The sequence below is a fragment of the Pontibacterium sp. genome, from assembly GCF_964228735.1.
GTDB lineage: Bacteria > Pseudomonadota > Gammaproteobacteria > Pseudomonadales > Balneatricaceae > Pontibacterium.
This window is the reverse complement of record NZ_CAXRBQ010000002.1, coordinates 1-45,924: the sequence shown is the minus strand read 5'-3', so window position 1 is coordinate 45,924 and position 45,924 is coordinate 1. Positions and strand designations below refer to the sequence as shown.

Annotated in this window: 32 protein-coding genes, 1 tRNA gene and 1 pseudogene; 11 read left to right on the top strand and 23 right to left on the bottom strand. The window is 55.1% G+C overall.

Translation table 11 applies throughout. From position 1 onward, the window contains the following. Nucleotides 1-24: 24 nt before the first annotated feature. The 5 genes from ACEQ15_RS00245 to hisB form a co-directional block, all read right to left on the bottom strand. Nucleotides 25-3,117, bottom strand: a complete 3,093-nt coding sequence (locus ACEQ15_RS00245; RefSeq protein WP_370276923.1) for an efflux RND transporter permease subunit — start codon at nucleotides 3,115-3,117, stop codon at nucleotides 25-27. Continuing rightward, a complete protein-coding gene (locus ACEQ15_RS00240; RefSeq protein ID WP_370276922.1) occupies nucleotides 3,095-4,126 on the bottom strand; it encodes an efflux RND transporter periplasmic adaptor subunit in 1,032 nt (343 codons plus the stop codon). The genes ACEQ15_RS00245 and ACEQ15_RS00240 overlap by 23 nt, the downstream gene beginning before the upstream one ends. Nucleotides 4,127-4,234: 108 nt before the next feature. Further along, entirely contained in the window at nucleotides 4,235-5,008 is a 774-nt protein-coding gene (gene hisF / locus ACEQ15_RS00235) for an imidazole glycerol phosphate synthase subunit HisF (RefSeq protein ID WP_282352132.1), read from the bottom strand. Nucleotides 5,009-5,094: 86 nt separating this feature from the next. Continuing rightward, nucleotides 5,095-5,736, bottom strand: coding sequence for an imidazole glycerol phosphate synthase subunit HisH (gene hisH, locus ACEQ15_RS00230; RefSeq protein ID WP_370276921.1), 642 nt, complete (start codon nucleotides 5,734-5,736; stop codon nucleotides 5,095-5,097). A 3-nt stretch (nucleotides 5,737-5,739) separates the two neighbouring features. Then, nucleotides 5,740-6,333, bottom strand: coding sequence for an imidazoleglycerol-phosphate dehydratase HisB (gene hisB / locus ACEQ15_RS00225; protein WP_370276920.1), 594 nt, complete (start codon nucleotides 6,331-6,333; stop codon nucleotides 5,740-5,742). Nucleotides 6,334-6,559: 226 nt separating this feature from the next. On the opposite strand from hisB, the gene ACEQ15_RS00220 reads away from it, so the two are divergent. The 4 genes from ACEQ15_RS00220 (at nucleotide 6,560) to ACEQ15_RS00205 (ending at nucleotide 10,292) form a co-directional block, all read left to right on the top strand. Further along, the gene (locus tag ACEQ15_RS00220; RefSeq protein WP_370276919.1) at nucleotides 6,560-8,719 is read left to right on the top strand and encodes an AsmA family protein; all 2,160 of its coding nucleotides are present in this window, start codon (nucleotides 6,560-6,562) and stop codon (nucleotides 8,717-8,719) included. Beyond that, nucleotides 8,719-9,783, top strand: a complete 1,065-nt coding sequence (gene mutY / locus ACEQ15_RS00215; protein WP_370276918.1) for an A/G-specific adenine glycosylase — start codon at nucleotides 8,719-8,721, stop codon at nucleotides 9,781-9,783. The genes ACEQ15_RS00220 and mutY overlap by 1 nt, the downstream gene beginning before the upstream one ends. A gap of 35 nt (nucleotides 9,784-9,818) precedes the next feature. Then, nucleotides 9,819-10,091 carry an oxidative damage protection protein gene (locus ACEQ15_RS00210; protein WP_282352125.1) on the top strand — a complete coding sequence of 91 codons (273 nt, stop codon included), beginning with the start codon at nucleotides 9,819-9,821 and terminating at the stop codon, nucleotides 10,089-10,091. A gap of 125 nt (nucleotides 10,092-10,216) precedes the next feature. Continuing rightward, a tRNA-Phe gene (locus ACEQ15_RS00205) sits at nucleotides 10,217-10,292 on the top strand. Nucleotides 10,293-10,885: 593 nt separating this feature from the next. Here ACEQ15_RS00205 and glaH read toward each other — a convergent pair. Further along, nucleotides 10,886-11,845 (bottom strand): glutarate dioxygenase GlaH, encoded by a 960-nt coding sequence (glaH, locus tag ACEQ15_RS00200; protein ID WP_370276917.1) that lies wholly within the window; start codon nucleotides 11,843-11,845, stop codon nucleotides 10,886-10,888. Nucleotides 11,846-12,051: 206 nt separating this feature from the next. Here glaH and csiR point away from each other — a divergent pair, with 206 nt between their 5' ends. Further along, the gene (gene csiR / locus ACEQ15_RS00195; protein WP_370276924.1) at nucleotides 12,052-12,699 is read left to right on the top strand and encodes a DNA-binding transcriptional regulator CsiR; all 648 of its coding nucleotides are present in this window, start codon (nucleotides 12,052-12,054) and stop codon (nucleotides 12,697-12,699) included. Nucleotides 12,700-12,774: 75 nt separating this feature from the next. Here csiR and ACEQ15_RS00190 read toward each other — a convergent pair whose 3' ends face one another. From ACEQ15_RS00190 to ACEQ15_RS00165, 6 genes are all read right to left on the bottom strand, one after another. Further along, the gene (locus tag ACEQ15_RS00190) at nucleotides 12,775-13,215 is read right to left on the bottom strand and encodes a universal stress protein (protein WP_370276916.1); all 441 of its coding nucleotides are present in this window, start codon (nucleotides 13,213-13,215) and stop codon (nucleotides 12,775-12,777) included. A gap of 3 nt (nucleotides 13,216-13,218) precedes the next feature. Beyond that, nucleotides 13,219-14,535, bottom strand: coding sequence for a TRAP transporter large permease subunit (locus ACEQ15_RS00185; protein WP_370276915.1), 1,317 nt, complete (start codon nucleotides 14,533-14,535; stop codon nucleotides 13,219-13,221). Beyond that, nucleotides 14,535-15,083, bottom strand: coding sequence for a TRAP transporter small permease subunit (locus ACEQ15_RS00180; protein ID WP_370276914.1), 549 nt, complete (start codon nucleotides 15,081-15,083; stop codon nucleotides 14,535-14,537). The genes ACEQ15_RS00185 and ACEQ15_RS00180 overlap by 1 nt, the downstream gene beginning before the upstream one ends. A gap of 161 nt (nucleotides 15,084-15,244) precedes the next feature. After that, on the bottom strand, nucleotides 15,245-16,267 hold the full coding sequence (locus tag ACEQ15_RS00175; protein ID WP_370276913.1) for a TRAP transporter substrate-binding protein: 1,023 nt from the start codon (nucleotides 16,265-16,267) through the stop codon (nucleotides 15,245-15,247). Between the two features lie 752 nt (nucleotides 16,268-17,019). Further along, nucleotides 17,020-18,336 (bottom strand): aminotransferase class III-fold pyridoxal phosphate-dependent enzyme, encoded by a 1,317-nt coding sequence (locus tag ACEQ15_RS00170; RefSeq protein WP_370276912.1) that lies wholly within the window; start codon nucleotides 18,334-18,336, stop codon nucleotides 17,020-17,022. A gap of 170 nt (nucleotides 18,337-18,506) precedes the next feature. Further along, entirely contained in the window at nucleotides 18,507-19,955 is a 1,449-nt protein-coding gene (locus ACEQ15_RS00165) for an NAD-dependent succinate-semialdehyde dehydrogenase (protein ID WP_370276910.1), read from the bottom strand. A 155-nt stretch (nucleotides 19,956-20,110) separates the two neighbouring features. Between ACEQ15_RS00165 and ACEQ15_RS00160 the strand changes: the two are divergent. Then, nucleotides 20,111-20,314 (top strand): annotated as a pseudogene (locus ACEQ15_RS00160) (LysR family transcriptional regulator); the annotation flags it as partial. 27 nt (nucleotides 20,315-20,341) lie between these two features. After that, complete coding sequence (locus tag ACEQ15_RS00155; protein ID WP_372530109.1) at nucleotides 20,342-21,037, top strand: LysR family transcriptional regulator; 696 nt, start codon at nucleotides 20,342-20,344, stop codon at nucleotides 21,035-21,037. Between the two features lie 68 nt (nucleotides 21,038-21,105). Here the strand turns inward: ACEQ15_RS00155 and ACEQ15_RS00150 are convergent, their stop codons facing one another. Together ACEQ15_RS00150 and rimK are read right to left on the bottom strand one after the other, a co-directional pair. Continuing rightward, nucleotides 21,106-22,128, bottom strand: coding sequence for a succinylglutamate desuccinylase/aspartoacylase family protein (locus ACEQ15_RS00150; protein ID WP_370276908.1), 1,023 nt, complete (start codon nucleotides 22,126-22,128; stop codon nucleotides 21,106-21,108). Between the two features lie 6 nt (nucleotides 22,129-22,134). After that, complete coding sequence (gene rimK, locus ACEQ15_RS00145; RefSeq protein WP_370276907.1) at nucleotides 22,135-23,052, bottom strand: 30S ribosomal protein S6--L-glutamate ligase; 918 nt, start codon at nucleotides 23,050-23,052, stop codon at nucleotides 22,135-22,137. 281 nt (nucleotides 23,053-23,333) lie between these two features. Between rimK and ACEQ15_RS00140 the strand changes: the two genes are divergently transcribed. Then, nucleotides 23,334-23,783, top strand: a complete 450-nt coding sequence (locus ACEQ15_RS00140; RefSeq protein ID WP_370276906.1) for an ATP-dependent zinc protease — start codon at nucleotides 23,334-23,336, stop codon at nucleotides 23,781-23,783. Between the two features lie 172 nt (nucleotides 23,784-23,955). Here the strand turns inward: ACEQ15_RS00140 and ACEQ15_RS00135 are convergent, their stop codons facing one another. From ACEQ15_RS00135 to ACEQ15_RS00120, 4 genes are all read right to left on the bottom strand, one after another. After that, on the bottom strand, nucleotides 23,956-25,590 hold the full coding sequence (locus ACEQ15_RS00135) for a Na/Pi cotransporter family protein (protein ID WP_370276905.1): 1,635 nt from the start codon (nucleotides 25,588-25,590) through the stop codon (nucleotides 23,956-23,958). Nucleotides 25,591-25,785: 195 nt separating this feature from the next. Then, nucleotides 25,786-27,024, bottom strand: a complete 1,239-nt coding sequence (locus tag ACEQ15_RS00130) for a glycine betaine/L-proline ABC transporter ATP-binding protein (protein ID WP_370276904.1) — start codon at nucleotides 27,022-27,024, stop codon at nucleotides 25,786-25,788. Then, complete coding sequence (locus tag ACEQ15_RS00125; protein WP_370276903.1) at nucleotides 27,017-27,916, bottom strand: ABC transporter permease; 900 nt, start codon at nucleotides 27,914-27,916, stop codon at nucleotides 27,017-27,019. Before ACEQ15_RS00125 ends, ACEQ15_RS00130 begins: the two co-directional genes overlap by 8 nt. Before the next feature lie 78 nt (nucleotides 27,917-27,994). Beyond that, nucleotides 27,995-28,996: an ABC transporter substrate-binding protein gene (locus ACEQ15_RS00120; protein ID WP_370276902.1), complete on the bottom strand. Its 1,002-nt coding sequence runs from the start codon at nucleotides 28,994-28,996 to the stop codon at nucleotides 27,995-27,997. Between the two features lie 184 nt (nucleotides 28,997-29,180). On the opposite strand from ACEQ15_RS00120, the gene ACEQ15_RS00115 reads away from it, so the two are divergent. The 3 genes from ACEQ15_RS00115 (at nucleotide 29,181) to metA (ending at nucleotide 31,702) form a co-directional block, all read left to right on the top strand. Continuing rightward, a complete protein-coding gene (locus ACEQ15_RS00115; protein WP_370276901.1) occupies nucleotides 29,181-29,678 on the top strand; it encodes a MarR family winged helix-turn-helix transcriptional regulator in 498 nt (165 codons plus the stop codon). A 66-nt stretch (nucleotides 29,679-29,744) separates the two neighbouring features. Next, nucleotides 29,745-30,656: an MBL fold metallo-hydrolase gene (locus tag ACEQ15_RS00110; protein ID WP_370276900.1), complete on the top strand. Its 912-nt coding sequence runs from the start codon at nucleotides 29,745-29,747 to the stop codon at nucleotides 30,654-30,656. Nucleotides 30,657-30,784: 128 nt separating this feature from the next. Continuing rightward, nucleotides 30,785-31,702, top strand: a complete 918-nt coding sequence (gene metA / locus ACEQ15_RS00105) for a homoserine O-succinyltransferase (protein WP_370276899.1) — start codon at nucleotides 30,785-30,787, stop codon at nucleotides 31,700-31,702. A gap of 37 nt (nucleotides 31,703-31,739) precedes the next feature. Here metA and ACEQ15_RS00100 read toward each other — a convergent pair whose 3' ends face one another. The 5 genes from ACEQ15_RS00100 to ACEQ15_RS00080 are packed head-to-tail and all read right to left on the bottom strand — an operon-like array spanning nucleotide 31,740 to nucleotide 45,652. Then, entirely contained in the window at nucleotides 31,740-33,854 is a 2,115-nt protein-coding gene (locus tag ACEQ15_RS00100; protein WP_370276898.1) for an HlyD family efflux transporter periplasmic adaptor subunit, read from the bottom strand. Nucleotide 33,855: 1 nt separating this feature from the next. Continuing rightward, the gene (locus ACEQ15_RS00095; RefSeq protein ID WP_370276897.1) at nucleotides 33,856-35,184 is read right to left on the bottom strand and encodes an efflux RND transporter periplasmic adaptor subunit; all 1,329 of its coding nucleotides are present in this window, start codon (nucleotides 35,182-35,184) and stop codon (nucleotides 33,856-33,858) included. Then, entirely contained in the window at nucleotides 35,177-35,968 is a 792-nt protein-coding gene (locus tag ACEQ15_RS00090) for an efflux RND transporter periplasmic adaptor subunit (RefSeq protein ID WP_370276896.1), read from the bottom strand. The genes ACEQ15_RS00095 and ACEQ15_RS00090 overlap by 8 nt, the downstream gene beginning before the upstream one ends. Beyond that, nucleotides 35,968-37,827 carry a TolC family protein gene (locus ACEQ15_RS00085; RefSeq protein WP_370276895.1) on the bottom strand — a complete coding sequence of 620 codons (1,860 nt, stop codon included), beginning with the start codon at nucleotides 37,825-37,827 and terminating at the stop codon, nucleotides 35,968-35,970. The genes ACEQ15_RS00090 and ACEQ15_RS00085 overlap by 1 nt, the downstream gene beginning before the upstream one ends. A 25-nt stretch (nucleotides 37,828-37,852) precedes the next feature. Further along, nucleotides 37,853-45,652, bottom strand: a complete 7,800-nt coding sequence (locus tag ACEQ15_RS00080; protein ID WP_370276894.1) for a DUF4347 domain-containing protein — start codon at nucleotides 45,650-45,652, stop codon at nucleotides 37,853-37,855. Between the last annotated feature and the right edge of the window lie 272 nt (nucleotides 45,653-45,924).

The following is a 45,924-nucleotide window of genomic DNA, read 5'->3' as shown; positions in this document are numbered from 1 at the left end:
ACGGAATATTTCTTCTGTCTTGATTCAACTCAGATGTCGGGCCTGTTTGGCACGCGCTGCCCGCCCCATGCTCAGGCGATAAAGCACCGGCACCACGATCAGCGTCAGGATGGTGGAGAACACCAGACCACTGACAATCGCTGTGGCCACCGGTCCCCAGATTAGCGAGTGCCCCCCCAGACCGGTCGCCAGCGAGAACAGACCCGCAATGGTAGTCAGTGAGGTGATCAGAATGGGGATCACCCGTCGGCGCGCCGCATACAGGGTGGAGTGCAGCAGGCTCATACCGGAATCCAGGCGCGCATTGGCCGCCGAAATCAGCACAATCGCGGCGTTTACCGCGATCCCCGCCAGCGCCACGATGCCATAGAGGGTAAACAGGCTGAGTGGGTTGTTGGTCAGCAACAACCCCACCAGCACCCCGGTAAAGGCCATTGGCACCGTCACCAGAATCATCAGCGGCTGCCAATAACTGCTGAACTGAGTCCCCAGAATCAGGTACATCAGCCCCAGACCAAATAGGAACAGCACCTGGATCGAATCGAGGCTTTCCTGGATGTCGTCCAGCTCACCGCTCATATCCAGATCGATATTGGGGAAACGCTGCTGATACACCGTATCCCACTCATCCAGCATCAACTGGTTGGCCGCAACCGTATCCAGGCCTCCCTCGACGATATCTGCCTCGACGGTGATCGCACGACGGAAGTTGTAGTGGCGGATATTACCCAAGCTCTCTTCGCGGCTGTAATTCACCAGTTCCGCCAGCGGAATCAGATCGCCACCCGGCGTTGGCAGTTGCGCCTGCAGCAGCTGATCAATCTCTGCCAGCGGCGTCGGCAACGCCCGCACCCGAACCTCCACCTTCTCGCCGTCGTGCTGCATATCAGCAACCACTTCACCATCCACCAACAGCTGCACGGCCCGCATCACATCCAGGGGATTCACCCCGGCGCGGGTGATCGCATCGTAGTCCGGCGTCATATTCAGGGTCATACGGCCACCACCGGCATCATCGCTGATATCGATGATATCCGGCTGGTTACTCAGGAAGGCTTTAAGCGCGTTCGCAGCCGCGCGTATCTCGGCATAATCATCCCCCCGCACCTTCACACTGATCGGTTTGGAGGTGGGTGGCCCACCCGCCAATCGCAGGAAGGAGATATTCATCGGCCCCGGCACCGCTGTGACATCACTGCGCATCGCTGTGATCAATGCGTCCACTGAACGGTTTTGTTCGGTTTTTGGTTTCAGGCCCACCAGTACCTGGGCGTAATGATCACCAAAGAACGGTTCGGTCTCGGTAAACATCTGCCCGGCATACACCGTGATCGCACGCACATCCTCACCGTTAAGGTACTTGCGCACGCGCTGCTCGATCTCCTCGCCTTTCTCCAAACTCTGCTGTAGCGGCGTACCCGGCGGCATCTCGATATTCACATAGAAGATCCGCAGCGGATCGGACGCAAAGTAGTCCATCTTGATCTTACCCAGCGCCAGCAGGCTAAATGCCGAACCGCAAAACAGCAGCACCAGCAGCAGGGTGATCAGCGGACGGCGAATCGCCCGGATCAGGAAACGGATATAGAAGATCTGCACCTTGCGGGTCAGGTTCTCACGCAGGCGCTGGGAACGGGTCAGCTTATCGAAGCTGATCTTCGCCACGACGACGTGGGCAGGCAACATCCAGAATGCTTCGATCAAACTGATCGCCAGGGCAATGGTCACCACCATCGGGATCACACGCATAAAGTCACCCAGGATACCCGGCAGCAACATCAGCGGCAGAAAAGCTGCCATGGTGGTCAGCACCGCCGTGGTGACCGGTCGTCCAACCTCATGCAGCGCTGCGATCGCCGCGTGGATCGGTTGCTCACCCTGCTGCAGACGGTAGTAGATCGCCTCCACCACAACCACCGCATCGTCCACCAACATCCCCAGTACAATCACCACCCCCAACAGGACGGTAACGTTAAGCGTCTCACCCATGCTCCAAAGCACCCAGAAAGTACCCGCCAGAATAAACGGAATACCGATGGCCGTGAGCAATGCGATGCGCGCCCCCAGGAACAACCAAGCCACAGCCAGCACCAGCGTCAAGCCGATCAGGGCGTTGTTCTGCATCAGGCCAATTGCTTCCTGGGTCATGATGGTCTGGTCGTCGATCAGCACCAGCTCGACACCCGTCGCACCCTTCAGCTGATTACGCTGTTCCATGTAGACCTTGATGCGTTCCACCAATTCCAAGGTGTTGGCATCGTCCTTCTTCATGATTGGCATCACGATCGCCGGACGCCCATCCACACTGGCATCTTGCCGAGCTTTCTCACGCCCCCAGGTCACCTGGGCAACGCGCTGCAGCTCCACTTCACCACCGAGCCCCACCAAAGGCAGTTTTTTCACCACATCGGGGTCGGCATCTCGCCCCGCCAGTCGCACCAACCAGGACTCCTGCCCCACATTAACGCTACCAGCGCTGATATCGCGGAACCACTGGCGTACCGTATCGGCAAGCTGTACCGGACTGATACCCAGCATCTGGATCATTTGCGGATCAAAGTTAACCTGAATCTCGGGATCGTCCAGCCCAACAGGATCAACCCGGTCTACACCTTTCAGCTTTTCCAGGTCTTTTTCGATATTGCGGGCCTGCACACGCAGGTTTTCGTCATCCTGTCCGGCAACGACCGCCAGGGTGGCGCTGGGGAAAGAGCTGGAGGTGGTCAGCTCCAGTACGTAGGGATCAGTCGCCGCTTCCGGCAGGTCACTTTCGGCGTTCTGTATCTCGCGCCGCAGGTCGGTGAGGTGTTTGTCGAAGGTGTCGTCATCAATATCCTCAAATCGCACCAGCAGGCTGGAGACGTTCTCGCGAGAGTTCGAGGAGACAAAACGCATATCCGGAATGTTGCGGATCGCATCTTCCAGCGGCAAAGTCACCCGCTGCTCCACATCCTGCGCCGATGCGCCCGGCAGCACCGTGGTGATCGCAATCCAGTTGAAGTTGATGGTCGGGTCTTGCTGGCGCGGTAGCAAGTTGTAGGCGATAAAACCGATCACCAACACCAGCGTAAATGTCAGGTTAGCGAGCACATGGTTATTCAGCAGGCGCTGCAACATCAGCCGACTCCAATCGCTCTATCGCATCGCCACTTTGTACAGCGTGCTGCCCTTCGATAATCAATTCGGTGTCGGCAGGTAACTCTACCCGCAACGCCTGACCTTCCAACGCCCCGGGTAACGGCAGAAACTCTGCCACCCCCTGACGCCACAACATCAACCCCAAAACACCTTCTCGCTTTACTGCATACTGGGATGGGATCTGTTGTTGACGATTACGCCAGATCAGGCGACCACTGGAACCGGTCAGCGCGGGCGTTTCCGTAAAGCGCATCCGTACCTCGCGGGTACGGGTCATCAAGTTCACCAGCGGCAACTCAACGCGCAGCGTTACCGGGTAACGCGCCTGCTCACTTAAGAAATAGGGGGTCTCGGTATTCCGCAGGGAGGGTAATAGCGCCGGAGGGACCTGTGCGGAGAGTTCCGGTGGTGTATCACTCAGCACTTTCACCAGTGGTGTGCCGACCGATGCCAGACTGCCCAACATCGCCGGGCGTTCGGTTACCGTGCCGGAAAACGGCGCGTTGATATCACAGCGGGACACCCGCAGTTTGGCGTTATCCACAGCTGCAACTGCCGACCGACGTTCCGCCTGCAACGCCCGCAACTCGGCCCGGCGCTGATCACGCAGTTCCTCAGAGGCATTGCGCTGCTTAACCAGCTTCTCCGCCCGTTGCAGTTGTTGGCGCGCCAATACCAGCCTTGCATCCAAGGCTGACAGCGTCGACGAGGCCTGGGATTGAGCCAACTGATAATCACTGCACTCCAGCTTTACCAGCACCTGGCCTTGCTTAACCTTGTCACCCACCCGCACCGGCACCTCCAGCACCCGCCCTTCAATCTGGGCACTCAGCAGACTGTGGTCGTAACTCACCACCGTGGCAGGCGCACTCTCCTCCACCACAAACGCCAGCTCAGCCACGGTCGCCGTGCGCACTGCAGCGGCCTGTACGGAAAATGTTGTCAGGAGGAAAAGAAGGGATGAGGCGATCACGGCACCGGGATTCATAACTGTTCCTTCAGTAAAGATGATTTTGACTCTACTACAAAGATCAGACACAAAAAAACCGCGGCCGGTTTCCCGACAGCGGTTTTAATCAGAATTTAAAAGTGCTGCTTACAGGCGCACTTCAATCCCCTTATCACGCATGTACTGCTTGGCTTCAGGGACGGTGTATTCGTTGAAGTGGAAGATAGACGCAGCCAATACCGCATCCGCCTTGCCTTCGATGCAACCTTCCACCAGGTGGTCCAGGTTACCCACACCACCGGAAGCAATGACCGGTACGTTAACCGCTTCGCTGATCGCGCGGGTTACGCCGATATCATAGCCGTTCTTCACGCCATCCTGGTCCATGGAGGTCAGCAGGATCTCACCGGCGCCCAGAGCAACCATCTTTTTCGCCCACTCAACCGCGTCCAGACCGGTTGGTTTGCGGCCACCGTGGGTGAAGATTTCCCACTTGTCTTCTTCGCCCGGCTGGCTGACTTTCTTGGCATCAATCGCCACCACAATGCACTGGGAACCGAAACGTTCCGCGGCTTCACGTACGAAATCAGGGTTCTTCACTGCTGCACTGTTGATGGACACCTTATCGGCACCGGCGTTCAGCATGGTACGGATATCGTCACAGGTACGGATACCGCCGCCTACAGTCAGCGGAATAAAGACCTGGGAAGCCATTTTTTCCACAGTGTGGACCATTGTGTCGCGGCCTTCGTGGGTTGCGGTGATATCCAAGAAGGTGATCTCGTCCGCGCCCTGTTCATCGTAGCGCTTGGCTACCTCAACCGGGTCACCGGCGTCGCGGATATCTACAAACTGTACACCCTTCACGACGCGACCGTTTTCCACGTCCAGACACGGGATAATACGCTTTGCCAGAGCCATGTTATTACCTATTCTCTGTTGCCGGATCGACCTAAAAAGATATTCAATACGGCGCAATCATTTAGAACACGATAAACCGCGTTGGTTTAGCGTTTGCCGTCCCAGTTGAGGAAGTTTTGCAGCAGCTGCAGACCCACTTTGGAGCTTTTCTCCGGGTGGAACTGCACCGCGAAGACGTTATCGCGTGCGATCGCCACGTCAAACTCCAGGCCGTAGGTGCAGGTCGCAGACACCAGATCACGCTGATCGGCTTTCACGTAGTAGCTGTGCACAAAGTAGAAACGGCTGCCATCTTCGATCCCTTCCCACAGAGGGTGATCGTCGTGATAAACCTCGTTCCAGCCCATGTGTGGTACTTTCAGACGTTCACCGTTCTCGGTCAGATCATCACCGAAGTACTTCACGTGACCGTCGAAGTGCGCCAGGCAATCCACGCCATTGTTCTCTTCAGAATCCTGCATCAGGGCCTGGTAACCCACGCAGATACCCAAGAACGGTTTACCGGAAGCGATCGCTTCGGCAACCTCTTTATCCACACCCAGACGGCGGATCTCAGCCATACAGTCGCGGATCGCGCCAACACCCGGCAGGATCACACGATCGGCATTACGTACTTTTTCAGGGTCGGCAGTGACAATCACTTCGGTGCCAGGCGACACGTGCTCGAGCGCCTTGGACACGGAGTGCAGGTTGCCCATGCCATAATCAATTACTGCAACAGTTGCCATCGCTTACAGAGTTCCTTTGGTAGAAGGCATCATGTTTGCGGCGCGGCTATCGATCTCCAGCGCCATACGCAGGGCACGACCAAACGCCTTGAAGATGGTTTCAGCCTGGTGGTGCGCGTTAAAACCTTTGATGTTGTCGATGTGCAGGGTCACGCCGGCGTGATTTACGAAGCCCTGGAAGAACTCCCAGAACAGCTGGGTATCAAAACGGCCGATGCTGGCGCGGGTGAAGTCAGTTTTGAAATCCAGACCCGCACGACCGGAGAAATCGATCACCACGCGGGACAACGCTTCATCCAGCGGTACGTAAGCGTGGCCATAGCGGACGATACCTTTCATGTCGCCGACGGCCTGCTTAAACGCCTGACCCAGCGTAATGCCGATATCTTCCACGGTGTGGTGATCATCGATATGGGTGTCACCCTTGGCGTTGATCTCCAGATCAATCAGACCATGACGGGCGATCTGGTCCATCATATGCTCCAGAAACGGGACGCCGGTCTCAGCTTTGAATTTGCCGGTTCCGTCCAGGTTGACGGATACGGTGATCTGGGTTTCCAGCGTGTCACGGGATACCGTGGCGCGACGCTCAGCCATTTTGCTGCTCTCCAAGGATGTTCAAAGAAAGTGTAATCGTGAAAAACGGACATTATACAACCAATCCCCGCCAATGCCGATCTTCTGCATCTATGCTGAAACCTAAGTACGAAATATAAGCTCAGCATAAACGTCACAGTACCAGAGTCAGGCGAAGCCTTGGGCATGACAGCCCCGGTACTTCTGTTTAACATGCGCCTTATAAGACTGTGCCAAGGAGGCATTCATGAAAACGCTGATGAAGATTGTAGGCGGCCTCGTCGCGCTGGTGATCCTGTTGATCGTCGCGGGCGGAGCTATTCTGGGAATGTTCTTCGATCCGAACGAGTACAAGGGCGAGATCGAAAAAATCGCACTGGACGAAGGCGGTGTCGAGCTGAAGATCGGGGGCGATATCGGCTGGTCCGTATTCCCATGGCTTGGCCTTGAGCTGGGCGACATCAGCGTGAAGTACCCGAACAAGCCTCAGCTGGCGACCCTCAGCAAGGCACAGGTCTCCGTACGCATCCCGGCCCTGCTGAGCGGTCAGGTGCAGATGAGCAGTGTTGTGGTGGATGGCCTCAACCTGAATCTGGTACAGGACGGTAGCAGCAATAACTGGGCCCCTGCCAGCAGCGGTAAAGATTCGGCGGAAGCGGAGCAGCCTACTGCTGCTGAAAGTGCCGGTGGAACAGCCATCGCGTTGGATATCGACAGCATTGCTGTAACCAATGGCAACCTCTCTTTTGAAGACAAACAAGCGGGCACCAAGGCGTTGGTGAAAAACCTCAACCTGACCACCGGCAAGGTGCAGGATGACGTCGCCTTCCCACTGACCCTGAGCTTTGACGCGGAACAGTACGCCTCAGGTTCAAGCGCACCGGCAATGACCGTTGGCTCCAAGCTGGATGGCAATGTACGTTTCAACCTCGGCAAGCAGCAGTATTGGGTTAAACAGCTGAACAGCTCCATCACCGTGCAGGGCGAAGCCACCGGCGGCAAACCGCTGACACTTACGCTGGCCGCAGACGTAACTGCCGATGCGGCGAAACAAGCGGTGGCACTGGAAAATCTGAAAGTAGCCATTGCTAACCTGGCCCTGAGCGGCAAGCTAGCAGTAAACGACTTTGCCAAACCTGCAATCAGCGGCGCACTGGACGTGGCGCCGTTTGACCTGAACAAGCTGCTCAGCACCCTCGGTCAGCCTGCGGTTGAGACCACTGATCCAAACGTGCTGAAGGCGATCAGCCTCTCCACCGAACTGGGTGGCCCGGCCAACACCATCACCGCCAAGGGCATGACGCTGAAGTTAGATGACACCACCTTTAAAGGCGGTGCGGCCTTTGATCTGGCCAGCGGTAGCATCAAGCTGAATCTGAAAGGTGACAGCCTCAACGCGGATCGCTACATGCCACCGACAAAAGAGCAGCCCGCTCAGCAGCAACAGACCTCTGCCGGCTCCGACGAGCGTTACTCCAAAGAGCCAATTATCCCGGTTGAACCGCTGAAAGGCCTGAACATCGACGCAACCCTTGGGCTCGACAAGCTGCACGTGACCAAGCTGGATATCCAGAATGTGGACCTGGTGGTCAGCGCCCACAACGGTCTGGTCAAAGCGAGTAAGATCAACGCCGATATGTATCAGGGCACCCTGCGCAACAGCGCCACCCTGGATGTGCGCAAGACACCGGTTCGTATTGCGGTGAAAAAGGATATCCGTGGCATTCAGCTGGGTGACGTTCTGAAAGCCGCAGCAGACACCGATGTGATCAGTGGTGCGCTGACCTCCAAGGCGGACATCACTGCCCGTGGCCGTTCCGTGTATGACATTGTGCACAGCCTGAACGGCACCACCAGCATCAATATGAAAGACGGTGAGATCCAGGGCATCGACATGGCCCAGACCGTCTGTCAGGGCCTGAACACCGTGAAATCTCTGGGCATCAACACCCAGGAAGTGGATAAGTCCACCCCGTTTGCCAACCTGAACGCCAGTACCAAAATCGTGAACGGTGTGGTGAACAACCCGGATCTAAATGCGGCCCTGGATGCGATGGCTCTGAGTGGTAAAGGCAAAGTCGACCTGCCGAAGGAAAGCCTGGACTACCGTGTGGGCCTGACCATCGAGGAGAACCTGTTCAAGAAGACCTGCTCTATCCCGGATAGTCTGGAAGGTGTGGAGTTCCCGGTTGACTGTAAAGGTGGTTTCGACGACAACCCTGCCGACATGTGTAAGCCGGATCTGGCTGTGTTCGAGAACATCTTCAAGGCCAAGGCTAAAGCCAAAGTAAAAGCGAAGGTGGATGCCAAGAAGGAAGAGCTGAAAGAGAAGCTGGGCGGCTCTCTACAGGAAAAACTGGGTGGCGAGGAAGGCGCCAAGAAGTTGTTGAAAGGGCTCTTTGATTAATGACACCTGAGCAGTTCTCTAACGCCGTGCTGGACTGGTTTGACCAGCACGGCCGTCACGACCTGCCCTGGCAGGCCAACAAAACCGCGTACCACACCTGGATCTCCGAGATCATGTTGCAACAAACCCAGGTTGCCACCGTGATCCCCTACTTCCAGCGGTTTATCGAACGTTTCCCGGATGTATATTCGCTGGCTGAAGCCGAGCAGGACGAGGTGCTGCACCTCTGGACCGGCCTCGGCTACTATGCCCGTGCTCGCAACCTGCACAAAGCCGCCAAGATGGTGGTGAGTGACTACGATGGTGTGTTCCCGCAATCCGTAGAGGAGCTGGAAACTCTGCCGGGTATCGGCCGCTCCACCGCCGGTGCCGTACTCTCCATCTCTACTGGCAAGCGTGCCGCGATCCTCGATGGCAACGTAAAGCGCGTGCTTGCCCGTTTCTACGCCGTGGAAGGCTGGCCCGGCACCACCGCCGTACAAAAAGAACTGTGGGCCTGCGCCGAGCAAAACACGCCCTATGAACGGGTGGGTGACTACACCCAGGCAATGATGGATCTGGGTGCGACGCTTTGCACCCGCAGCAAACCGAGCTGTCTGTTCTGCCCGCTGCAGCAACATTGTGGCGCCTTTGCTAAAGGCATGACCGACAAGCTGCCGGCGCCACGGCCGAAGAAAACCCTGCCGGAGAAACAGACCCTGATGCTGATCATCCGCAACGAGGATGGCGAGGTGCTGCTTTACCAACGTCCACCAAGCGGTCTCTGGGGCGGTCTGTGGAGTTTTCCACAGGTGCAGGACCTGCGCGACAGCCACGGCGAAACCGGCTTGGAGATCGATACCGACAGCGCCGAAGCCCTGGCGCCATTGCGCCACACCTTCAGCCACTTCCATCTGGACATCACCCCGGTCCTGGCGAGCCTGAAAAGCCCTACAGATTGTGTCATGGAAGGCGCGCCGCTGCTCTGGTATAACTTAGAGCAACCGCAAAGCGTGGGACTGGCAGCACCGGTGAAGAAACTGCTGCAGAAGCTCCCCACCCCGGACCAAACACCGGCCGGCTAAGCTATAAACTGTACCGATTTTTTTGGAGATCTCTGATGAGCCGCACCGTATTCTGCCGTAAATACAAAGAAGAGCTGGAAGGACTGGATCGTGCACCGTACCCGGGCCCGAAAGGTCAGGATATTTACGACAACGTATCCAAGAAAGCATGGCAGGAGTGGACTGCCCATCAGACACTGCTGATCAACGAAAAACACCTGAGCATGATGGACCCCAAAACCCGCGTGTTCCTGCAAGAGGAAATGGAGAAATTCATGTCCGGTGATGACTACGAAAAAGTGGAAGGTTACGTACCACCATCCAAGTAATTCGTGGTTTACCGGCTGTTTGGACAGCGCCTCACAGAAAACAGATAAATTTTTGAAAAATATCCACTTTCTGTGTTGACATACGTTGGCTAAATCCGTTTAATACGCATCCACGTTACGACGTTGCCCAGATAGCTCAGTCGGTAGAGCAGGGGATTGAAAATCCCCGTGTCGGTGGTTCGATTCCGCCTCTGGGCACCACTTTAAAGCCTCGCGAGTTTTCAGAACTGCGGGGCTTTTTTGTTTGTGTTACCGACACGGGTGTCGCTGACCTAGGCGGCCCCGATCGATTCTGCCTCTGGGCACCACTTAAAAGCCTCGCAAGTTTAAATACTGTGAGGCTTTTTGTTTCTAGTACCGACACAAGTGTCGTTGACCTGGGCGGCCCCGATCGAATTCTGCCTCCGGGCACCATTTATTTTAAAGCCTCGCCATCAAGCGGGGCTTTTTAGTTTTTTAGCACCGCCACGGTGTATCGGTGACCAGCGTGGCCCGGATCGAGTTCCGCCTCTGGGCACCACTTATTTTAAAGCCTCGCCATCACGCGGGGCTTTTTAGTTTTTTAGCACCGCCACGATGTGTCGGTGCCCTGCGTGGCCCCAATCAATTTCACATCCGGACGTCATTAAAAGCCACACACGTTTATAGATCTGCTGGACTGGGTTGTTTGTAGCTAAACCTATTGTTGGCAAACCGGCAAAAGCCCTAACCATGCAACCCATAGGAATACACCAGACACAAAAAAGCCACTGAATCCTCAGTGGCTTTTATCATTTCGAACCGGTCACTCAGTCTTACTGAGCCGGGTTACGCAGGGTCTTCTTGTGAGTGAAGTAACCGCGCTGACGCATCAGTTCACGACGCAGGCCGTCGTGTGGCGTGAACTTGTCACGACCGTGCAGCCAGAAGTGGTTGTTGATCAGCAGGAAGTTACCGATCTCAACACGGATACCGTGGATCGCCGGGCTGGTTTCGATGGACTCGGACAGGTCGGTCAGCCAGTTACCTTCTTCGAAGTTTGCAGGCTGAACGAACTGGTCGATGTAAGACATGATCGGCTTGCCGTCTACGTCCAGATCGAATACCGGGTGGAAGATATCTTTGGATACCTTCTTGCTTGGTGGCGCAGACCAACGCATCTGACGGTACGCCATTGGATCGTTGGAGAATTTCTCCAGATCAGCCCAGTCGTCCAGGTGCAGCAGCAGGGAGTTACCACCTTCCATATTCTGTTCGTCGATCTTCAGCATCAGTACGTAGTCAGTGTCCTGCTCTACGAAGGTACCGTCGTTGTGCAGTTCCATTACACGGTGTGGCTGACGCAGGTAGCTGTCGGAGTTGTCCGTGTTTTGTACTACAAAACGTGCGTAGTACTGGCCGCTCATCGCGTCGTAGTTGGAACGACCGTACAGGTGAGCGATTGCTGTAGTGAACTTAACCATATCTTCAGCCTTGGACACGTCGTCCAGACCTTCAGGTTTGATCAGCAGTGCACCGGTATTGCGGTCAGTCAGGGTGTTGATCAGCAGATCCTGCAGCTGGTTACCACACAGATCATCCAGGATTTTAGCAACGCGGAAACGCAGGAAAGACTTGTATTCCAGTGCCTGTACAGGCCACTCGGCAGTTGCTTCCAGGAAAGCATCAACAGTTGCTTTAGGGAAAGCCAGCTCGTACAGGCGTTCTGGGAACTGCTCAGATGGTTTGATGGAGAAACCGGTGTACGTCTTATCCAGGTTCACAATAGCGTTCATTTTTATAGTCCTTCGATGGCTAAATCTTCAAGATGGATTCGATAATATATGCACTTTTATAAAATGTCTACATTTTTTAGTTTTGTATATATTTTGCCGCATTGTCTCCTTCTTCAGACCCGTTATAATTCCGAGCAAACCAGTAGAGTAAGGCAACCAGCGTGGCCACCACTTCTTCGAACGCGAACGAAAACTCCAGCCAGACCATGAGGGCCTACGAGCAGCTCAAGCAGGACATCATCTGCGGGACACACAAACCCGGCGATAAGCTGCTGATGAGCCACCTGAAGACCCAGTACGATATCGGCACAGGTCCGATGCGTGAGGCCCTCTCCCAACTCGTGTCCGAACGCCTAGTCACCGCGATCAGCCAACGCGGCTTTCGCGTGGCGGAGATGTCGCTGGAGGAGATGCGGGATATCTACGACGCCCGTGCCCACCTGGAGGCACTGATCGTTAAGCTCGCCATCGAGCGCGGTGATGAGCAGTGGGAGGCGGAGCTGATCGGCAAGGCACATACGCTGGCGCGGGTGGATGAGGTGAATTCCGCCGAAGATATGCTGAATATCTGGGATACCCGCCACAAAGCGTTTCACTCGGCGATCGCCGAAGGCTGTGGCTCACCAAAACTGCTGGAAGTACGCAACTCACTGCTGGATCAGGCAGAACGTTATCGCCAGCTCTGGCTTAAGCAGACGGTGTTTTCCAAATCGGCGCTGGAAGAGAAACGCAACGAACACCAGGCCCTGGTGGATGCCCTGCTGGAGCGCGACAGCGCTAAAGCTAGCGAGCTGATGTATGAACACCTGATGACGCCGGTGCCGATCATCACCGCCCTGCTGGACGAAGAATAAACTTCTCGTTTCAGTTATCCACAGACACAAAAAAAGCAGCCGAGGCTGCTTTTTTATTGGGTGATGATCCGCTGATCACCAGATCTTGCTGTCACGAATTACAAACACGCTGCTGCGAGCATGACGCAGGACTTTCTCGGCGTTGGAACCCAGCAGGTAACTGGTCACACCCGGACGTCCGGCCGCGATCAGGATCACGTCCGGCTTCAGGCGCTGTTCCTCTTCCAGGATCTCGTCATACACCACACCGTTACGGATGTGGCACATGCCTCGCATCTCTTCCGGCACATTTGCCTCAAACACGTCCGCTACGCGCTTTTTGATCTCCTCGCGCATCTCCTTGGCCAGATCGTGGTTCATCTGGGTAAAGGCGATGCTGTGGACCTTGTTCTGGTCCACATACAAGCTGTGAATGGTGCCGCCCTGTTCGCCAAACAGCTGCTTGGCCACGGCAACCGCACGTGGAAACATCTCCACGTGCTCAAGATCTATCGGTATTAAAATACTGTTGTACATTTCCTAACCCATCAGTTTGTTCGGCAGCCACATCACGGCGTCCGGGAACAACAAACACAGTACGAGAACAAGCAACTTGATCAGAATAAACGGGGTCACCGATTTATAGATATCAAGCATGGTGACATCCGGCGGCGCGATGCCTTTCAGATAAAACAGTGCAAAACCGTATGGCGGGGTCTGTACCGCGATCTCGATGTTCAGAATCATCAGGATACCGAACCAGATCGGGTCAAAGCCCAGATCCACCACAATCGGTGTGAACAGCGGAGCACACATCAAAACGATGATGAACTCATCGATGATGAAACCCAGCAGCAGCATCACCAGCTGCATCATGATCACCACACCCAGCGGTGGCAGCCCCAGATCTTCGGTGAAGCCCGCGATCATGTCCTGTACGCCCATCAACAGGTGGAAGTTACTGAAAAGGGACGCACCGAGGATGATCCACATCGCCACACTCACCAGCATCGCGGTTTCGATACCTGCTGAGCGGAACAGGCCAAAGCGGAAACGCTTAAAGAAAAACGCCAGCACAATCGCGCCGATTACTCCGATCGCACCGGATTCGGTTGGCGTTGCAATACCACTGATGATGCTGCCCAGTACCGCAAAGATCAGCAGCACGGACATCAGGCCGTTACGCAGGGTGCGGAACTTCTCCTCCGGCGACATCTTCGCCTCGGCACCGGTACCCAATGGCGCTTTCTGAGGATTCAACTTGCAGCTAATTACAATGTAGGTCACTAGCAACACGATGGTCACGACCGCAGGCACCAGCGCCGCGATAAACATCTTACCCACGGAGTTCTGGGTGGAGGCTGCAAACATGATCATCGGCACACTGGGTGGAATCAGGATACCCAGACCACCACCAGCCATGATCACACCCAGCGCCAGGCGCTTGTCGTAACCACGCTCCAGCATCGGCTTCAGGGCGATACTGCCGGAGGTCATGATGCCGGCACCGATGATGCCCACCATTGCGCCGATCATGGAGCACACACCCACCACGCTGATCGCCAGGGAGCCACGCACCTTGCCGATGATCAGCTGGCTGGCGTTAAACATCGCATCACCAATACCGGAGCGGGTCAGCAACTGGCCCATGTAGATATAGAGCGGGATCGCCAGCAGGATAAAACTGAACAGGGTCGACTCAAACGTACTTGGAACGATGTTGAAGATACCTTCGCCCCACGTCATGTAGCCAACCGCCATCGCGATGCCACCCAGGGCCAGACCTACCGGGGTGCCAATCGCGAACGTAACCAGGATACAGAGCAGCAGAATGCCCGTAAGCACTTCAATTTCCATTAGTTGCCCTCCACATCTTCATCTTCTTGTGGCAACAGGTCGGTACCGGTAACCAGGTGGTAAATGTCTTTGATCATATCGTTGGAGATCTGCAGGATGAGCATGGATGCGGCAACGATCAGCATCATCCAGAAATGATGCATCGGCGGCGCCCACTCACTCATACGGCGGTAATTGAACTGCATCGCTTCACCGAACTTCGCGTAGGAGGCATAGATCACCACGCCCATAAAGAAGATGGCGATGGTGCCGGAAAACAGATGGAAAATGCGCTTGATGTTCGCGGAAACGGCGAGATACAGAATATCAACGTTGATATGGGCTTTTTTCTGCTGTGCGTACGCGCCACCCAGCGCGGCCAGGTATCCGGAGAAGAACAGCGACAGGTCGTAAGCCCAGATGGTCGGCTTATTCAGGAAGTACCGTGCAAATACTTCAAAGGCGATCACCAGTGCAATCATCGGCATCAGGACAGAGATGCCCTTTCCGACAAACGCAATAAAATTCTGGATACCAGAGCAGTACGCTCTGAGAATAGATGTGAACATGATTATACAGCCTTGAGGTGGAAGGAAAGCGAAGGGAATCTCTTACCGTGCGGGCCTCAGTATAATATTGGGTGTAAAAAACAAGGAAGCTCCTGACCCACGTGCCAGAAGCTTCCTTTAGTGAGTAGTCTACGCAGGAACCTATCGGCCCCTGGTGAAGATTACTTCTGACTCAGAATTTCGATCAGCTCTTTGCTGTGCTTATCCTGAGCGGAGTATTCTTCCCACAGAGACTCACCCGCTTTCGCCCATGCAGTTTTATCAGCTTCACTTGGTTCTGGGCTCCACTTCATGCCTTTCGCTTCCATATCAGCGATCGCTTCAGATTCCCACAGACGGGACTTGGTCATCTGCTCGCGAGCGTGAACAGCAGTTGCCGCACGTACGATCGCTTTCAGATCGTCCGGCAGTTTGTTCCATGCTTTCTGGTTAACGAATACTGGCAGTACCTGTGCACCTGCCAGTGGCAGACGGTACATGTACTTAGCTACTTCTACGTGGTTACCATCGCGGTGGTCGATCAGGTTGGAACCGATAGAACCGTCGATTACGCCAGTCGCCAGACCGGTGTAGATTTCGCTCCAGGTCAGGGAAACCGGAGATGCGCCCAGGTTACGTACGAACTTGCCGTAAGCGCCTGGTGCACGCAGCTTCAGACCTTTGAAGTCTTCTACGGATTTAATCTCTTTCTTGGTCAGCAGGTACACAGGTGGCTGGATGTATGGATCCAGGTATACCAGACCCTGCTCACCGTATGCTTTGCTCAGCACTTCGTTCCAACCCTTCTCGTGGAACAGAACGCTCAGCTGACCCACGTCAGCAGTACCGCCTGGCAGACCTACTTCAACGATACCCGCTGGCAGTTCGCCTGCGTTCATTGGCTGGAAGGTCGCACCCATGGTGATCAGGCCGTTTTTAACCGCACCCAGAATACCTTTGGTATCAACACCTTCACCCGCGTACATCATTTTTACTTTGATGCGGCCGCCGGACATCTCTTCGATGTTTTTCGCCATGTTGCCGTACACTTCACCGAACGCGGTGCCACGGGTGTACAGGTTAGCAAAACGCCAGTTGTGCTCTGCTGCCTGAGCGGTAGAAGCTGCAACTGCGCCCAGACCCAGAGAAACCGCCAAAGAACTGGTGATGACGTGTTTTTTAATTGTGCTAAGAACCTTACGCATAATTCCGTCTCTTTTATTTTCATTGTTGTTTTTTAGCCGTGCATTGGCGCCAGTTGGAATCAGGCGCTGGCACTAGCAGCAAGCAAATTGAAGGTATCAAACGGTATCGTGCTGTTACATCAGACTGTCCCCATCTAAAGGTTAGAGCACATCAAACTTTATATAACTTATTATTTATAAAGCACTTTTCAGGAAATTATACGTGATTTCACTGAGTGAATTTTGTTAATCGTTCTACGCGGGTCACAAAACGGGGGTGAAACAGGCCAATTAGGTGCTGCAATCCATACAACCTAAGTCGTAGGTTAACGGGCGCTAACCTGTCGAATCAGGCTGCTATTCGGAATCAACAAAGCGGGAATTCACAGTGGGACGCGCGCAAAAAGGGAGACAAATACGCGTAGGTTGATCATCGCGGAGCGATGCCCAACAGATCAATCAAGCTTACCCTTTAATTTTTGGGCTTCGCGTTGCGAAGGCCAACCTACAACCAGCACGTCACCGATTGACCGCAAGAGGCAGAAAAAGGAAGGGGTAAAGGGAGCGAAAAAAAAGACCCGCTGACAGATGGGTGCCAGCGGGCCAAATCACGGTAGAGCATAACGGCAATCAACGTCATGCCCAGGGGAAGGTAAGATCCAAGGGCGAAAGCAAGCGGGATAACCGTCCCAGTGGCCTGCTCGCTTAACACCCCGTTCCGGAGCTACCTTAGAAACCTGCTATGAGTCATGTCCGACTAATCGGCGGGTCTCTTAGAACAGCTCAGCTGCGGATTTACGGATAGCCGCAACCAGCTGATCGATCTCTTCAGGCTGAATGGTCAGCGGTGGAGAGAATGCGATGATGTTGCCCATAGCGCGAATCATCACGCCATGTTCGTAACATTTCGCCTGCAAAGCGCCACCTACAGGCGCGCTGGAGCCTTCCGGCTGAGCGAACTGCACGGCACCGATCAGGCCGTAGTTACGCACATCGACAACCTGTTCGATATCGCTCAGAGAGTGCAGAGCTTCCTCCCAGTACTTACCGATCTCGCCGGATGCACGGGTCAGCAGACCTTCCTCTTCGTAGATATCCAGGGTTGCCAGACCTGCCGCACAAGCAACCGGGCTCGCAGAGTAGGTGTAGCCGTGGTACAGCTCGATGCCACCTGCAGGTGTCGCTTCGAAGATGGTGTCGTGGATGTGATCGGCAACGAACACCGCACCCAGTGGTACGATACCGTTGGTGATACCTTTCGCAGAAACGATCATGTCCGGCACCACGTCGAACTCAACTGCGGCAAACGCGGAACCCAGACGTCCCCAGCCAGTGATAACTTCGTCGAAAATCAGCAGAATGTCATGTTCTGTACAGATCTCACGCAGGCGCTGCAGGTAACCTTTAGGTGGGATGATCACACCACCTGCACCACTGATCGGCTCTACAATCACAGCCGCGATGCTGGATGCATCGTGGAACTTGATCAGTTCTTCCAGCGCATCAGCACGCTCGATACCGTGCTCGGTCAGGCCCTTGCTGAATGCGTTGTTTTCCAGGTCCAAAGTGTGTGGAAGGTGATCAACCGGCAGCAGTGGACCAAAACCTTTACGGTTTGGCGTCAGACCACCCACGGAGATACCACCGAAGTTCACACCGTGGTACGCCATTTCACGACCGATCAGCTTGAACTTGCCAGACTTACCACGGGCATTCTGGTACGCCAGTGCAATTTTCAGCGCGCTCTCAACAGCTTCAGAGCCGGAGTTGGCGAAGAAGACTTTGTTCAGCGGATCAGGGGTGTGCTGAATCAGACGCTCAGCAAACTCGAAACCGATGTCGTGACCAAAGTTAAATGGAGAAGTGTAATCCAGCTCTGCCGCCTGGTTACCAATCGCTTCAGAGATCTGCTTACGACCGTGACCGGCGTTTACACACCACAGACCGGCAGTAGCATCCAGAATCTGCTCGCCCTTGTCTGTGTAACAGTACATTCCCTCTGTACGGCTGATGATACGTGGGTTGGCTTTAAAGGCGCGGTTTGGCGTAAACGGCATCCAAAACGCATCCATACTTTTATAGTTTTTCATTGATGTAACCATTAACAATAGAGATGGGCCATATCGAGATGGACTTTGTGTGACCAAGATAAAGGCCGGACGCGGGACTAAAAATAGTTGGATTTCGATCTAAACTTTTAGCCCCGCCAAACATTTCAGGCGTATGTCGTCGGAACCCCGTCACCAGGGCTCCATGGCGATCAGATACCACCCATGCAGATATATTTGAGTTCCATGTAGTCATCCATACCGTGCTTGGAACCTTCACGGCCAACGCCGGATTCCTTAACACCGCCAAACGGTGCCAGCTCGTTGGAGATCATGCCTTCGTTCACACCCACCATGCCGTATTCCAAATCTTCGGATACGCGCCATACGCGACCCACATCGCGGGTGTAGACGTACGCAGCGAGGCCGTACGGGGTGTTGTTGGCACGTTCGACAACTTCAGACTCTTCTTCAAACTTGAAGATGGTGGAGATCGGGCTAAACAGTTCGGCCTGTGCGATTTCCATATCTTCGGTGATGTTGGTCAGCACAGTCGGCTGATAGAAACGATCACCCGCCGGGTGACGGTCACCGCCCACTTTCAGCTCAGCGCCCTCTTCCAGGGCACGTTTCACCAGACCGTCAGTCTTGTTCACTGCCGCTGCGTTGATCAGCGGACCGATGTCGGTATCTGCATCCATACCTGAACCGATGGTCATGCCTTCAACCACTGCCTGGTAGCGCGCAACGAACTCATCGTAGATACCTGCCTGCACATAGATACGGTTGGTACAGATGCAGGTCTGACCCGCGTTGCGGTACTTGGAGGCGATTGCTCCGGCAACTGCAGCGTCCAGATCGGCATCGTCGAATACGATAAACGGTGCGTTACCACCCAGTTCCATGGAGGCTTTCTTCACGGTCTGTGCAGACATTCCCAGGATGATCTTGCCCACCGGGGTAGAACCGGTGAAGGACACCTTACGCACGATGGGGTTGGTGCACAGCTCACGGCCCACTTCGATCGGACGTTTGGTGGTGATCACGTTGATAACACCGGCCGGCACACCCGCCTGTTCAGCCAGCGCAGCCAGCGCCAAGGCACACAGCGGCGTATCTTCCGCCGGTTTGATCACGATGGTGCAACCGGCTGCAATTGCAGGTGCGGCTTTACGCGCGATCATGGAGATCGGGAAGTTCCACGGCGTGATCGCCGCCACTACACCAATTGGCTGTTTCACGGTCAGCAGACGGGTGCTGCCCATGTTGGACGGGATGGTTTCACCGTAGGTCCGCTTGGCTTCTTCGCCGTACCACTCAAAGAAAGAAGCACAGGACAGCACTTCACCTTTGGCTTCACGCAGCGGTTTACCCTGCTCTTTGGTCAGCAGCTCCGCCAGCGCATCGGCATTCTCGGTGATCAGTTCAAACCAGCGACGCAGGATAACCGCACGCTCTTTGGCGGTGGTCTTTTTCCAGCTTTTGAAAGCCACTTCAGCAGCTTCGATGGCACAGGTGGCATCTTCCACACCCAGATCAGGCACTGCAGCCAGATAGGAACCATCGGCCGGGTTGATAACCTCCATGGTTTCCTGAGAGGCCGCCGTTACCCACTCACCGTTGATATAGGCGGATTCTTTTACGAACTCAGCGAAACTCATTGTTGTTACCTCCTAACTTTTTTACACTGGATCAACCAATATCTGTGGCCGTCCATACACGAAATAGGGCTCAATTGGCTCGCAATATATCAACTGTTTTGTGGGTAACAGATGTTGATCTTTTAATGTTCAGTTTTAGAAAGTAACTCATAAGTTTGAAGAATTACTCGTTAGGACAGGTTGGCGATTTCGAGATAAAGCAGCTGCGGATTTTTAAATCCGTTGTGGACAATGGAGGGTTCTCAGCTGCAGAAACGGAACTGAATATCAGTCGTTCAACAATCAGTATCCATATCTCAAATCTGGAATCCCGGCTCAATCTCACCTTGTGCCGCCGCGGCCGTGCGGGCTTTGCCCTGACACGCGAAGGCGCCAAGATCTATGAGATGACCAACAAGATTCTGGATTCGCTGGATGAGTTTCGTGACGCGGTCAACGAGATGAGCCAGAACCCGGCAGGTAACCTGCGGATTCTGGTTTCCGACAGCACCAGTCTCGATCCACGCGCCAAGTTTCCCGAGATGCTGAGTGAGTTCTTCACCCTCGCCCCCGAGATCACCTTGCAGAGCGAAGTCTCCTCCATGGCGGAGATCGAGCGGATGTTGCTGAACGATGAGATCGATGCGGGACTGGCGCCTTACCACCGCCAGTTACCAGGGCTTGAGTACTACCATCTCTACAGCGATGTGTGCCGTTTGTACTGCGGTAAGACCAACCCGCTGTTCGAGCTGGACGCCGACGAGATCACCGACGAGGTGGTCAACCAGTACACCGCAATTCAGCCTGGTCTGAAGCCGAATAACGAGGCTAACGAGCAGCTCTCCAGCATGAGTTTGCAAGGTACGGCGTACTTCTACGAAACCCGGCTGGCGATGATCCTGTCCGGCAAGTTTATCGCGTTCCTGCCGGAAGCATACGCCCAGCCGTATGTGGAAAAGGGGCAGCTAAAACAGGTGGGAGGAGACGACCGCTGCTACAACCTCGGCACCGCGGCCATCGTGAAAAAACGTGCGCAGCAAAACAAGCAGACCGAGCTGTTCCAGCAGATCATTCAGCGCTTCCACGAAAGTGCCGAGCAATAATGCTCGGCACAAATCACGTTAGATAAACACCGTTTGCGCTTTACGCATACAGTATCTGTTTAGGCAGATTACCGTAATCCATTGTCAGTGAAGTGCTCCTGGAAGATCTCCACCTCCTCCGACACGTTTTCCACATCATCACGAAAACAAGCGATGTGGAAAACAGCATCCCCCTCATAAACCAAGGGTAACTCCAGCCGACCGATAATGATTCCTGCCTGGCTTGCCAGCATCTTGTGCGGCTCCCCCCCGTAGGGATCATCGATGTAGGCCAACAGCTCTCCCTTTTCCACATGGTTGCCGAGGCGGCTGACCGCTCTCACCATGCCACTTTCCGGCGCACGTACCCACACACTTTTTCGGGCGATGAATGGCTCAAACGTACGAGCCTTCCGCCGGGCAGGTAACATATTCAGGGCCCTTAAGACATTCAGCACTCCCATCACACCGGCCTTAATCGACACTTCATCGTATCGCAGCGCTTCGCCCGCTTCATAAAGCAACACCGGAATATTGAAGTCTTTGCAGGTGCAGCGTAACGAACCGTCACGTAAGGAGGAGTTGAGCAACACCGGGACCCCAAAACTGCGCGCAAGGCGTAACGTTTCCGGATCGCTCAGATCTGCCCTGATTTGCGGTAAATTGCCACGATGGATTGCTCCGGTATGTAGATCGATGCCATGGGTACACTTGCTGACGATCTCCTCAATTAGCAGATGTGCCAACCGTGCCGCCAACGACCCCTTTTGTGACCCGGGAAAGGAGCGATTCAAATCCCGGCGGTCCGGTAGATACCTGCTGTGTTGAATCAGGCCGTAGGAGTTCACCACCGGGATCGCCAACAAAGTTCCAGCCAGCCGGTTCAGTTCTTTGCGCGCCAACGTCCGCCGGATGATTTCAACACCGTTCAGTTCATCGCCATGGATAGCAGCTGTCAGAAAGATAACCGGCCCGTCCCTGCGGCCGTGGATGACATGCACCGGCATATCCATCTCGGTGTGGGTGTTCAGCCTTGGCATCTCCAACTCAATGACGGCACGACTTCCCGCCGCGACAACCTGTCCAGCGATCTCAAATCCCTGTCGAGCCATTGGCACTTACCCTCTTCCGCGCGTACGGGTCATCGAACTCTGCGTTTTTTCACGCAGCTGCTTCTCAATAAACATGATCTGCATTTCAGCGATATCTTTGCCTGTCGCCGTTTCTATACCTTCCAGCCCTGGCGACGAGTTAACCTCCATCACGACCGGACCATGGTGAGAACGCAGCAGATCAACCCCAGCCACATTAAGTCCCATTGTTTTGGCCGCCCTGACCGCAGTGGAGCGCTCTTCCGGTGTAATCCGAATCAACGTTGCGGTACCGCCACGATGCAGGTTGGAGCGGAACTCCCCCTCTTTCCCTTGGCGTTTCATTGCAGCAACGACTTTGTCGCCAATGACAAAGCAGCGGATATCTGCGCCACCGGCTTCCTTGATGTACTCCTGCACCAGAATGTTGACCTTAACGCCCAAAAACGCCTCGATAACACTTTCAGCCGCCTTTTCCGTCTCCGCTAAAACCACCCCGATCCCCTGAGTTCCTTCCAGCAGTTTAATGACCAGCGGAGCACCACCCACCATTTTGATCAAATCGGGAATATCATCAGGCTTATGTGCAAATCCAGTCACGGGCAAACCAATACCTTTGCGGGATAACAGCTGCATAGAGCGCAACTTGTCACGCGAGCGCGAGATCGCGACAGATTCGTTAAGAGGAAAGGTACCCATCATCTCAAACTGACGTAACACGGCCGTACCGTAAAAGGTAACAGACGCGCCGATGCGCGGAATAACGGCATCGAACTTACCCAGGCTCTCACCCCGGTAGTGCACGGAAGGCGAGTGAGAGGTGATGTTCATGTAACAGCGCAGCACGTCCAACACCCGAACCTCATGACCACGCTCTTCAGCGACCTCAACCAGGCGACGAGTTGAATACAGTTTTGGATTACGCGATAGGATTGCAATTCTCATGTGCGGAACACTCCATTTCATCAAAGCTTCCGTGGACACGACTGAATGGGACTACGACTGCTGCTATTCAGACACCATCTTCTACAAAAGCTTTTTCCGAGGTCTCATTGAGACGATTGATAACACCTGAAGTGTAAGTGAGGTTTCTGCAAACTGCTTAATTTGGAAGCACTTATAAATCAAATTTGATTCGCACTTCCCGACATCACAATCTACATTCAAAACATACTCATTTTGATAGCACGATGCGCTCTTCCACCGACAAAGGGGTAGTGAACCCTATGCAAGAACCTACGGTTGAAAAACACACCATTGGATGGCGGGAGTGGCTGACTCTACCCTCGCTGGGCATCGAAAGGATAAAGGCCAAAATTGATACCGGCGCCAGAACGTCGGCACTGCACGCCTTTCATATAGAGACGTTCCAACAATCGGGCGAGGAATGGGTGCGTTTTAAGATGCACCCGTTACAGAACAATTCTGACTATGTTGTGGTCTGTGAGGCCCCTGTCATCGACGTAAGAAGTGTGACCGACTCGGGCGGCCATAAAGAGAACCGCTTTGTGATCTCTGCTGATATGGAGCTGGGTTCCCAGCGTTTTCCCATTGAGATTACGCTCACCAGTCGCGAAACAATGCGCTTCCGTATGCTACTCGGCAGAACGGCGATGTGTGGGCGCTACACCGTGGATCCGGAAAAATCCTATCTGCAATCTGATCGCACGTCTTAGGGCTCAAGCCATTAACACTCGTAGACCTCAAACCCTTTCTGTATCTGTGCCGTTCAGGCTGCGGCGTACGTTAACGTTTCCGCATACGCCCGTCTTCCAAGCTCATTGACACAACCAAGGGACTTCGCCCTCAAGTTTATAAAACGCAGTCCCAGATAACATATTTATATATTCAGATCGACGTACTGAGATACTGCCCCTCTGCACGCCCCTCCAAATGCAGCATACTTAACAGCGCCTTGGTGTACTGACGGGTAGCACGACGCAAAAGCGACAGGTGCAAAGTGGTCCTTTCCATCTTGCGCATCTCTATACTGCGTTCCTGAGCCGACAGTCCCAGTAAAAACTGAGTATGGTTGTACTGTTTCTCAAACTCATGCAGTAGTTCGATCAGCTCTTTGGCATCCAACTCTTCCAGTTTACAGCCATGCTGAGCAACCTTGTTAATCATATCCCGCAGCTTGATTACGGCAGTCGCCACCTGATCCGGTAACCCGCTGATCGACAGCTCTTCTTTGTGCAGCTCGCGCAGACACTCCACCACCGCTACGCTGCGGCTATTGACGCGCAGGGAGTGTTGCATCGTTTCCGCGATGCCGGTGGTCATCTCACGGCGTGAACAATCGGCGATAAAGTCATTGATGGCACTGATCAGTTTGGACACCACGAAACGGCTCTCGGGTGTGCGTTCCCCCGGCATAGCTTTTGTGGTGTCCTGAAGTAATTCCCCCAACTTCCGCATCAGACGTTGCTGCTCAAGGCTGAGCGCTTTCACCGCGTTGTCCGGAGACTCTGCAGTCACCTTATCCAGAAAACGCGGACGTGAGAGCTGTTCTTCCTGCGACTGGAAGAGCCCCTTCAGATAACGAGTCATACCGTCGGTTAACGGCACCATGGCCAATACACCAACCACGTTGAAGATGGTGTGAAACATCGCCAGGGTCACCGCAGGTGCCTGTTCGATCCCCTGAGAATTACCTAACCAACCGATCAAACTCAGCATTGCCCCCATCAACACAAAGGCAATCAGCGCCGCCACGATATTAAAGAACAAGTGAGCGAAAGCCAGGCGACGGGCATTGGCACTGGCTTTTAAAACGGCCAACAAAGCAGTTACGGTTGTGCCGATATTGGCACCGATTACGGCAGCAGCTCCCACCTCGATCGTGAGCATTCCGGTCGAAACAGCGGTCAGCACGACCGCCAGCGAAGCGCTGGATGACTGCATCACGGCGGTAAATAAAGCACCAACAATCACCATTAACGCAAGATTTAACAAAGAAGCGGAGTGAATCCAACTGAAGTCCACCAGCTGCTCCACACCGGAGAAAGACTGTTGCATCAGCTGCAAGCCAAAGAACAACAAACCCAGACCGGTAAAGACACCACCCAGGGATTTAAACCGGATATTCTTGCTGAAGGTGTAGAACAGCACCCCCAAACCGATGGCTGGCAGTGCAACCACATCCACTTTTATCTTGAAGCCGATCAGCGCCACAATCCAGGCGGTCATGGTGGTGCCGACATTGCTGCCATAAAGCACCCAGATCGAACGGGAAAGCTGCATCAAACCGGCATTTACAAAGCCAATTGCCATGACCGTAACGGCCGTGGATGACTGCACAAGCGCCGTTATACTGAAACCCGATAAAAGCGCCAGGATACGGCTACGTGTTCCCCGCGCCAGTACCTGCTTCAAGGCAAAGCCACCCGCCAATTTTAGACTGTCAGTCATCAGGCCCATTCCAAGCAGAAACAGGCCAATTCCCCCCACAAGGCTTGAAAAAAGTGTCCAGGTATCACTCATGTTTCTTCATCCTATCAGATACAACAGCCTCCCCTTACCTGAGGAAAGTGTATATACATAATATAGCGAATCTATCGAAATCAGTGAGTTAGCTTTGAGATTGTCAGTATAAAAAGGCGGAGGCTGGTGCTCTGTATCAGCAGTAAGAACATAAAGCGGGAGGGTAAACCTCCCGCATAGGCAGGCATTTAAGACTCAGTCCTGTTTCGCGACCTCGTCGCTGGAACGACTGCTGGTTTTGGCGTCCTCCCGATCACTTTCACCGAGCACCTCGGCCAGGGTTCCGCGGGTCAGACGCCCCGTCAGCTGGCCATCCTCGTCCACCACCGGCAGCGGATAGTCCGCATCCAGGGTGTTCGGTATCACCGTTTCCAGCACCGCTTCCTGTTCGAGCGGCTCTACCTCCTCGTAGAACTCTTCGGTCAGGTCCGCGTCCTTGTTCTCGCTGTACGCCTCTTCCAGCGTTTCAGCAGTCACAACCCCCTGATAGCCCTCTTCGTTAACGATGTAACCGTAGCTCTTATCAAAGCCTTTCATCTGCTGCAGGGCACCTTCAATGGTGTCTGCCGTGATGCGGTAGGCCGGATCTTTCATCACGGTTTCAACTGTCAATGCACGGGCACGGTTCACGTCCCGGACAAAGGCTTCCACGTAATCGGTAGCCGGATGCAGCAGAATCTCTTCCGGTTCGCCCTGCTGGACGATTTCACCGTCTTTGAGGATGGCAATACGATCGCCAAGGCGAAGTGCCTCATCCAGATCGTGGGTAATAAAGATGATGGTCTTGTGCAGTGTTTCCTGCAGCTCGATCAGTTGATCCTGCATCTCCGAGCGGATCAACGGATCCAGTGCGGAGAACGCCTCGTCCATCAGCAGGATTTCAGCGTCGGTACACAGGGCGCGGGCCAGACCCACACGCTGCTGCTGACCGCCGGACAGCTGTGCCGGGTACTGATCTTCGTAACCTGCCAGCCCCACCGTTTCCAGCCACTTCTTGGCTTTCTCTTTGCTTTCCGCTTTGCTGACACCCTGAATGCTCAGGCCATAAGCCACGTTGTCCACCACCGTTTTGTGCGGCAACAGGCCAAAGCGCTGGAACACCATCGACATCTTGTGGCGACGGAATTGCTCAAGCTCCTTGGTCCCCAACTGCATCACGTCGGTACCTTCCACCCGGATCACACCCTCGGTCGGGTCGATCAGGCGGTTGAAGTGACGGATCAGGGTGGATTTACCGGAGCCGGACAGGCCCATGATTACAAAGATCTCACCCTTGTTGATACTCAGGTTGATGTCCTTGAGGCCGAGGGTGTGACCGGTTTCTGCGAGGATCTCGTCCTTGCTTTTACCGGCGTGCACCAGCGGCATATGTTTCTGGGGTTCCTTACCAAACAGCTTGTAGAGGTTCTCAACCTGGATCAATACATCAGCCATGGTCTAGCCCCTCCATGTGGCGTTGGGTACGTTTGGCATACGCCTGGGAAACACGGTCAAAGATAATCGCCAGTGCCACGATCGCCAGACCGTTCAGCAGACCTAAGGTGAAGTACTGGTTGGTGATCGATTTAAGTACCGGCTGACCCAGTCCCTTCACACCGATCATGGAGGCGATGACCACCATAGACAGCGCCATCATGATGGTCTGGTTGATACCGGCCATGATGGTTGGCATCGCCAGTGGCAGCTGCACCCCCAGCAAACGCTGCAACGGGCTGGCACCGTAAGCGGTGGCCGCTTCCAGCACATCTTTGTCCACCAGACGGATACCCAGGTTGGTGAGGCGAATCACCGGCGGTATGGCGTAGATAATAACGGCGATAACACCCGGTATCTTACCGATACCCAGCAACATCACCACCGGTATGAGGTACACAAACGCGGGCATGGTTTGCATCACATCCAGCGTGGGCGTGACGATGGCCTGGGTTCGGTCCGAACGCGCCATGGCGATGCCAATCGGTACTCCAAGTGCGATCGCCAACAGGGTACACACCAGGATGATACTCATGGTCCGCATGGTGTCGTCCCACATACCGAAGTAACCGATGAGCAGGAATGAAACCACAACACCCACACCCAGCTTCCAGGAGCGGCTGGCCAGGTAAGCCAAACCGGCCACCACGATAATTACCAGCCACCAGGGCGTGGCCAGCAGCAGTTTTTCAAACCAGACTAGAAATGTGAGCAGAGGATCGAAACACGCCTCGATCAGGTCACCATATTCACGTGAGAACTCCCGATACCCGGAATCCAGCGACTTGCGAATATCACGCAATTCGGCGCGTTCCAGCTGCGGAAACTCTGTCAGCCAGTCTTTATCCTCCATACAAACCTCTATCAAGCAAAAACAGAGCCCGCTGACTCAGCGGGCATTTACATCGAATCGGATAACGAAGCAGCAGGCTTACAATGCGTCCTTAACCTTGGCCGCCACATCTGGAGCCAGCCACTTGGTCCAGATCTCTTCATGCTCGGTCAGGAAGTACTCCATCGCCACTTCACCATCTGCCTGGTTGTCTTCCATCCAGGCAAGCAGACCGTTCATCTGCTGGTTGGTGAATGCACGCTTGGTCAGGTAGTCATAGGCAGCTGGAGCCTTTGCCGCAAAACTCTCGGTGGTCACGGTCTGTACCATGGATGGTGGGTACATGGTCACCTTAGGCTCCGCACAATCTTCACTGGTGGTGCAGTTGATGAATTCGTCTTTGTTCACACCGGAACCAAAGTCCACCTTCACCATCTCGTATTTACCCAGTACGGAGGTTGGTGCCCAGTAGTAACCAAACCAAGGTTCCTGACGTTCGTACGCCTTGGCGATAGAACCCGCCAGACCCGCACCGGAGCCCGGATCGATCACCTCAAAGCCATCGTTTTCCAGTTTCAGCGCAGCAAACAGATTATTGGCTGAGATCTGGCAGTTCCAGCCCGCCGGGCAACCGTAAAATGCAGACAGGTCTGGATCTTCAGGGTGTTTGAACAGCTTGGCGTTTTTCTTCACGCCTTCGATGGTAGCCATGCTTGGGTCGGCTTTGACCATGTAAGCCGGCACCCAGAAGCCCTCTTCACCGCCGTCGGACAGGGACTGACCTGCATAACGCAGACGTTTCTCGGCAACCCCTTTATCCAGCGCTTCGCGCAGGGAGTTACTCCACATCTCTGGTGCGACATCCGGCTCGCCTTTTTCGATCATGGAGGCACCGGTTGGCATCGTGTCGCCGGGTACCAGCTCGGCTTCACAGCCGTAACCGTGTTCCAGAATAAAACGATCGACATTGGCGATCAGGGTCGCCGAACTCCAGTTCATATCGGCGATCGTGACCTTGCCACACTCATCACCGGCATGTGCCAGGGAGCTAGCAAGCACGAGCGGCGTAACAGCAAACAGAGCGTTTTTTATAGCTTTCATTTCTTTGTTGCCTCCAATCCGTTATCCAACAGCAGGTGTCAGTTGCAAAAATTATCTTACAGCCCTAATGTTTAGATCTCAAACTTTCACATCTAATATTTAGAGCTGTAACTTTTATGCGACGCTAATTCCCAGTAATATCGCGCGCCTTAAACCCAGTTACGACGTTGTAGACGAGCAGCAGATGGAAAATTCACCTTACTGGCAGGAGATCCTGATCTCACTGCGCCGGATAATCAGGGCAACGGATCTGCAATCTAAACGCGTGGTAAAGGCCTGTGGCCTGACCATCCCGCAAGTGATGCTATTGCGTTCGATTGACGAGCTCGGTGATGTCACGGTAAAGCAGCTTTCGCGGCACATCTCGCTGAGCCAGGCGACGGTGACCACCATCCTGAACCGCCTCGAAGACCGTCAGTTGGTTGAGCGTGTGCGCAGTACCAGCGACCGCCGTATCGTAAATGCCCGCCTGACAGAGAAGGGACAGGCCGTGCTGGTGAACACACCTCCACTCCTGCATGAGGCGTTTATTGAACGTCTGGAAAGCCTCGAGAAGTGGGAACAAACACAGATTCTCTCTTCGCTGCAGCATGTAGCCTCCATGATGGACGCAGAAGAACTCGATGCGGCCCCCTTGCTGGATATCGCCGCGCCGTCCACCGAAGGACGTTCCCAGTCGTAATCGATCGAACCGATGGGGTTTCTTGCAGTCAAACGGCGAACATGAATCCCCGTCCGAGATTACGTCATGACTACCCATCGCCTGCTTCCTCTGCTTGCCGCTTGTGTTTTTTCCGCTGCTGCGCAGGCAGCCACCCCAGACTCTTGTGACGCTGAGCGGGTTCAACTGCAGGTATTAGGCAGTGGTGGCCCGGAATTGAATGATCAACGCGCCTCAACCAGCTACCTGATCTGGCTGGACGGCAAAGCCCGTGTGATGGTGGATGTGGGCGGCGGCAGTAGCCTGAATTTCGAGAAGTCCGGCGCCCGCTTTGCCGATCTGGATGCAGTGCTGTTCACCCACCTGCATGTGGATCACAGCGCCGACTGGCCGGTGTTTGTGAAAGGTGGGTTCTTCACAGGTCGCGATCGCGATCTGCCGGTTTACGGTCCGTACGGCAATCACCTGCTCCCAGCGGTGGATAAGTTCCAGGAAGCGCTGCTTGGGTTGGGCTGGTCCTACCTCAGCAACTACTTGGTTAATGACGAGCGCGCGGCCTACAAACTGCCTGCCACCGTGGTGAATGCGGAAGATACTGTCTGGTTCCAGTCCCTTGAGCGCGTCACCCTAAAAGGCCTCAACGTTAACCACGGCCCTCTTCCAGCGGTAGCCTGGCGGGTTGAAGCGGCGGGCTGCTCCATCGTATTCAGCGGTGATACCAGCGCCACCAGCGACAACCTGACGCGACTTGCCACCAGTGCCGACCTGCTGGTTGCTCACAACGCCATCCCGGAAGCGGCCACCGGCGTTGCCCGTCGCCTGCATATGCCACCCTCCCGTATCGGTGAGATTGCCGCACAAGCTGGAGTAAAAAAGCTCGTGCTGTCCCACCGCATGCTACGCACACTGGAGCGCGAGTCCGATACCCTGCGTGAGATCCGTAAAAATTACCAAGGACCGGTGGATTTCGCAGACGATCTCTCCAAATACGCGCTATAACCGTGCATTTTGTGGTGTTTATGCAACTTTTGGTTGATGTGCGACGCAGGATTCACTAGTCTGGAGAGCTTAACTTTGCATTTAGCCCTACCACCCCGTGGGGCGTGATTGTCTGAGGTAATACTAGAATGCCGATTAAAATTCCTGACCTGCTGCCTGCCGTTGATGTTCTGAGTGGTGAGAACATCTTCGTCATGACCGAGACCCGGGCGGCTCATCAGGATGTGCGCCCGCTGAAGCTGCTGCTGCTCAACCTGATGCCGAAAAAGATTGAGACGGAGAACCAGCTGATTCGAATGCTCTCGAACACCCCGTTGCAGGTGGATATCGAGTTGCTGCGCATCGACAATCGCGAAAGCAAGAACACACCACGCCAGCACCTTGATAGCTTTTACCGCGACTTCGACGATGTACGGAATAAAAACTACGACGGCCTGATCGTTACCGGCGCACCGTTGGGTTTGGTGCAGTTTGAAGATATTCACTATTGGGACAGAGTTCAGGAGATCATTCGCTGGTCGCAGGATCACGTAACCTCAACCCTGTTCCTGTGCTGGGCAGCCCAAGCAGCTCTGAAAGTGCTATACGATCTGCCAAAACAGACCCGCGAACAGAAACTCTCCGGGGTCTACGAGCATCAGCTGCTGCACCCACACGAGCCGCTGACCCGTGGTTTTGATGACCAGTTCCTGGTGCCGCACTCCCGTAACGCGGATTTCCCGGTGAACTTCATCTGCAACCACACGGATCTGAATATGCTGGCCACCTCTGAAGAGGCGGGTGCCTACCTGTTTGCCAGCTCCTGCCGTCGTCAGGTGTTTGTGACCGGTCATCCGGAATACGATGCAGAGACCCTGGCACAGGAATACTGGCGTGATCAGGATGCGGGGATCGATCCGATTATCCCGGTGAACTACTTCCCGGGTGACAACCCGGAACAGCATCCGAAGAACTCATGGCGCAGCCATGCCCACCTGCTGTTCTCCAACTGGCTGAACTACTACGTTTACCAGATCACACCGTACGAGTTGAACAAGGAGTCGTAAGACTCCTTTTCTTTTTCGATCTAACGCAGGAAACGTATCAGAAACCGCTTTCGCGGATCACCGTGCCCTGTATCCGCCGCCACAAACCACTCAGCAGGCTATAGGGCTCACTCGCCAGATGCGCGCTTGCAAGCTGCTCGCGCAGGCGGATCGCCGTTGCATCACAACCGGATGCTGTGATCCGGTAAGTGCCCTGATCCGGCACCAGACGACCGCCTTCCACTCGATTGACCGCCACCGGTCCGCCATAGACAGATGCCAGATGCCCTGTGGACAACTCCGACAACGCCAGGTGCTCCACCTCCAGTTGCTCACACCTGAACGGATCCAGCTCCGGTTGTGCCGGGTAAAGAGCAACACCCCGTTGCGGGTTGATCCGCCCCAGATCGGTTTCCGCCACCAGCACTTCGACCTGCAGTGCATCGGGCTGCGCCAGCGACAGCAACGGTTCTTCTGTAGCCACCCATTGGCCTCGCTGCAACGCTTCGTTCAAGCTGGTCACGGTACCGGCAAAGGGCGCGGTCACCACCAGCTTTTGTTGCTGCGCTTCAATACGGCGCAACTCGGAATAGGCCTGCGCTAAGCGTTCACGGATCAGGTCTCCCTGCTCCAGCAGACGCTCTGAGTCGGTTTGATGGTCCAGTTGCCATTGCAGCAGGCTGATCTCCTTCAAACCCTGCTCCCGTTCATAGTCGATATCCGGTGACTTCAAACGCAGCAGTACCTGCCCTGCCTCCACCTGCATCCCTTTTTCAATCTTCAGGTCCGTCAGTATGCCTGGTGTTGTGGCGTAAAAGGTCTGTGCTTGCTGTGGTTTAATCAGCGCCGGTGCACGCACCGTGTGCGACCAGGGCCAGAGCATCGCAACCAGCAAAGCAGCAATAATCACCAACGGTATGAGGGTTCGTTTTTGCGAGCGGATATCATGCCTCCTTTGCCACCACACAATCAGCTCATTCATGATTGGACGACCGATAAACCAGACCAGCTCCAACACCATCAGGAAGATGCCGAGCAACTTAAAAAACAGGTGGTACACCATCAGCGCGATGCCCAGGAACAGCACAAAGCGATAGAGCCAGGTGCCAATGGCGAAGCAGATCATAAAGCGCTGCGTACGGGCGGTCAGTGCCTCCGGTGGACGATCCCCCAATCCAAACAATTTGCGACGCACCCACCAGCGCGCCACAGCAAACGCGCGGCTGTGCAGATTGGGCTGACGCAACCAATCCGACAGCAGGAAATAGCCATCAAAGCGCATAAAGGGGTTCAGGTTGATCCCCAGCGTGATTACCCAAGCCGTCGAAGCCAGGAAGAACAACGCACTACTGAGCGGCCCTTCCGGCGTCAGGCTCCAAGCCATGGTCGCCACCGTTGCCAATGCCAGTTCGGCCGCCATGCCGCTGGCGGCAATGACCAGACGTGCACGGCGTGATTGCAGCTTCCATGCTTCGTTGGTGTCGGTATACAGCACCGGCCAGAGCACCAGAAACGCCACGCCCATGGTGGGGACGCGGCAGCCATAGCGGTGCGCAGAGAGCGCATGTCCCAGTTCGTGACTGCACTTGCTGACCACCAGCGCCAAGCCAAACCAGATCCAGTCCTGCCACTGGCCATACGCGCCAAAAGTGCCGATAAACTGATCCCATTGGCGCATCACCAGAAACAACCCCAACAGGGTCATCGCCGCGATCAGGTACCAGAAGCGATACTGATAACAGCGTGCAAACAGCGGTGAGAGTCGCGCCAGCATCCGATCCGGGCGGATCAGGGGCACGCGAAAAAAAAGGTAGTTATGCAGCAGCTGATTGAACTTGGAACGCCTCCCTTGCTGCCACAGCTCATAGAGCGGCTGCCCCTCTGCTGACTGCAGTAACTGGGACTTGGCCAGATACTCCTGCAGTGCTTCCACATCCGACAGATCCAGACTAAGTACGGTACTGTTGTTAATCTCGTCAACGATCTGCTGCGGTGGCAGCGACCAGCGACGCAGTATCTCAAAGCTGCTCCAGTCCAGCTCATAGAAGCGATGCACGATCGGATCCTCGATCACCCAACGCGACGCACCGTCCGGACCTGGTGCGGCTGGATGAACGCTCAGCTCTTCGCGCAGAGGCTGCAACTCCAGCGGCTGCGCCAGTACTGCGTCCATATCAGAATCCGATCCACTGGCGCAGGGCGGCCAGCGGACGGCGCAGCAGGTAATAGATCATCGGTGCGCGATCACCGTAGAGGCGGGCCGTACCGCGCAATCCGATACGCGGCAGGGTCTCCCCCTCACTGAACCGTGCACGACCACTGTAGGCCAACTGCCCTTCATCGCTTTCGCTGGCGTTGTAGGCCAGCCAGTCGAGACGGGCATCCAGCGGTTCATCCGGGCTGATATTCATAAAAAAGCGTACATCACTGCCCGTTTGCAGCGGAATCGCATCCCGTACCGGCAAATCGACTCGCAGTTCAGCCTGGACGGGATCGGCCAGGGTCATGATCTGTTGCCCCAGTGCCACCGGGCGACCGATCCAGCTGTTGGCGTCGGCCAGCACCACAATACCACTGTGGGCCGCCCGGACTTCGGTGCGGGCCAGCAGGGATTGCAGGTATTTCACCTCGGAGACACTTTTCTCCACCATGCCACGGCGAATCGCCAGCTCCAGCTTGCCACGTTCATCAAATACCGCCTGCTGTGCCACCTGACGAAACTCGGTATTAGCGATCTGCAGCGCCTGCTGAGCAATCTGCAAACGGTTTTGCAGGTCGGTACCGTCGAGGGAGATCAGCAGGTCACCTGCATTAACACTCTGGTTGGGACGCACATGCAGGGTTTCCACCACCCCTTCATAGGGCGCACGGACCGGTAACGGGTCTTTCGCCACCACTTCTGCCGGGGCCAACACGGTGATCCGCACCGGGAGAATACTCAACACCACAGCGACCACCAGCAGCACCGGCAACAAGCGTTTACGCATCAGCGAGACTTGTTTGCGCGGCAGTCGGCGCTGGCCGCGCAGGGCAAAGCGGTAGATGTCGGCTAGTTCTGCCAACAAACCGGTTTCGTGTGGCTGCCACTGGGCATCTCGGGCCAGCACCAACAGACCTTTTTTGCCATCCCCTTTCGCCAGCATCACCGGAACAGCCACCGCCTCGGCAGGCATAAATTCGTCCCACTGCTCCCGCAAGTCCGCGGGTAAGGCGGATTTATCCACAACCTGGATTGCGTCGGTATCGAGCTGGGCACAAAGTTTGTTGGCCCAACGGATGTAGGGGGAGTTTTTCTCTACATCCACCAGGCCTGAGGCATTTCGCACCCCTTTGCCCGGCAGCCACCACAGCGCCTGGCGGTAATTCACCAGCTGCAGGGTATCGTTCACCATCAGGAAGCCGATCTGAGCGGCAGACTGTGCTTCACGCAGTTTTTTTTGCAACTGGTGCAGACGCGACAGGCCGGTCACTTGCCGCTGCAACGCAATAAGATCGTCACTCATACGGGAAACGGGCCCAACCACTCATACCGGGCAGCAGCTCCTTGCCTGCATTCTGGATACGACCGGCTATCTCCACCGACTGGCTGATCGGGTCAACCACAGCACCGGTGCGGATCACCTCAGCACCGTACACCTTGCCGGTCTCTTCCACTGCCACCTTGAACGGATCACCTTTTTTCATCCGTGCCAGCCAGCGGGACGGGACAATCAAGCGGATCTCCAGCGAGTTATCCGCAAACAGCTCCAGCAATGGTGTGCCGGTCCGCACATACTCATGCTCAGCCGCTTCGCGGGCTGCGATACGACCGGAGAACGGCGCTTTAATCTGGCAGCGGGACACCCGCACATTCATTACGGAGACTTCCGCCCGATTCTCGGCCAGACGCGCCTCCGCTTTACTCAGCTCCATGGTGCTGCCTGCGTCCAGCTCCAGCAGGCGTTTCTGCACGGCCAATTCGGTCGCTGCTGACTTTTCCATCGCCTGCGCTTTACGCAGCAGGGCTTTTTGCTCGGTACAGTCAAAGCGCACCAAAGTTGAGCCTTTCTTAAAACGCTCACCCGGCAGGCCGTCCAGCAGCGTAATCCGCCCCGGCATCTCGGAAGAGACGGTAATCCGCTGCTGCGAGGTGATCTGGGCACGGATACCCTGTTTACTCATCCCGGCTGTAGGGGACTCCGCAGTTTTGGCCAGCAACTGCTCACTGTCGGTAACGGGGCTGGCCTGGGCCAATCCCGCCACAGCCAGACACAGCAGAGCGGCCAGCTTAAGGGACAACCTACTCATCAGCGATCCCGTGCCACTTCAGCAACGATCTTCCACCCGTTCTGCTCGCGCTCCAGACGCAGAGTCTTGCGAACACGGTCGGTGAACAGGTTGGACTTGTACAACTGGTCGAACGATACGGTCGCGCTCTGCTCGTCCTGGGAGACAATCACGCGATCACCCAGCTCAAGCTCGATGTAACGCGGCGCCATCAAACGCTGGGTTCGCTCTTTCACCCAACGGTTATGCTCACGCACGGTGCCTGGGAAATTGGCGCTGTATTGATCCAGGTAGGTGTCGACATCCTTGCTGCGCCATGCCTGCGCCCAGCGGTCGATCACAGCCTGTGGACTCGCAACCTGAGCAGCATTATCCACAGGGGTAACCTCTTCGACGGCTGCGGCCTTTGCTACTGGCTCTACCGCTTCGGTTTCTGCCACCACTTTTTCAGGAATAGAAAATCCACCCACCACATCGTTCATGTCGTCCTTACCCAAGGTCGCCTTTACACGACCGTAGGCCTCCTGCAGACCGGCATAGGCGCGGAACATACGCAGTTCTTCGGTCAGGGCACTGGTTGCCGACTTGATCTCTTCCATGCGGGACTGCACGGAACCGGCCTGACGTTCTTTCATGCGTGTGTGGATCTCACCACCGATCTCGGACAGTTCACGGGCGCGTTCGTATTCGCGGGTCAGGCTCTGGTAATCCAGCCAGGCCACATGTACCTGAGACAGGACCGCCATATTGAGCGCCATACGCTGGGATTCCGCCAGTTCTTCACGGGCTTCAGCCAGCGCGATGTCGTCATCACCGCGCAACAGGTTGAACAGGTTCCAGGAGATGCGCACACCGCCCTGGGTCCAGCCGTTGTTCTCCAGGAAACTGTTGCTGTCGTAGTAACGCCCCAGATCCACCTCGACCCCCGGCAGCAATCGGACCATCGCTTTGCGGGTATCCAACGCGGTGATACGGCTCTGGTAGTTGGCTTCGATCAGCTCGGGACGACTGCTCAGTGCAATATCTTCCATCTCTTCCAGGCTGTATCGCAGTTCCGGCTGCAGCAGGGTGAACTGTTCCGGCACGGCCAGGTTGATGCGGGTACCCGGCGGCAGACCCAGCAGGGCCGCCAGTTCCGGACGCGCCTTGCTCAGATCATCACGCAGCCCCTCCAGCTGGCGGATAATCTCCAGCAGGTCCTTACGGTAGCGCAGGGAATCCAACGGATTCATCAGTTGCTCTTCCCCCACCTTTTCAGCCTTGGCCAGCGCATCGCGGGCATCTGCCAGCAGCGGCTCAACCTTGGACTGCAGGTACTGGGCTCCCACGGCGTTCCAGTACATGGAGCGCACCTGCTGCACCAGGTTCTGCACGATCTTACGGCGACGCTGCTCGGCGATCAGCACCTGGTCTGCCGTCTGCTGCGCCTGGTAGTAGCTGACACCAAAGTCCAGCACGTTCCATACGGTACCCAGACTGGCACTGGTGATACTGCGGTCCTGAGAGGTGGAGAAGGTGTTGGACGCGTTGCCGTTGGAGTCTACGCTGCGGGACAGCGCCTGGTTGCTGCGCGAGGTGTAGCCTGCCGATGCCACCAATTCCGGCAGCATATCGTAGTGGGCCAGGTCCAGCTGACGACTGGCGATCGCCTCCTCCATCATTTTCTGACGCAGTTCGAAGTTGTTCTCCACTGCCATATCGATCGCCTGATCCAGGGTCAGATCCTCAACACGATCCGGCTTGTTGGCAAACATCTTGATGCGGTCATCGCGCATGCGGGTATCGAGTTCCTGCATGCTCATGGGTTGAGGTGCGATGCTACAACCGGCCAGGAGCATGGCCAGACTCAGGGGTGCAAGGGTGAAAATACGCTTATTCATGGTTCGAATTCTTGTTGTCCAAAGTTTATGACGCTGGCGTCTGGTCAAAGTTGAACTGGGCCAGTTGCTGCAGCAATTGCTGTTCAGCCGCTGTGTTTTCCAGCTCTGCATGGTGCGCCAGTTGTTCACTCAAACCGGCTTTGCCTGCAATCTGCTCCTTGTCGTTGGCATGCGGCGCCGCGTCCTCTGCGGCTGCCTGATCGTTGTTGCTGTCGGTTGCGCCTTCTGCGCGCTGTACCGGTTGCTCGTTGACCCGGATCTCAAAGACCGCTGATGCCTGCTGTCCATCAGCAGACTCGGCAATCACACGAATCTGTAGGGTTTCGGTATCGGATTCGCCCGGTACACCGGTGAACAGGGCATCACGGTTGTTAAAGCTGAGCCACGTCGGCAATGGCGAACCGTCCACCTGTACCGCGCGATAGCTCACCTCGCCCACAAACATCTCGCCACCGGAGCGGAAGACAAAGGCTGCGGCCGGCACTTCATAGTCGAATCGGGTATCCACGAGACCCAACTGGTTTTCCAGATTCAGGCCAATGTCCAATACGTAGTCATTCAGTGAAGCGGAACGTGGCAGCGGCTCAATAAACTGCCCGTCTGGCAACAGCACCTGCACAGAACCACGTGCCGACCCGTTGTCCCGCTCAACACCGGCCGCCGTTGGACCGAACGGTGCCGGATCAAACGGTACGGTGGTATCTACAGCTAGAGCAGGTGTTTGTGCTGGTGTCTGCGGTGTATTCCGAGGGGTCAGATCCGGACCGGTATCACCGGTGCCGTCAAAACCGACATTGTTAAACGTTAAGTTCAGCTCTGGTAACTGCGGCAGTTCACCGGACGGTGGCGCGGTATTGTCACCAAACAGATTGTCGACTGGCGGCCCACCTGCTGCTCCGCCTAAACCGGCAGGACGCGGACTCGGTGGATTCAGGTTGTCGCGCAACAGCGGCTGGGCATTGTCCTGTCGTTGTGGTGGTGTGTTGTCACGCGGAGGTTCAACAACCGGAGGGATCGTTGTTTCGGCCTGGGCGATCTCAACTCGAATCGTGAAGAACGCAGACGCTGCCATCGGATCCGTGGCTTTTACCCGATACTCGAACACCCCTGCTTCGGATGGAATGCCGACCACTCTTGGAGGGTGATCAAAGATGCGCAGACCCGGTGGAAGGGTTTGTTGGTCTACAAGCGCGTAAACCCGGTTTTCGTGGGTATGGTTCGCATCTGCGTCATAGATCTTGGCGGTATTAAATTCGTACCGAAGTACATCACCCACACGACCACTGATGGTAAAGGCGGGATCACTCTCTCCGACTACGACAGGAGCGTCGTTTTCACCGATAACGATGACCACAATTTCGGTTACGACGGGTTTTCCGATCATGTCCCTGACATAGGATGGCAGCGTCTCTGGGTGAGGTGCCTCCCCTGAGTGAACACCCTGATCCGCAATCAGAACAGATAGCGTCGTTGCACGAGATAAACCGCCGGCGAGATCTTCAAACTCGCCGTTAGGATCAAAGGTCCAGTTGCCATCTGGGCTGACGGTGAAAAAACCACCGTTGCTACCCCGAATCTGTGGAGCAATCCCCTCACCGACATAGTCACCATACGGAGACAGGTCATCACGTCCCTTATACAGGTCTAACGCACTGCCTGCGGCGAGCACAACCGCGTCATTTCCTGGCAGCGTGCTGTTAGGGTCGCTGTCATTTGCAAACAGATTGCCTGAGATCAAGCTGCCATTCTCGGTGGTTTCCGCGACATCGCGATTGCCTTGAATGGGTGCGTTATCCAATTTGATCAGACTTGTGGTCAGATCTGTTTTTCCGCTACGTGTATCTGTGGCACGAACGAAAATCTGATATTCATAAATACCGTCTTCTGCGTTGATTTTGCTGGCATCTGCAACGGTAACCACACCGGTATCCGGATCAACCGCAAAACGCCCATCCGCATCTTCAACCATTTCAAAGCGCAGCTGCAGACCATCAACATCTGCTCCGTACTGGATACCAACGCCGCTCCCGGTCACCGCCCCCTCAGTAACACGACCACTGGCATTGGGCTGAGCATAGTGATGTGAACTTGGATCGATATCGCTGATGGTAAAATCAGGATCGTATTCACCGTGAACCGTTACACTGATCTGGATAACGCTTGGTTCACCCGGCATCCCCCGTACGTAATCAGGCAGGTCCGGCTTCAGATAAACACTGCCCTCATCTTCACCCAATCCCTGATCCGAGACTACGACGGTCAACACAGTTACACGGGTTTCACCACGCAGCACTGAGTCAAACGCGCCATCGGGGTCAAAGGTCCAACTACCATCGGAATTTATACGGAAGATGCCACCTGTCGAACCGGACATATCCACGCCAACCCCTGCTCCGTAGAGGCTATTCATCTGGTTCTTGAGGCCTTCTTCTCCTCCAAACTGGGTAAGCTTGTTATCCACCGGTGAGCCGGCCGCCAGTACAACGGCATCATCTCCCGGCAGTTCACTGTTTGGATCACTGTCGTTGGCAAAGATGTTGCCGCCCACTGGAGTCGATGCTGAGGCATTGATGCTGGCAGAATCATCCAGCGCGTTGAGCGCCACATTGTCCAGATACACGGTAAATGTGTATTCCGCCTCGCGCGCGGTCACGGCTTCAACCGCTTTGACGGTTACGCGGTAGTAGGAATCACCATCTTCAGCATTGATTTTGCTGCCGTCCGCCACTCGAACGATCCCTGTAGTTTCTTCAATGAAGAACCGACCATCTGCATCATTGGATAGACTGAAGGTAAGTGGCAAGCGTGGCTGATCCGGCGCCGCGGTAATGCCCACAGCAGTCCCATACTCTGCACCTTCCATCACGGCACCACTGCCGTTCGGATTGATACCGCGGTTGTTCAGGGTGTCGATATCACGAATGTGGAACGCCTTATCTGTATCGAGCAGTGTAACGGTAAAGACGGCTTCGCTTGCGTTTCCTGCTTCGTCACTAACCTTCACCCGTATGCTGAATATTCCCGGCTCAGGCAGTGGTTCCCGCACTACATTCAATGTATCGGAATCGATCTCGAAGAGGCTGTTGTGATCACCTCCAACACCCGCAACTAACGAGAAGGTAAATGGACCTTCTCCGGCAATCCCGTCAGCAGATAACGTTCCAACAGCATTGCGGTCTCCCGCTAAGTCAAGTCGGTTCTCACTCAGAGTGATATCAGAAGGGGCTTTTACCGTAACAGTGAGAACACTCTCGTCACTCAAACCATCGGAATCGGGATAACCAAAGCTGTCGAGGATCTGATCGGACACTGTGACAGTCACCGATGTCTGAGCACTTTGCCCTGGCTGGAGCGAAGCAAAATCAATGCCCGGAGCAAATACCCAAACACCGTCTGCCCGGACTGCAAATGCACCGCCGTTGTTTCCAGGAATAGCCTCACCAACCAGATTGGTATTGCCGTTAACCGCGGTCACTTTCAGCTCAACCTGACGCTGTGCATCGCTCAATGCCGGGTCGCTGTCGTTATCTAACACATTGCCGTTGATATACAGCACATCAGGCGTGGTCGTAATGGCATCATCTGCCGCGTCCGGGGCAACGTTTTCAACACGGACTCTGTATACCTGAGAGGCAGTGTCACCCTGCACATCCGTGACACTCACATTCAAGCGGTAAGATACATTAGCTTCGGCGTTGAGTGTTGTGCCTGCGGCAACGGAAATGACACCGGTATCCTGATCGATGATAAACGGCAGATCCGCTCCTGCATTCTCGATGGCATAGGTAAAAGCTTCTGTGTGGTTTACACCCACGGTGATACCAACCTCAGTATCTGTCTCATGGGTCCCTTCAGCGATCACACCGTGCCAATGATCAAAATTATCATTACCACGTGGATCTAAATCCCCCAGTATCAATGGGACGTCTGAGTTACGCACATAGACATCGACCCAGTGTCCGGAGGTTTGCTCTCCGTCGTTGGCCTCGATATATACCGGCAAAACCTGACCCACATTCAATGTTTCCGGATTCAGGAAATGCAGCGCGTTGCCTTGAATTTCAAACAGGTGGTTAGCAGACTGGTCATGGATGGGTAAGCTGAATGTCACGTCATCTGCAGCGCTGTCCGGATCAGTTACGCTCAGTTCACCCACTTTGCCGCTATTACTCAGCACATCGTAAAACGGGTTATCCAACTGAAGGTCTTGCGGTGCATCAGCAACGCCGGTTACCGTCACGCTGAGTGTACTGGTCGAGGTATCACCCAACGCATTACTCAACGTCAGGCTTACCGTTGTCACCCTTTCTTCAGCGATTGTCAGTTCGTCAAACGCGCCAGCCGGATCAAACTGCCAGCTACCGTCGGCATTGATGGTGAATGTACCGCCGTTATCGCCACTGATTGCCTGGCCCAGACCGGATACTTCACCGTTTACAGCGGTCACCGTCAAAGGGCCACCCAGCTGAGTTTTGGCCGGATCGTTATCCACAACGTTACCGCTGATTGGTTGCGCGGCATCTTCGCTGGTTTCAGCACTGTCGTTCACCACCCTCAGCACATCCGGCACAACACCGATCACAAAGCGTGCGGTCACCAACAGGCCATCGCTGGCACTGGCCTGCACAACGACGGTGTGGGTGCGGTTCTGGGTAATATCAAAGGTGGCGTTTTCGGCCACGGTGACTACACCGCTGTCGCTGTCGATCTGGAAAAGTCCCGCCGCATCGTCCGATAAGCTGAAGCTAATGGTGACTTCCGGATCAAGTGCATGGGTCGCTTCCACCTGGATACCCACTTCGGTACCCGCCGCAGCACCTTCCTTGATCAGGCCAACGTGCTGCCCGTTGGCAGCATTACCCGCACTGTCACTGTCACCGGTAATCTTCAGGATCGCGGTATCGGTGACGCGGATCTCAAAGGTCTGGATATGGGTCAGGCCGCTGGTATCACGAGCCTGAATATAGACGGTGGCGGTGCCGGTACCGATGGCCGTATCCACCAGCTCCAGCGTATCACCATTGATACGGAAGAAAGCGTTCTCCCCGGCATCGCCATCCAGCTCAACCAGAGTGAAGCTGTGCAGATCCCCGGTATCCGGATCGTCCGCCTGCAGACGGCCGATTACCAGCTCATCACCGTCCAGGGCAACCGTATTACCACTCAGTGCGATCTGTTCCGGTGCATCTTTCTCACCGTGCACGATAACACTCAAGGTGCTTTCCGCAGTGCTGTTACGGCTATCGGCCACGGTGATCTGTACGGAGGTGGTCAGGCTATCGCCTGCTTGCATCGCGTTGAAGGCGGGATCTGGCGTAAAGCTCCAGGTGCCATCCGCATTGACGGTAAACAGGCCGCCGTTATCACCGGCGATTGCCTGCCCCAGGTTATCTACCGAGCCGTTCACACCCGACACCTGCAGAAGATCGTGTGCTTCAGCAGGATTCTGATCGTTCGCCAGCAGATCGCCAGTGACTGGATCAGGGGTGTTTTCCACGGTGGTTACGCTGTCATCCACCGCTACCGGCGGCAGATCGGTGACCGTCACGCGGTAGACCTGCTCGGACGTGTTATCGAAGGCATCGCGGGCTGACACCGTGATATCAAAGTACGGTGCATCAGCAAAACTGATGGTGATGCTTTGTGCAACCGAGATTACACCGGTCTCCGCATCAATCACAAAACGTCCGCTGGCATCATCGCTCAGGCTGTAGGTGATATCGGATGCATCCTCAGCGGTGGCGGTAATACCCACGGCGGTACCTCCAATTGCACCGTCGGCAACATTACCCTGTGCGCTATCACTGTTACCTGCCGGGTCGCTGTCGATGTAGTCCCCAAACACCGGCGCAGAGTTATCCACAACGTTGATGGTAAAAACCTGCTGAATCAAAGTATTGTTGTCACGGGCGTTGATGGTGAGGCTGTAGGTACCCGGTGCCAGATTCACTCCTTCCTTGACCAATAACCTATTACCCACAATCTCAAATGCGCGGCTGTTGTCTCGGTTGATGCTGTAGCTGTGGGTATCCCCTTGGTCAACATCATCTACAGTGAACACACCCACTGCTCGGTTTGTTGGGCCCAGGCTGAACTCAATCGGATCGGTTGTATCGTTCAGACGAAGGTTGGTTGGTTTCTCGTTGGTACCCTGCACATCGATGGTCAGCGTGCTGGTGCTTTCCAGGCCCAGTGAATCAAGCACGGTGATGTCGATACTGGTTTCCAGCACAGCCCTGTTGGCCACATGAGCCATTTCACCGTTTGGATCATAGATCCAGCTGCCATCCGCATCGATCGTAAACAGGCCACCGGTGCTACCCGCCACTGCCTGACCCACGTTGTCCGCGCTGCCACCCACGGCAACCACAGTCAAAGCATTATTATTGCCGTCCGGATCGCGGTCGTTGCTCAGCACATTACCAGTGCGGGTACGATCCTGGGTGGTGGTGCCGCTATCATCACGCGCCGCACCTTCTGCGGTTTTGACCTGGATGCCGTATGTTTTTTCGCTGGCATTGCCAGCCAGATCGGTGGCTACTACCACGATGTCATGGTTTGCACTCACGTCAGGATCAAAGCGGGAGCCGTCCTTGATCGTGACAACCCCGGTGTCCGTATCGATCTGAAAACGCCCGTCGGCATCGTCACCCAAGGTAAAAGTCACGTTTCCCTGATCCTGGCGATCCATTTCGACGGTGATACCTACGGCAGCACCATTCGCCATCCCCGGTGCAACACGCCCAAAGAAGCCAGAACTGTTGCCGGTCCGGTCACTGTCGCCACGGAATTTAGGTGCCGTGGTATCCACCACGGTGAGGGTCAGCTCTCGCTGAACGGTATAGATCCCCTCATCGTCTCCCTGACTCAACGCGGCCTGCACCCAGACAGTTACATCACCCAAGGGTAATGCAGAGGCATCGTTAACCCGCAGCAAACCACGAGAATCGATGGAAAACGCGTCGTTGTTATGGCTACCATCGCCGTCGCTAAAGCTGAATACGAACGACTGACCTGGCTGGGGATTGGTGATACTCAGGCGAGCTACCAGGGAGTTACGACCTAATGCCTGATCGACTTCGGTGCTATCCGCCGTTATCTGTGGCTCGTTTGTTGATTCGGCCGTCAATACACTTCCGTACACCAGATCCAGCGCTGACGTCTCGACCTCTCCAACCTGCTGCTCCAACACCCAGTCACCACCCAATTGGCTTGCACCGGTGGCATCATCAGATGCAGCCACATCAGCGCCCGTCAGGGACGAAATCTGCTGCAGCAAGCTCTGGCCCTGTTCATTCGCCGCCAAGTCGCAGCCGTATAGCAGGATATCGCCGGTTGGTCTCAGGGCCTGGCCGATTCGCCCTAACTCATCCGCGTATTGGTCGATGTTCTGGGTGGTCAGTTGATCGTCACCAAGTTGAAACAAGTCATTACTGCCGTGACTCAGGATATGGATGGAATCCAGCTCGTTATAGAACTGCAGGGACTCGGCAAGACGCTCCAGGCCGTTTTCACCGGCGGAAACCACCAGCACACTGTAATGTTCCGGGATTTGGGCAATTAGCTGATCGTAGTTAGTAACGCTCTGATCAACCACCACCAAACGGGATGAGTCACGCTCTGCTGGCGGCACCAGCTCCGCCAGTTGATCCAGCAGCGGATCATCCTTCGCCGCTTGAGGCTCTGCTGTCACGTCAGCAGCGCTCACCTGCGCTGCGGTATCTACAGCTGCGGCATCAAACATAATGCGCTGCTCAAGCGCTCGAAACAGGGGCTTACGGGTAAATACGCCAGCTACAGCTGAATCATCCTGCTTTTTCATCATCTTGGTTCCCTTTCAGAGCATCAGACACCGTGTTCTGGTTACTCTAAACCAGAGATTTACACACGGCGCATTTGTATTCCTGCGTAAGTAAAGCGATTTGTTTCAGGTATGAGGAAGGAGAGGACAGACGTTCAATATTCGCTTTCCCTGCGCCTTACAATCCTTTTTAGCCCTATATGAACAAGGTGGGCTTTTAAATTTCGTACCATGTGGGGTTTACAGTTTGCGCGTGTCTTCTACATCAACTACTCTGAAACCACTGTAATCTACAG

Coding starts and splice junctions, on each gene's coding strand:
- ACEQ15_RS00170 (WP_370276912.1), bottom strand. CDS start 18,336: ATGAAAAACTATAAAAGTATGGATGCGTTTTGGATGCCGTTTACGCCA.
- ACEQ15_RS00190 (WP_370276916.1), bottom strand. CDS start 13,215: ATGTACAACAGTATTTTAATACCGATAGATCTTGAGCACGTGGAGATG.
- ACEQ15_RS00120 (WP_370276902.1), bottom strand. CDS start 28,996: ATGAAAGCTATAAAAAACGCTCTGTTTGCTGTTACGCCGCTCGTGCTT.
- ACEQ15_RS00240 (WP_370276922.1), bottom strand. CDS start 4,126: ATGAATCCCGGTGCCGTGATCGCCTCATCCCTTCTTTTCCTCCTGACA.
- ACEQ15_RS00130 (WP_370276904.1), bottom strand. CDS start 27,024: ATGGCTGATGTATTGATCCAGGTTGAGAACCTCTACAAGCTGTTTGGT.
- ACEQ15_RS00085 (WP_370276895.1), bottom strand. CDS start 37,827: ATGAATAAGCGTATTTTCACCCTTGCACCCCTGAGTCTGGCCATGCTC.
- ACEQ15_RS00185 (WP_370276915.1), bottom strand. CDS start 14,535: ATGGAAATTGAAGTGCTTACGGGCATTCTGCTGCTCTGTATCCTGGTT.
- ACEQ15_RS00150 (WP_370276908.1), bottom strand. CDS start 22,128: ATGGCTCGACAGGGATTTGAGATCGCTGGACAGGTTGTCGCGGCGGGA.
- ACEQ15_RS00095 (WP_370276897.1), bottom strand. CDS start 35,184: ATGAGTGACGATCTTATTGCGTTGCAGCGGCAAGTGACCGGCCTGTCG.
- ACEQ15_RS00135 (WP_370276905.1), bottom strand. CDS start 25,590: ATGAGTGATACCTGGACACTTTTTTCAAGCCTTGTGGGGGGAATTGGC.
- ACEQ15_RS00140 (WP_370276906.1), top strand. CDS start 23,334: ATGCAAGAACCTACGGTTGAAAAACACACCATTGGATGGCGGGAGTGG.
- ACEQ15_RS00155 (WP_372530109.1), top strand. CDS start 20,342: ATGACCAACAAGATTCTGGATTCGCTGGATGAGTTTCGTGACGCGGTC.
- hisB (WP_370276920.1), bottom strand. CDS start 6,333: ATGGCTGAGCGTCGCGCCACGGTATCCCGTGACACGCTGGAAACCCAG.
- ACEQ15_RS00175 (WP_370276913.1), bottom strand. CDS start 16,267: ATGCGTAAGGTTCTTAGCACAATTAAAAAACACGTCATCACCAGTTCT.
- mutY (WP_370276918.1), top strand. CDS start 8,719: ATGACACCTGAGCAGTTCTCTAACGCCGTGCTGGACTGGTTTGACCAG.
- metA (WP_370276899.1), top strand. CDS start 30,785: ATGCCGATTAAAATTCCTGACCTGCTGCCTGCCGTTGATGTTCTGAGT.
- glaH (WP_370276917.1), bottom strand. CDS start 11,845: ATGAACGCTATTGTGAACCTGGATAAGACGTACACCGGTTTCTCCATC.
- rimK (WP_370276907.1), bottom strand. CDS start 23,052: ATGAGAATTGCAATCCTATCGCGTAATCCAAAACTGTATTCAACTCGT.
- hisH (WP_370276921.1), bottom strand. CDS start 5,736: ATGGCAACTGTTGCAGTAATTGATTATGGCATGGGCAACCTGCACTCC.
- ACEQ15_RS00100 (WP_370276898.1), bottom strand. CDS start 33,854: ATGGACGCAGTACTGGCGCAGCCGCTGGAGTTGCAGCCTCTGCGCGAA.
- hisF (WP_282352132.1), bottom strand. CDS start 5,008: ATGGCTCTGGCAAAGCGTATTATCCCGTGTCTGGACGTGGAAAACGGT.
- ACEQ15_RS00165 (WP_370276910.1), bottom strand. CDS start 19,955: ATGAGTTTCGCTGAGTTCGTAAAAGAATCCGCCTATATCAACGGTGAG.
- ACEQ15_RS00210 (WP_282352125.1), top strand. CDS start 9,819: ATGAGCCGCACCGTATTCTGCCGTAAATACAAAGAAGAGCTGGAAGGA.
- ACEQ15_RS00080 (WP_370276894.1), bottom strand. CDS start 45,652: ATGATGAAAAAGCAGGATGATTCAGCTGTAGCTGGCGTATTTACCCGT.
- ACEQ15_RS00245 (WP_370276923.1), bottom strand. CDS start 3,117: ATGTTGCAGCGCCTGCTGAATAACCATGTGCTCGCTAACCTGACATTT.
- ACEQ15_RS00220 (WP_370276919.1), top strand. CDS start 6,560: ATGAAAACGCTGATGAAGATTGTAGGCGGCCTCGTCGCGCTGGTGATC.
- ACEQ15_RS00125 (WP_370276903.1), bottom strand. CDS start 27,916: ATGGAGGATAAAGACTGGCTGACAGAGTTTCCGCAGCTGGAACGCGCC.
- ACEQ15_RS00090 (WP_370276896.1), bottom strand. CDS start 35,968: ATGAGTAGGTTGTCCCTTAAGCTGGCCGCTCTGCTGTGTCTGGCTGTG.
- ACEQ15_RS00115 (WP_370276901.1), top strand. CDS start 29,181: ATGGAAAATTCACCTTACTGGCAGGAGATCCTGATCTCACTGCGCCGG.
- csiR (WP_370276924.1), top strand. CDS start 12,052: ATGAGGGCCTACGAGCAGCTCAAGCAGGACATCATCTGCGGGACACAC.
- ACEQ15_RS00180 (WP_370276914.1), bottom strand. CDS start 15,083: ATGTTCACATCTATTCTCAGAGCGTACTGCTCTGGTATCCAGAATTTT.
- ACEQ15_RS00110 (WP_370276900.1), top strand. CDS start 29,745: ATGACTACCCATCGCCTGCTTCCTCTGCTTGCCGCTTGTGTTTTTTCC.